We start from the raw sequence: 54,071 nt of genomic DNA on the forward strand, positions 1-54,071 counted from the left end.
CGTCGACGCCACACGCCTCCACGAGATCCCGGCCGCCCTGGACTTCGCCGAGGCCGTCGCCATGATCGGCACGGGCCGTACGGCCATGGGCATCCTCCAGTTCGCCGGCCTCGGCCCCGGCTCCGTGGCCGTGGTCCCGGCCGCCGCGGGCGGCATCGGCACGCTGCTGGTGCAGTACGCCAAGAACGCCGGCGCCACGGTCGTGGGGCTGGCCGGCGGCCCGGAGAAGACCGCCCGCGTCGCGGCGAACGGCGCCGACCTCGCCGTCGACTACACCGACCCCGGGTGGCCCGCGAGGGTCCGCGCCCACCTGGGCGGCCGTACGGCGACCGTCGTCTTCGACGGCGTGGGCGGGGACGCCGCCCGGGAGGCCGTCGCGCTGCTCGGACCCGGCGGCCGGCACCTGGTCTTCGGCTGGTCGGGCAGGGGGCTGCGCGACGGGGCGCCGTACCTCGTCGAGGGCGTGTCGGAGCAGGTGCTCGGTCCGGTGATGCTGGAGAGGGCCGGCGGCCCCGACCCCGTCCGCACCCTCGAACTGCGCGCCCTCGCCGAGGCCGCCGAGGGGCGCCTCACCCCCGCCGTGCACCGCTTCCCTCTCGCCGGGGCCGCCGCCGCGCACCGCGCGCTGGAGACCAGGGGGACGACCGGCAAGGTGGTCCTGGAGCCATGAGGACGAGGGGCCCACGGACGCCCCGAACAGGATGCGATACCTCCCGATTCGTGGTCTTCTGGCCAGATGAGTGTCACCCGGACAGGTGAGGGAGTCGCCTCCGCGGACGCCGACCCCCGCCGCTGGTGGGGGCTGGTGGTGATCGCCCTGGCGCAGTTGATGGTCGTCCTCGACGCGACCATCGTGAACATCGCGCTGCCCTCCGCGCAGCGCGATCTCGGCATGTCCGACGCCAACCGGCAATGGGTGATCACCGCCTACACCCTCGCCTTCGGCGGCCTGCTCCTGCTCGGCGGCCGGATCGCCGACCGCGTCGGCCGCAAACGCACCTTCGTCATCGGGCTGATCGGCTTCGCCGTCGCCTCGGCGCTCGGCGGCGCCGCCACCGTGCCCGCGATGCTGTTCGGCGCCCGCGCCCTCCAGGGCGCCTTCGCCGCCGTCCTCGCGCCCTCCGCGCTGTCCCTGCTGACCACCACGTTCACCGACCCGGCGGAGCGCGGGAAGGCCTTCGGGATCTACGGCGCGCTGGCCGGCAGCGGCGCCGCCGTCGGCTTCATCGTCGGCGGCGTGCTCACCGAGTACCTGAACTGGCGCTGGTGCCTGTACGTCAACGTCCCCATCGCGGTCATCGCCGTGGCCGGCGCCCTGCTCCTGCTGCACGACCGGCCCGGCCACACCCAGGTCCGCCTCGACGTGCCCGGCGTGATCCTCGGCTGCGGCGGCCTGGTCGCCCTCGTCTACGGTTTCAGCGAGGCCCAGCCCCGCGGCTGGAGCGACCCGTTCGTGCTGTCGCTGCTCGGCGCGTCCGTGCTGCTGCTGGTGGCCTTCGTGGCCTGGCAGACCCGGGCGCCGGTCCCCCTGCTGCCGCTGCACATCATCCGTGACCGCAACCGCGCCGGCTGCTTCCTGACGATGATGCTGGCCGTCATCGGCATGTTCGGCCTGTTCCTGTTCATGACCTACTACCTCCAGGTCATCCTCGACTACTCGCCCGTGCAGACCGGCCTGGCGTTCCTGCCCCTGACCGCCGCGATCATCATCGGCTCGACCCAGATCTCCGCCCGGCTGCTGCGACGCGTGGGCCCCCGGATGCTGATGGTCCCGGGCATGGTCCTCGCCTCCGGCGGCATGGTGATCCTCACCCAGATGACCGTGGACTCCCGGTACGCCACCGAGATCCTGCCCGCCCTGATCCTGATGGGCCTCGGCATGGGCCTGACGTTCATGCCGGTCTTCTCCACCGCCACCGCCGGTGTCGCCCCGCAGGACTCCGGCGTGACCTCCGCGACGGTCAACACCTCGCAGCAGGTGGGCGGTTCGATCGGCACGGCGCTGCTCAACACCGTCGCCACCAGCACCAGCGCCTCCTGGATCACCAGCCATCTGACCGACCCGTCCCGGCGGGGGGAGATCATCAAGGAGGGCATCGTCCACGGCTACACGGTCGCCATCTGGCTGGCCGCCGGCATCATGCTGCTGGCGGGCCTGATCGCGGGCCTGATGGTGACGGCCAAGGCCCCGAAACACGGCACCCCGGCCGACCGGCCGGTGCCGGAACCGGTGGGCTGAGGGGACGGGGCCCGCCCTGCGCAGGGCCCCGCCGACACGTCGTACCGCGCTCCTGCGCACCCTGTGAGCCGCCGCCCGCCCAGCGGACGCACGAAGGCCCCGCCGTCCACAGGACGACGGGGCCTTCACCCGTACTCCGAGCCCCCTGTCGGATTCGAACCGACGACCTTCGCTTTACAAGAGCGGCGCTCTGACCAGCTGAGCTAAGGAGGCGTCACGCGCCGGCGCGCGCGGAGGCTCCACTGTACACAGAGCCGGTGAACGATGCGGTGCCCCATTCCCGGCGAAGTTCACAGGCCCGAAGCTACTGACAGATCAGGTGGAGGAGAGGTAGCGTCCTGACCCGGTTCACCCAGGTGGACTACACCACAACCACCTTCCTACAACGGATCGTCCGGCACGTTCCTGCCGGTAGAAGGGGGCCCATACATCATGGCCACAGTCCAGTTCGACAAGGCGACCCGCATTTACCCGGGTTCCGACAAGCCCGCCGTCGACGGTCTCGACATCGACATCGCGGACGGCGAGTTCCTCGTCCTGGTCGGCCCGTCCGGCTGCGGCAAGTCCACCTCGCTGCGCATGCTCGCGGGGCTCGAGGACGTCAACGGCGGCGCCATCCGCATCGGTGACCGCGACGTCACGCACCTGCCGCCCAAGGACCGGGACATCGCCATGGTGTTCCAGAACTACGCGCTCTACCCGCACATGACGGTCGCCGACAACATGGGCTTCGCGCTCAAGATCGCCGGCGTCAACAAGGCGGAGATCCGGCAGAAGGTCGAGGAGGCCGCGAAGATCCTCGACCTCACCGAGTACCTGGACCGCAAGCCGAAGGCGCTCTCCGGCGGTCAGCGCCAGCGTGTCGCCATGGGCCGCGCAATCGTGCGCGAGCCGCAGGTGTTCCTCATGGACGAGCCGCTGTCCAACCTGGACGCCAAGCTCCGCGTCTCCACCCGCACCCAGATCGCCTCGCTGCAGCGCCGCCTCGGCATCACCACCGTGTACGTCACCCACGACCAGGTCGAGGCCATGACGATGGGCGACCGGGTGGCCGTGCTGAAGGACGGCCTGCTCCAGCAGGTCGACTCCCCGCGGAACATGTACGACAAGCCCGCGAACCTCTTCGTCGCCGGCTTCATCGGCTCCCCCGCCATGAACCTGGTCGAGGTCCCGATCACCGACGGCGGCGTGAAGTTCGGCAACAGCGTCGTCCCGGTCGGCCGGGACGCCCTGGCGGCCGCCGCCGACAAGGGCGACCGCACGGTCACCGTCGGCGTCCGCCCCGAGCACTTCGACGTGGTCGAGCTGAACGGCGGCGTCTCCGCGTCCCTGTCCAAGGACTCCGCCGACGCCCCGGCCGGCCTCGCGGTCTCGGTCAACGTCGTCGAGGAGACCGGCGCCGACGGCTACATCTACGGCACGGTCGAGGTCGGCGGCGAGACGAAGGACCTCGTGGTCCGCGTCAGCAGCCGCGCGGTGCCGGAGAAGGGCGCGACCGTGCACGTCGTGCCGCGCCCGGGCGAGATCCACGTCTTCTCGTCCTCCTCCGGTGAGCGTCTCTCCGACTGAGCGCCCCCACCGAGCACCACGCTGCCGGGTGAATTTCACCCGGTCGGCACGAAGAGCCCCGCGGCCTGCTGCGGGGCTCTTCCCGTTGTCGACAAATACCCCGGCACAACGGACGTTTCGATCCGCGTGCGTCAACCCGTTACCCATTTTTCGGCCGCTCCCCATCCCCCGAACCGGTGACTAAATGTCGCCAAATCATTACCGGGCGCTACCCTCACTCGCGTGAAGCACTCCGTGAAGCACTCCGCCACCCAGCAGACGCGACGCGGCCGGGGCCCCGCCCGCCGGATCGGCCGCTCCCTCGCCCTCGTCCTGCCCGTCGTCCTGGTGCTCTCCGGGACCCTCGCCGTCACCCGGGTCAACTGGTCGGGGGACCCCTCGGGCTCCGTGCTCGCCGCGTCGGAGGCCACCTCCGCCAAGGCGTCCTCGCCCGCCGCCGCCCGCGCCGCGCACGAGGTGCTGCGCGACCGGCTGCTGACCGAACTCCAGGAGGAGGACCCGGGCGTCGCCCTCACCCACCTCCAGCAAGCCGTCGACGACCGCCCGTCGCTGGCGAAGCACTGCGCGTCCATCGCCCGCGCCCTCGGCCGCGCCGCGGTCAAGGTGTACGGCCCGACGCGCGCCCAGTCGTACGCGCGCCCCGTCTGCGACACCGCCTTCGCCTCGGGCGTGCTCGCCGGACACCGCTGAGCACCCCCACGGGGCCGGCGGAACGCCACGTACAGTTCGGGGCATGACCGATCCGAACGCCGCGTCCCGCCGCCCCGTTCAAGCCGTCGTCCTGGCCGGCGGGCAGGGTTCCCGTCTGCGCCCCTACACCGACGACCGGCCCAAGCCGATGGTGGAGATCCCGGGCACCGGAACCCCGATCATCGGCCACCAGCTCGCCTGGCTCGCCGAGGAGGGCGTGACCGACGTGGTGGTCTCCTGCGGCCACCTCGCCGAGGTGCTGCAGAAGTGGCTCGAGAACGCCGATCTGCCGCTGTCCGTCACGACCGTGGTGGAGACCGAGCCCCTCGGCCGCGGCGGCGGCCTCAAGTACGCCGCCGCGCATCTGCCGCACCCCGACCGGCCCTGGTACGCCACGAACGGCGACATCTGGACCCGTTTCTCGCTGCGCGACATGGCGGACTTCCACGCCGAGCGGGACGCCGTCGCGACCCTCGCCCTGGCCCGTCCCCGGCTGCCCTGGGGCGCCGTGCAGACGGACGGCTTCGGGCACATCACGGACTTCATCGAGGCGCCCCCGTCCACCTTCGAGATCAACGCGGGTGTCTACGTCTTCTCCCCCGCCTTCGCCGCGATGCTCCCGGAGCGCGGTGACCACGAGCGGACGACGTTCCCCCGGCTGGCCCGTGAGCGCCTGCTGGCCGGCTTCCCGATCCCGCAGGGCTCCTACTGGCGGGCGATCGACACCGCGAAGGACCTGACCGAGGCCGCCCGCGAACTGACCGCCCTGAGGAACCGCTAGCCGCGTCCACCGGCCCGGCGAAGCCGGCGCCCGGGGAACCCCGGACACGAACGACGGGTCCCGCACGACTTCCGTGCGGGACCCGTCGTCGTACGCACCGGGGGCCGGTGCCGTCCGGGGTGCCTAGCCCAGCAGGCCGCCCACCAGACGGCTGCCCGGCTGCCCCGTGGAGGAGGAGCCGCCGTCGCTCTCGGCGCTTCCCGTGCCGCCGGTGGCACCGCCGTCGACGTCCCCGGTGGTGGAGCCGCCGGAGGTCGGCCCGGCCGTGGTGCTCGGCGCCTCACCGGCCGGCGAGGTCCGCTGCGGCGGGGCCTGCCCCGAGGTGCCCTGCGTCTCGCTGGGCGTACCGCCCGGCGTCGAGTCGCTGTCGCGGGTCGCGCCCGCCGTGGCCCCGCCGTCCTCGGACGGGGTGGCCCCACCGGAGGTGGCGCCCTGCGCGGGTGCCGAGGAGGAGGCGTCCGGCGTCCGCTCCTCACTCTCGCCAGGCTCCTGGGGAAGCGGGGAGCCGGGCAGCACGTTGCGCGGGGCCTCGCCGGGCCCGGGGACGACCACGCGGTCGGCGTCCCGCACGGCGCCGCCGAGGAGGGAGCCGACGAGGAGGGTGACGCCGGTGACGAGGAAGGTGACGAGGGCTCCCCTGCGCAGCACGTGGCGGCGCAGGTCCCAGATGTCGGCGCGGGGGCCGAGGCGGCGCCAGGCACCGGCGGCGAGGCGGCCGTCGACGGAGTAGACGGGTGCCCCGGCGATGATGAGCGGCGACCAGGCGGCGAGGTAGATGATGTCGGGCGCCTCGTAGACGGGGACACTCTTCCAGCTCACGGTGACCAGGAGCGCGGCGGACAGGATCGCGCCGACGACGGCGGCGACGCGCTGCCAGCAGCCCAGGACGGTCAGGACGCCCACCAGGACCTGGAGGAAGGCGATGACCAGTCCGGAACCGACGGGGTGGGAGAGGGCGAACTGGCGCAGCGGCTCGGCGACGTCCCAGGGGTGCAGGGAGTTGAGCCACTTGACCATGGAACCGCGTTCGCCGCCGTCGAAGTAGACGGGGTCGCAGAGCTTGCCCATGCCAGCGTAGACGGAGATGAACCCGAGGAAGACGCGCAGGGGCAGCAGCACGACGCCGAGGTTCATGCGGCGGCCGGGGAAGTAGGCGTGCCGTACGGGGTCGTCGGCGTGGCGCCGGCCGCGCGGCTCCCGGTCCGTGCCGTCGTCGTCCGGGTCGGTGCCGTACGGGCCCAAGTCCTCGTCGGCGTAGGCCGGTTCGTCGTAGGCGCTGCCGCCGCCGCGCATGGCGGGCAGCAGCCGCGTGCCCTGCGGGACGGGGCCGCGCTGGGCGCCGACGAGGGGCGTCTCCAGGGTCTCGGTGGCGGGGCCCTCGTCGTAGTCGTACAGGCCGTGGCGACCCGGTCCGTCCGCGCCGACGCGGGGGATGACCTGGGTGGCGCCCGCGTCGGGGGCCGGTTCCTCGACATGACGGCCGGCTCCGGCACGTACCGCCTGGAGCAGCCGGTGGGCGCCGGTGTCGTCCGGGGCGGACCGGCCGCTCCAGACGACGGGGCGGCGCCGGGCGGGCCTGGGGACCGCGACCGCGGTGCCGGCGGCGGGCATACGGGCGGTGTCCTGGGTGGCGCTCAAGTGCCGCGCGATCCGCGGGGACCGGGTCCGCCGCGCGGAGGCACCGAGCTGCACGCGGAAGCTCGCGTGGTTGACGATGACCTGGGCCGGATCGCTCGGAACCTTCACCATGCTCAGCGCGGGAGCGTCGTCGTATCCCGACGAACGGTCCCCCGTGGGTGTGCGGGGTGTTCTGGTGTCCACGCTCATCTAACCGAGTGACGTGTCGTTAGGACACTGCCTTGACCCGGCGGATCTGTCCGGACCGCGTCAAGCGGGCGCGGACCGCCCGGAACACCCCGTGCGGGGGACCGCGCCGAACGCGCGTCCCCCCGCTCGACTCCGCACGCTCAGGCGCGCCGGCGCGCCGCCTCGTACAGCACGATGCCCGCCGCCACACCGGCGTTGAGGGACTCGGCGCCGCCGGGCATCGGGATCCGCACCCGGAAGTCGCAGGTCTCGCCGACCAGCCGCGACAGTCCCTTGCCCTCGCTGCCGACCACGACGACCACGGGACCGTCCAGGGCCTCCAGTTCGCCCAGTTCGACCTCGCCGTCGGCGGCGAGGCCCACGACGACCAGCCCGGCCTTCTGGTACGACTCCAGCGCCCGCGTGAGGTTGGTGGCGCGGGCCACCGGCGTACGGGCGGCCGTGCCGGCCGAGGTCTTCCAGGCACCGGCCGTCATCCCGGCCGCGCGCCGCTCGGGCACGACGACGCCGTGGCCGCCGAACGCGGAGACGGAGCGGACGACGGCGCCGAGGTTGCGCGGGTCGGTCACGCCGTCGAGGGCGACGATCAGCGGGTCCGCGCCCTCGTCGTGGGCGGCGGCGACCAGGTCCTCGGGGTGCGCGTACTCGTACGGCGGGACCTGCAGGACCAGGCCCTGGTGGTTGAGCCCGTTGGTCATCCGGTCCAGCTCCGGGCGCGGCGCCTCCATGAGGTTGATGCCGCCGCGCTCGGCCGCGAGCTGGAGCGCCTCGCGCACCCGCTCGTCGTTGTCGATGAACTGCTGGACGTAGAGCGTCGAGGCGGGCACGCCCTCGCGCAGCGCCTCGTAGACGGGGTTGCGTCCGACGACGAGTTCGGACGCCGAGCGGCCGCCCCCGCGCCGCTGCTGCGGGCGTCCGGTGGCGCGGCGCGCCTTCGCCTGGGCGGCGCGCTGCTTGGCGTGCCCCTTACGCATCTCGGCGGGAGGCGTCGGCCCCTTGCCTTCCAGGCCCCGGCGCCGCTTGCCGCCGCTGCCGACCTGCGCGCCCTTCTTGCCGGACATGCGGCGGTTGTTCGCGGCCATGAGTTACCTGTCTCCGCTCTGTTTCTGCTTCACGTGTTGCGCTTGCGTCCTATGCAGTGTGCCGCCCGGGAGGCCGGGCGGCACACTTGATCTTCCGTGTCCGGAGGGGCTCAGCGGGAGCCGAGGCTCCAGCGCGGTCCCTGCGGGCTGTCCTCGATGACGAGTCCGGACTCCTTGAGCCGGTCGCGGATGGCGTCCGCGGTGGACCAGTCCTTGCGCGCCCGGGCGGCCTCGCGCTGGTCGAGGACGAGGCGTACGAGGCTGTCGACGGCATCGTGCAGGTCCTCGCCCTTCTCGCTCTCGCCGGCCCAGTGCGGTGCCTGCGGGTCGAGGCCGAGCACGCCGAGCATCGCGCGGACCTCGGCGAGGCGGGCGACCGCGGCCTCCTTGTCGTCGGCGGCCAGCGCGCTGTTGCCCTGCCGGACGGTGGTGTGCACGACGGCGAGCGCCTGGGGGACGCCCAGGTCGTCGTCCATCGCCTCGGCGAAGGCGGGCGGCACCTCGCCGGCGGGCTCGACGGCCCCGCCGGCCAGCTCGGTGACGCGCTGCACGAAGCCCTCGATCCGCGCGAACGCCGACTCGGCCTCGCGCAGGGACTCCTCGCTGTACTCGATGGTGGAGCGGTAGTGCGGGGTGCCCAGGTAGTACCGCAGCACGACCGGGCGCCACTGCTTGACCATCTCGCTCACGAGCACGCTGTTGCCGAGCGACTTGGACATCTTCTCGCCGCTCATGGTGACCCAGGCGTTGTGCACCCAGTACCGGGCGAAGGCGTCGCCGAAGCCGCGGGCCTGGGCGATCTCGTTCTCGTGGTGCGGGAAGATCAGGTCGATCCCGCCCCCGTGGACGTCGAACTCCTCGCCCAGGTACTTGTGCGCCATGGCGGAGCACTCCAGGTGCCAGCCGGGCCGGCCGCGTCCCCACGGCGTCTCCCAGCTCGGCTCCCCGGGCTTGGCCGCCTTCCACATGGCGAAGTCCCGCGGGTCCCGCTTGCCGGTCTCGCCCTCGCCCTCGGGCTGGCGCAGGTCGTCCAGGTCCTGGTTGGACAGGGACAGGTACCCGGGCAGGGACCGTACGTCGAAGTAGACGTTGCCCTCGGCCTCGTAGGCGTGCCCGCGCTCGATGAGGCCGCGCATCATCTCGACCATCTCGGTGACGTGGCCGGTGGCGCGCGGTTCGTAGGTGGGCGGCAGGCAGCCGAGGGCGTCGTAGGCGTCGTTGAACGCCCGCTCGTTCTCGTACCCGATGGACCACCAGGGGCGGTTCTGCTCGGCCGCCTTCTTGATGATCTTGTCGTCGATGTCGGTGACGTTACGGATGAACGTGACGTCGTAGCCGCGGTACGCGAACCAGCGGCGCATGATGTCGAAGTTCAGCCCCGACCGGATGTGGCCGATGTGCGGTGCGGCCTGCACGGTGGCGCCACACAGGTAGATCGAGACACACCCGGGCGTGAGGGGGGCGAAGTCACGGATCTGCCGGGCGCTGGTGTCGTACAGCCGAATAGTCACGCCTCCAGGGTAGTGGGCCCCGACCAGTGCCGGGGGACGCCGCCCGCGGTCGTCACCGGACCGAGCCCTGCGCGAGGAGGAGCCCGCGGCGGGGTGCGGGGCGGAGCCCCGCGCGTCCCGGACACGCCCGGCGCCCGGCGCCGGTACCCGGCACGGGCACCGGCGCCTTCGCCGGAGGCGGTTTCACGCCGCGCGGACCACCAGTGCCGTGGCGACCGCCATCAGCCCCTCGCCCCGCCCCGGGAACCCCAGCCCGTCCGTGGTGGCGCCCGACACCGACACCGGCGCCCCCACTGCCTCGGACAGCACCTTCTGCGCCTCGTCCCGCCGCTTGCCGATCTTCGGCCGCGGCCCCACCACCTGCACCGCGACGTTCCCGATCCGGAACCCCGCCTCCCGCACGATCCGCGCCGCCTCCGTCAGCAGCGTCACCCCGGACGCCCCGGACCACTCCGGCCGTCCGGTGCCGAAGTGCTGCCCCAGGTCGCCGAGCCCCGCCGCGGAGAACAGCGCGTTGCAGGCCGCGTGCGCGACGACGTCCGCGTCGGAGTGACCGGCGAGACCGGCGCCCTCGCCCTCCCACTTCAGACCCGCGCACCACAACTCGCGCCCGTCCTCGAAGGCGTGGATGTCGGTACCGATCCCGACCTGGGGCAGCACGACGAGCCCCTGCGTCTCAGAACCCATCGTTGAGCCTCCTGCGCGCCAGTACGGCCTCCGCGAGCACGAGGTCGAGCGGCCGCGTCACCTTGAACGCCTCCTCGTGCCCCGGCACCACCACCACCGTCAGCCCGAGCTGTTCGACCATGCTCGCGTCGTCGGTGACGTCGCCGTCGACCGTCTCGTGGGCCCGCACCAGCGTGGCCCGGTCGAAGCCCTGCGGCGTCTGCACCGCGCGCAGCAGCGCCCGCCGCGGCGTCGCCACCACGGGCTCCGGCTCGCCCGCGACGGCGGCGGGCTCGACCTGCTTGACGGTGTCGGCCAGCGGCAGCGCCGGCACGACCGCCGGCTCACCGCCGCGCACGGTCTCGATCACGGCGTCCACCGTGTCGACCGGCACCAGCGGCCGCGCCGCGTCGTGCACGAGGACGATGTCGTACTCGGGCGGCAGCGCGGCCAGCCCCAGCCGTACGGACTCCTGCCGCGACTCGCCGCCCGGCACGACCAGGAAGTCGGTCCGCTCCGGAAGGGCGTGCGCGTCGAGGAGGCTCTTGACCTCGGCGGCGCCGTCGGGCGGGGCCACGACGACGACGAGGGAGACGGCGCGGGAGGCGGCCATGGCCCGGACCGCGTGGATGAGCATGGGCGTGCCGCCCAGCGCCCGCAGGGCCTTCGGGGCACCCGGGCCGAGGCGTACGCCGCGGCCGGCGGCCGGGATCACGGCCGCGGTCCGGGCGTTCGTCCGGGCCCCGGCGGGCGGCTCGGCGGGCGAGGGGCGCGATTCGTCAGACATCGGTTCCTGTCAGGTTTGTGTGCTCGACCTAGTTGGGTATGGCCTCACCGTGCCGGGCGCGACGTCTGGACCGGACCCTTCCGTGACCCTGGTCGAGCCTGCGGCCCGGGCCCGGCACGCCAGGACCGGGGAAGCCTCCGGGGATGAGCGTACGAAGACGCAGGGCGTCGGGGTACGAATATGCCGCAGCGCCCGGCGACAGGTGGATGTCATCGGGCACCGCGGCATTTCCGTGCGCTGAACCGAGTGGTGGGCCTGAGCCGAGTGGGCACCGGGCCGTGCCTCGCGTCAGAACCCGCGAGGATCTCGCCTCAGGAGGCGAGCACCTCGTCGAGCAGGGCCTCCGCCTTGTCCTCGTTGGTGTTCTCCGCGAGGGCCAGCTCGCTCACCAGGATCTGGCGGGCCTTGGCGAGCATGCGCTTCTCACCTGCGGAGAGTCCGCGCTCGCGCTCGCGGCGCCACAGGTCGCGCACGACTTCCGCGACCTTGATGACGTCGCCGGAGGCGAGCTTCTCCAGGTTTGCCTTGTAACGACGCGACCAGTTCGTGGGCTCCTCGGCGTACGGCGCGCGCAGCACCTCGAAGACCCGGTCCAGCCCGTCCTGACCGACCACATCACGCACGCCGACGAACTCCGCATTGTCCGCTGGCACACGTACCGTCAGGTCACCCTGGGCGACCTTCAGCACCAAGTAGGTCTTGTCCACGCCTTTGATCTGGCGAGTTTCGATAGCCTCGATCAGCGCGGCCCCGTGATGGGGATAGACCACGGTGTCGCCAACCTTGAACGTCATGTGACAGGTACCCCTTCCGTGGCTATCCAGGGTAACACGGATACAGCGTCTTCTGAATGGCGTTTTCGCAGGTCAGGGCATATCTCGGGGCTTGACAACAGCAACAGGAACGTGCTGCGGCCGGTGAGCGGAAGAAAGTATTCGCAGGTCGGAGCAGCTCTTCAGGCTGGGCGAAACACGCCCGTCAGGCACGTCCGGAGCCCCGCCAAGACGTCCGAACATCCCCAAATGTCCGGTTCCACTCGTGCGAGTTCCGCTCCTCCGTTCGACCCGTGGTGCGGGGTTCCGGACGATTCCGGAATTGATCACGGGTGCCGCCGGCCGGCGCGCCGCGTGATCAATTCTCGGACACTCCATGTATTCCTTCACGCCACATTTCACGCGCCGAGGCACACCCGTAAGAGGGGGCTTCTTATCCGAATGACCGACCTGCGCGTATGCCAATGTGACACGTGATGCGGGTGGGGCGGACGCCCTCCGGATGCCCCCGTGCAGCTCCGGGGCTACCGCCTGCCGGGCGAAGCCGGAACCCGTCCGGGGAGGGTCGGGTGCGGCGGCCCGGGAACGGCTCGGTAACCTAAGGCCGCTGACAGACACTTAGGGCGGCTTTATTCCGTGGGCCGCCGCCTCGCTCGAGTCAAGGAGTTGCCGCCGCCGTGAGCAGCAGCCTTCGACGCGGCGCCCTCGCCGCCGCCGCCATCGCGTTCTCGATCGCCTCGCTCGCCGCGTGCGGTGCCGGTCACAACGCCCAGACGCTGGACATCAAGCCGGACAACGCGGCCACCTCCATCGGTGACATCAAGATCCAGAACGCGCTGGTCATCACCCAGCCCGACCTGGAGTCGACCGGCCCGGCCGTCGTCGCCGCCACCCTCTTCAACAGCGGCTCGTCCGACCAGACGCTGGACTCCATCACCGTGGCCGGCAAGGCCGCCGAGCTGAAGCCCGCCAAGGGCGCCAAGGGCAAGAGCCTGACCATCCCGGCCGGGGGCTCCCTGATCATCGGCGGCAAGGACAACGCCTCCGCGGTCCTGCCCCGCAGCCGCGAGGCCATCCAGGACGGCAACGCCCAGAAGGTCACCTTCGCGCTCAGCGAGACCGGCGACGTGAACCTGCGCGCCTTCGTCGTCCCGGCCGAGAGCTACTTCTCCGAGTGGGGCCCGGGCGACATCCCGTCGGCGCCCGCCGCGTCGTCGACGCCGTCCGGGGAGCCGGGCGCCGGCCAGACCTCGGGCGCCCCGTCCGACGGCTCCTCGGCCGCCCCCGGCGACGAGGGCCAGGCCGACGCCACGGGCACGGCGACCGACGCCGCCACGCAGGGCGAGACGGCCGGCCACTGATCCCCGTACCCCCCGGCACACCGCGCGAAGGGCGGGACCTCCGAGGAGGTCCCGCCCTTCGTCGTACACGGGGGCGCCGAGGCCGGTCCGGCTACGGCTCGAACTTGTAGCCGAGCCCCCGCACCGTCACCAGGTAGCGCGGCGCGCCCGGGTCGGGCTCGATCTTGGCGCGCAGCCGCTTGACGTGGACGTCGAGGGTCTTGGTGTCACCGACGTAGTCGGCGCCCCACACCCGGTCGATGAGCTGCATGCGGGTCAGCACCCGTCCGGCGTTGCGCAGCAGCATCTCCAGCAGGTCGAACTCCTTCAGCGGCAGGTCGACCTTGGTGCCGCCGACGGTCACCACGTGCCGGTCGACGTCCATGCGTACGGGCCCGGCCTCCAGCGCGGCCGGGGTCACCTCCTCCGGCTCGCCGCGCCGGCGCAGCACGGCACGGATGCGGGCGACCAGCTCGCGGGAGGAGAAGGGCTTGGTGACGTAGTCGTCGGCCCCTATCTCCAGTCCCACGACCTTGTCGATCTCGCTGTCCTTGGCGGTCACCATGATCACGGGAACGTTCGAGCGGCCGCGGAGCTGCCGGCACACCTCGGTGCCCGGCAGCCCGGGCAGCATCAGGTCGAGCAGGACGAGGTCGGCGCCGTTGCGCTCGAACTCGTCGAGTCCGTCGGGGCCGGTGGTCGCCACGGCGACCTCGAAGCCCTCCTTGCGGAGCATGTACGACAGTGCGTCGGAGAAGGACTCCTCGTCCTCGACGACGAGCACACGGGTCACGGAAGGACCTCCGGAGCGGGAAGCGTTTCGTAGGGATCTGTACGTGCGGAATCTGTACGGGAGGAAGCGGGGCCCGACCGTGTGTCGCCGGCGATCTCACCGTGCTCCACGTGTCCCAGGTCGAGCTGTTCCGCCTGGTCCGCGCGGCCGGCGTCCGCGGTCCGGCGCGACGCGCGGTCGCGGGCGGTACCCGACTCCGGCAGTCGCAGGGTGAACGTGGAGCCCTGGCCTTCGGCACTCCACACCGTGACCTCCCCGCCGTGCGAGGCGACCACGTGCTTGACGATCGCGAGACCCAGACCGGTGCCTCCGGTGGCCCGGGAACGGGCCGGGTCGACGCGGTAGAAGCGCTCGAAGACGCGCTCCTTGTCCTTCTCGGAGATGCCGATGCCCTGGTCGGTCACCGCGATCTCGATCAGATCGCCGCCGGGGGCGCCGACGCGCCGGGCCGCGATGCCGACGCGGGTGCGTGCGGGTGAGTAGTTGACGGCGTTCTCGACGAGGTTGCCGAGCGCCGCGGCGAGCTGGCCGCGGTTGCCGCGGACGTACAGGTCGGCGGTGCCGCCCGCGGCCATCGTGATCTGCTTCGTGCCGGCCGCGTGCCGGCAGCGGTCGACGGCCTCGGCGACGAGTTCGTCCACCGCGACGGGCTCGGCGTCGTCGAGGGGGTCGTCGTTCTGCACCCGGGACAGGTCGATGAGCTCCTGCACCAGGTTGGTCAGCCGGGTCGCCTCGATCTGCATGCGCCCGGCGAACCGCTCCACGGCCTCCGGGTCGTCCGAGGCGTCCATCACGGCCTCGGACAGCAGGGAGAGCGCGCCGACCGGCGTCTTCAGCTCGTGGCTCACGTTGGCGACGAAGTCGCGCCGCACCGCCTCGATGCGGCGGGCCTCGGTGAGGTCCTCGACCAGCAGGAGCACCAGCCGCGACCCGAGGGGCGCGACACGCGCGGACACGGCGAGGGCCTCGCCGCGGCCGTTGCCCCGCCTCGGCAGGTCCAGTTCGACCTGCCGTATCTCCCCGTCGCGCCGTGTGTCCCGGGCCATCTGGAGCATCGGCTCGACGGCGAGCTTGCCGCCGCGCACCAGACCGAGGGCGTACGCCGCCGAGCTGGCCTTGACGACACCGTCGGCCTCGTCGAGGACGACGGCGGAGGAGCGCAGCACCGACAGGACGGTGTCCACGCCGGGCGGCAGCACCGGGTCGGTGTGCAGGGAGGTGCGGGTGGGGCGCTTCTGGTCGCGTTCGCTCCAGCGGAACGCCAGCATGGCGATGACGCCGGTGAGTACTCCGGCGATCGCTGCCGCTGCGGCGACCGCCGCGTTCACGTCCATGCGTCCAGGTTAGGCACGGTGCACGGCCCCGCCCCAGCCGTCGGGGTGCGACCTCGAACACTCGTCGCCCAGAGTTCACCTTGGAGCCAGGACCGGTTCACTCGAGGTGCCGGAAACGGACGCGTACGGGCCGGAACGTGTAAGCGTGGGGGTGCGGCGAGGGGTTCGAGCGCCCCTCCTAGGACGTACGAGAGGGAACCTGATGCGGGACGCGTACCACGAGGAACTGGACTCGATCGGCGACGGTCTGGTGGAGATGGCCCGGCTGGTCGGGTCGGCGATCGGACGCGCCACCACCGCCATCCTCGACTCCGACCTCAAGCTGGCCGAGCACGTGATCGAGGGCGACCAGAAGGTCGACGAGCTCCAGCACGAGCTGGAGGCGAAGGCGATAGCCCTGCTGGCCCGGCAGCAGCCGGTGGCGACGGACCTGCGCATCGTCGTCACCTCGCTGCGGATGTCGGCCGACCTGGAGCGCTCGGGCGACCTGGCCCAGCACGTGGCCAAGCTGGCCCGGCTGCGCTACCCGGCGCGTGCCGTCCCGCACGATCTGCACGCCACGATCCTGGAGATGGGCCAGCTCGCGCAGCGCCTGATGGCTAAGGCGGCGGAGGTGATCATCACCAAGGACGTCGACCTGGCGCTCCAGCTCGAGCAGGACGACGACGCGATGGACCTGCTGCACCGCACGCTCTTCCAGCACCTGATGGACGACCGCTGGAAGCACGGCATCGAGACGGCCGTCGACGTGACCCTGCTCGGCCGCTACTACGAGCGCTACGCGGACCACGCCGTCGCGGTCGCCAAGCGGGTGGTCTACCTGGTCACGGGCGAACACGCGGACGAGCTCCAGGCGGACATCCAGCCGGTGCGGGGGGACGGGGCCTGAGGGTCGGCGGGGGCGGAGCGGCCGGGTTTCGCCGGTGGGCCCCGGCGTTCCCGGCATCCGTCGCCGGGAATGCCGGGGCGAGCCGGGAAGGCCGGGGCGGCGCCGGGGGCGCGCGGGGGAACATCAGTGCGCCGTTGATGCGACCAGGGTCCCGGGCGTCCAATGGCCTCAGGCACCAGCCTCGAGGAGGGACCCATGGCCGAATCCCCCGGCACGACACCCGATCCCGCGCAGGAGCGCCAGACCGAACAGCCCGCCGACCTCCGCAGCCTGCCCCTGATCGCCGCCTGCGGCTGCGGCTCGGGCTGCGGCTGCGGCTGCCAGTCGGGCAACCCCTGCCAGTGCGGCTGAGGGCGCGGGTGACGCGCTGACGCGGCAGGTGCGGCGGCCGGGCTCGACCCGGCCGCCGCACGGGCGCACCCTGGAGGGGAGACCCGGAAGGGGGTGCGAGGCCATGGCTCACTTCATGGACGTGCACCGCGGGATGCACGGAATCACGGCGGACCAGCTCCACCAGGCGCACCAGGCGGACCTGGAGCTTGAGAAGGACGAGGACGTCCACTTCGAGCACGCCTGGGCGGATCCGGAGTCCGGCACGGTCTACTGCCTGTCGGAGGCCCCGTCGGCCGAAGCGGTCCAGCGCATCCACGAACGCGCGGGGCACAAGGCGGACGAGGTCCACGAGGTTCCGCTGTCGGTATAGGCGCTCAGTAGGCACTCCCCGCCCTGCGCAGGCCGTCGCCATCGCCCTGAGTACGGGTACTCAGGACGCGGACGCCGCTCCGTCCGACCCTGGAGACAGGACGACGACCCACGGGGAGACACCGCATGAACGCCCGCACGCACACCGGCCCGATCCGCACCCTGGCGCGCCTGGCCGTCGCCAACCGCGCCTCGGCGGTGTACCTGACCCTGGTGGGCGGCGCCGTCGTCGTCGCCGCGGCGCAACCGCTGTTCGCCCCCGACGCGGACGCGTCGTTCATCTGGGTCTGGCCGGCGCTGTTCACCTTCCCCGCCTTCGGCTTCGTGGCCTGGCTCGGCGAGGCGGCCTGGGGCGGGGACGCGCCGACGTGGCTCTTCCCCGCCGGTATCGCGCTCTCGGCCCTGCTCCAGTCCCTGGCCCTGGGAGCGACCCTGCGCGCCCTGCGCGGCCGCCGAGGCCGGCAGGTGCCGTCGGCGGGCTGAGGGCAGGGCCGGACCGAGCGCGGGCAGGGCCGGACCGAGCCCATACATCACGAAGGTGTATGTACTACGCTAGGTACATGCCCATGAAGCGGACCAACGTCTACGCGGACCCCGAGGACCTGGCGATCATCAAGGCCGCCGCCGAGCGCCGGGGCATCAGCGAGGCCGAGATCATCCGCCAGGGGATCCACCTCGCGGCCATGGCCAACCGCGTCTGGGACGAGCCATTGTTCTCACGGACCTTCGAGGGACCGGGACGGACACCGTCCAAGGCCGAGGTCCGCGGCACGGTCGCCGACGCCGTGCACCGCGAGACGGACACCGGAAGCGCCGCGTGATCATCGTCGTCGCCGACACCTCCGGCCTCCTGGCCGCCCTCGACTCCACGCACCCCGAGCACGAAGGGGCGAACGAGGCGATCCTGGCCGCGGGGCTCCTGGTCATGTCCCCGCTGCTCCTGGCCGAACTGGACCACGTCGCCACGCGTGAACTCGGCCGGGAGGCCGCCGTCAGCGCGGTCGACGACATCCGGCGCTGGATGCGCCGGGGCCGCGTCGTCGTACCGGAGATCACCGAGGACCACCTGGGCGCCGCCCAGTCCGTCCGCGCCCGCTACACCGGGCTGGACCTCGACCTGGCCGACGCGGTGAACGTGGCCCTCGCCTCCGACTACGACACCGACGCGATCCTCACGCTGGACCGACGCGACTTCCGCGCCGTACGCCCCCTCGGCCGCCACAAGGCGTTCCGCGTCCTGCCCGACGACCTGCCCCTGTGACCGCCTGCCGCTGACGACCGCTCAGCGGCAGCCCCGTGACAGTGCCCGTCGCTACGGTCCGAACGCGAGGTCGGCTTCCGGGGGTTCCAGCTCGGAGGGAATGGTTGGTCCCCGGTCTGTCCGGGGGCGGCCCGGACGTGCGGTCCGGGAGCCGACCGACGGCCGGGCTCCGTCGATGGCCGGGAGGAGGACCTGCCGGCGCCGACCGCGCACCGGATCCTTCCCCCCGAGTGCCGCTCAGGCTTGCCCGAAGATCGCTAACTTGACCGCATGGCAAGTCAGATCATCACCCTGGTCGGCGTCCTCCTGGGCGCGGTCACCTCGTTCTTCGCCGCGACTCTGGCCGAACGGGCCAAATTCCGCCAGGCGTTGGCCACCAGGTGGGACGAGCGCAAGCTGGACGCCTACGTCGAGTACGTCTCCTGCGTCAAACAAGCCTCTCGGGCCGCCAAGTTGGCCCTCGAAGCCCGTGAGCGGGGTGAGGACCCGTCCGAGGCACTGGCGGAGATGGAGGCGGCGGAGGACCGGCGCTCCGTCCTGTTCGAAGGACTCGTCCTGCTGGCGGAGGACGCGGCCTCGCGGGCGGCGGCCACGGCCAACGAACGTCTCTGGGACCTCCTGAGGTGCGCCCGCGAACCCGCCGGCGTGTCCGCGGCCCGCCGCGAGGAACTGGGCTCCGCGCTGGTCACCGCGTTGAACACCCTGCACAAGGCGGCACGGGCGGACCTGGCGATAGGCCGGTCCTTGACGGGCGGCCGCTGAGAGCCGGGCGCCGGGGGCGGGACTCGCTGCCGTCGGCATACCGAGGAGAACCCATGACACTGCCCCGCAAGGGCGCCCGGCGCATCGTCGTCGGCGGCACCGCCTACCGCTGGCGTCTGCGGCGGAGACCGACGTACTCGCAGGGCCTTGCCTGGTCACCCTGCACGTTCGCGGTCGAGCACGCGGACACCCCGGGGACAACGCTCGTGGTCACCACGGCCCAGCCGCATCCGAGCAACTGGATCGGGCGGGAGGCCGGGCCCGTCCTGCCGTCCGACGTGGCTCGGGCCATCGAACTCGCCCTTCGTGCGGGGTGGTCGTCGGCATCTCCGGGCCGCCGTACCACCTCGACCGTTCCGTCGGCTTCACCCCTTCCTTCTCGTCCTGAAGGTGCCGCGCGCCCCGGGATCCCGGGGCAGGAACGTGACAGCTCCGGCGCCGCCGTACTGACAGGGAACCCGCCGCCCTCTAACGTCCGACTGTCATGCCCACGACACATACGAGGGAGGCGGCAATGTGTGAGTCCTGCGCGTCAGTGGCCGCGGCCGGGGAAGAACGTCGGCGCACCGGTCCGTCCCGCCGAGGTCTGCTGGCCGGCGCGGGCTTGGGGCTCGGCGTGTCGATGGGGTTCGTACCGGGGCTGACGGCGACCGCCGCGGCGGCCTCGTTGAAGAACGGCCGCTGGTGCAACCCCGCCCTGGGCCACTTCCCGCAGGGCGGTCACTACGGAGCGCCGCGGAGCGGGGGCCCGCACGCCGGTCAGGACATCACCAACTCCACCGGCACCGCCGTCTACGCGGCGGCGGCCGGGACGGTGATCCGGAAGGGCTGGGGCGGAGGCCTCCCCGGCCGGTCCGGCAACGGCATCGTCATCTCGCACGGCGGCGGTCAGTACACGTACTACGGCCACCTCAGCGCGCACAGGATCGGCCTCAACGCCAAGGTCTCCGCCGGTCAGCGCATCGGCGACATGGGAGCGACCGGCAACGTCACCGGGCCCCACCTGCACTTCGAGGTCCACTCCGGCGGGCTCGGCGCCCTCACCAACCCGGTCTCGTTCATGGCCGGCCGCGGCGTCGACCTCGGCGGCGGCTGGTCCAGGATCGACCCGGGCGCGCGGGGCAAGAGGGTCACCGCGATCCAACACCTGATGACACGGCGGGGATACGACCTGGCCGCCGACGGCTCCTACGGGTCCGTGTCCGTCGGCGCGGTGAAGCGGTTCCAGGCGTCCCGGGGGCTGGTCGCCGACGGCCAGGTCGGTCCCGCGACCTGGCCGCACCTCGTGTACACCCTCAAGCAGGGCCACAGCGGGAGCCACGTCCGCGCCCTGCAGACGGTCCTGAACAAGCACGGAGCGGGACTCGCGGTCGACGGCGGCTTCGGCACCGTGACCGCCTCCGCCGTCCGCTCCTACCAGAGCGTCAACCGTCTGGTCGTCGACGGCGTGGCCGGCGCGGTGACCTGGCGCGCGCTGGTCGGCTGACCCGCCCCGACCCGTGCGGGCCGCACCCCCGGCCCGCACGGGCGCCCAGCGCTTTCGCGCCCTGGAGCGCTTCATCAACGCGGTGATCCGTGCCGGGACGGCCTGCCCGTCGAGCTCGGCCAGGAGGTCGTCGGCTCGCCGGAGGGCACCGTTCGCCTCCCGCGCCGCACTATCGTGCCGCCGTGACGAGTCCGGCGGATCGCCCCTTCCTCTTCCTCGACGTCGACGGTCCCCTCATCCCGTTCGGATCGCCGTCCGGCCACCCGCAGTCCGCCGCCGATCAGGGAAACCCCCTGCTCGAACGGCTCGACCCCGCGCTCGGCCCGCGTCTCCTGGCCCTCAACTGCCGTCTCGTGTGGGCGACGACCTGGGGCGAGCAGGCGAACGAGGCCGTCTCTCCACGCCTCGGACTGCCGAGGCTGCCCGTGGTGGAGTGGCCGGCCTCCTCTCCCGGGGAAGGCCCGCACGGGCTGCACTGGAAGACACCCCGCCTCGTGGAGTGGGCCGCCGGCCGGCCGTTCATCTGGATCGACGACGAGATCGGTGCCATGGACCGCCTGTGGGTCGAGGGCAGCCACCCCGGACCGTCACTGCTCCACCGCGTCGACCCGGCCAGGGGCCTCGTGGACGCCGACTTCTCCGTGCTCGCCGACTGGCTGCGCTCCGTCGTACCGGGGTACGGGTCGTGAAGAATGTTGTGACCCGGCCCCTGGACGGGCTGTCCGGGGTCAGGCGTCGAAGTCGTACTCCAGGATGTACGAAGCGGCGTCCAGCGTCATCTCGTTGAGTTCGACAGGGCGGCCCTCGTCCGTGAACGCGGTGCGGCAGACGAGGATGACCGGGGTGCCCGCGGACATGCTCAGACGGTGTGCCTCGTCCTTCGACGGCATACGGGAGCGGATCTCCTCACGGAAGTGCACCGGCTTGTGGCCGAGTTCGGCGAGCCTGGCGTACGTCCCACCCTCCCCCGTGTCCTCCTGGGTGATCGCGGATCCCGCGACCAGGGAAGTGGGCAGATAGCTCGTCCCCAGCAGGACGGGCTTGCCGTCCAGGACGAAGCGCCGGCGCCTCACGCACACCGTGTCGTCGTCGGCCAGGTCCAGGACCGTACTGACGCGGTCGGGCGCCACCTCCTCGGACACGGTGACCTGGTCCACATCGAGCCTGCGGTTCTCGATGTCCGCCGACCAGATGGAACGGCCGTTCCCCCATTGCTGCTGGGCCAGTCGCTGGATGCCGCGGCGCCGGAGCGGGCGGAACGCCCGGACGAATACACCGGCACCTTTACGGGCTTCGGCGACGCCTTCGTCCCGGAGGACACCCAGTGCCTGGCGAGCCGTCATGCGGGCCACGCCGTAGGTGGCCATCAGGTCGTTCTCTCCCGGAAGCCGATCACCAGGACCGTACTCGCCCGATTCGATCGCCGCTCGCAGGGTGTCCGCGATCCGCTGGTACTTGGGCCGACGGTCGTCATCGGTGCTGGCCATCCTGTTGACCTCCTCCCTCTCCTCTCTAGACACCTTAGGCCACAGGTCGCGCATTCGCTCGCTGGGTGTAGCCGTGACGCCCAGTCAGCAGTGAGGCCGGGCAGGCGACTTGACCTCTCTAGAGATGTAGTCCAACCTCATGTCTAGAGAGGTTGCGGTGGCGGCCTCCACGGTGAAGGTGAGGGGTGCTGTATGGCGACGTCCAGAGTCGGTCCTTCGACTGCCGGGGTGTCCGCGGTGATCATGTACAGGCCGAGGTTCGTCAGTCCTGACAGGAGCGCGTTCGCCGGTCGGCCGCGGCTCTGCCGCCACAGTGACGGCATCGGCGGGGAGTGAGCGCGGGTGGCCTACACGATCGACCGTCATCCCTGCGAGGGCTCACCGCGCCTCGGAGCGATGACCTTGCGCCCCGTCCCGGAGTCCGTGCCTCGGGCCCGACGCTGGTTCCGGAAGTTCATCACCCCGTACAACCCGGCCTGCTCGGTCGACGACTGCGTCCTGTTGATCTCGGAACTGGTGACCAACGCCATCGTCCACGGCGAGTCTGACGAACCCTGGGTCGTCCACCTGGAGTGGTTCCGCGAAGGAACCTCCCTCCGGGTCGAGGTTCACAATGCCGGGCTGCCGGCGAACGTTCGCCTGAGACACCCCGACCCCGACGACGTGCACGGGCGCGGGCTGCCCCTGGTCGACTCCGTCGCCGACTCCTGGCACTCCGGTCCCAGCCGCTTCGGCGGCACGATGGTCTCCTTCGAGATGGCCGACGCCTGGCCGCCCTGAGCACGGCTCGTTCACGGGGCCGACGGCCCGAGCACACCAATAAGCCCCGCCCTACGAGGAAACCGCAGGGCGGGGCTTGATCAGTACCGCTTACTTCTTCTTGCCCTGGTTCTTCACGGCCTCGATCGCCGCCGCGGCCGCCTCCGGGTCGAGGTAGGTGCCGCCCGGGTTGAGGGGCTTGAAGTCGGCGTCCAGTTCGTAGGTGAGCGGGATGCCCGTCGGGATGTTCAGGCCCGCGATGTCGGCGTCGGAGATGCCGTCGAGGTGCTTGACCAGGGCGCGCAGGCTGTTGCCGTGGGCGGCGACGAGGACCGTGCGGCCGGTCAGGAGGTCGGGGACGATGCTGTCGAACCAGTACGGCAGCATGCGTACGACGACGTCCTTGAGGCACTCCGTCTGCGGGCGCAGCTCCGGCGGGAGCACGGCGTAGCGCGGGTCGGAGAACTGGGAGTACTCGGCGTCGCGGGCCAGCGCCGGCGGCGGGGTGTCGTAGGAGCGGCGCCACAGCATGAACTGCTCCTCGCCGAACTCCGCGAGGGTCTGGGCCTTGTCCTTGCCCTGGAGGGCGCCGTAGTGGCGCTCGTTCAGGCGCCAGTGGCGGTGGACGGGGATCCAGTGGCGGTCGGCGGCCTCCAGCGCGAGCTGGGCCGTGCGGATCGCGCGCTTCTGGACGGACGTGTGGACCACGTCGGGCAGCAGGCCGGCGTCCTTGAGCAGCTCGCCGCCGCGCGTCGCCTCCTTCTCGCCCTTCGGGGTGAGGTTGACGTCCACCCAGCCGGTGAACAGGTTCTTCTCGTTCCACTCGCTCTCGCCGTGGCGGAGGAGGATCAGCTTGTACGGTGCGTCGGCCATGGTCCCGAGCGTAATCGACGGCGGGGATCGCCCGTGCGTGGTGCCCGCCCGGCGGACGGTTGACGGGAAATGTTAATTGAGTGGCTCCCGGCGATCCCCCGCTCGTAAGGTCTGCTCACCAGTCGAGCCGCTTACATGTCATTACGGGGGTCCCATGTCAGTCGCCGGACTGAGACGTGCCGCACGCGAGTCCGTCGCCGGGCTCCCACGCGAGTTCTGGTGGCTGTGGACCAGCACCCTGGTCAACCGGCTCGGCGCCTTCGTCGCCACCTTCATGGCGCTGTACCTGACCCTCGACCGCGGCTACTCCGCCTCGTACGCCGGTCTGGTCGCCGCCCTGCACGGGCTCGGCGGCGTCGTGTCCTCGCTGGGCGCCGGGGTGATGACCGACCGGCTCGGACGGCGGCCCACGCTGCTGGTCGCGCAGACCTCCACCGCCCTGTCCGTCGCCCTGCTCGGCTTCATGCGGGACCCGCTCGCCATCGCCGCCGTCGCCTTCCTGGTCGGCATGGCGAGCAACGCCTCGCGGCCCGCCGTGCAGGCGATGATGGCGGACATCGTGCGGCCCGAGGACCGCATCCGGGCCTTCTCGCTCAACTACTGGGCCATCAACCTCGGGTTCGCGATCTCGTCCATGGGGGCGGGGTTCATCGCCGAGGTCAGCTACCTCGCCGGGTTCCTGATCGAGGCCGCCATGACCCTGGTCTGCGCGGTCCTGATCTTCGTGAAGCTGCCCGAGTCGCGGCCGGACAAGGGCGGTAGCCGGGACGCGTCCGCGACGGACGAGCCGCACGTCTCCTTGTGGACCGTCCTGCGCGACGGGCGCTACATGGCCGTCGTCGGCCTGTCCTTCCTGGTCGCCCTGATCTTCCAGCAGGGTTACCTGGCGCTGCCGGTGGCCATGGGCGAGGCCGGGTTCACGCCCGCGGACTACGGCGCGGCCATCGCCGTCAACGGTGTCCTGATCGTCGTCCTGCAGATCCCGGTCACCCGGTTCATCGAGCACCGGGACGCCCGCCGGCTGCTCGTCGTCTCGTCGCTGCTGGCCGGGTACGGGTTCGGGCTCACCGCCTTCGCCGGGTCGGTCGGCGTCTTCGCCCTCACCGTGTGCGTGTGGACGCTGGCCGAGATCGTCAACGCGCCGACCCAGACCGGGCTGGTCGTCCGCCTCTCCCCCGTGCACGGCCGCGGGCGCTACCAGGGCATGTACACCATGTCCTGGTCCGTCGCCGCGCTCGTCGCCCCGCTGATGTCGGGCTTCGTCATCGACTCCTGGGGCGCCGAGTGGCTGTGGGGCATGTGCGCGGTCGTCGGCACGGTGGCCGCCGTCGGGTACGGCGCGCTGATGCGGCGCCTGCCGGAGGAGGAGCCCACGGCCCCGGAGCCCGCGTCGCCGGAGCCCACGGCCCCGGAGCCCGGCTCCCCCGAGCCGGCCTCCCCCGCGAAGCCCGAGGTCAGCGCGGCCTGACGGCGGTCCCACGGCGCGTCCACCCACGCACGGGCGCGCCGCAGGGGCAGCCGCCCGCCCGGCCGCGGGCGCCCTCACGGATGCATCCGCACCCCCTTCACCGCCTTGTCCACCGCGTTCCGCGGCCCGTACACCGCGAGTCCGACCAGGTCGAGGTCGGCCGTCGGCACCGCGCGGACCGCCGCACGGTTGTCGCGGTCGTTGCCGGTGCCGAAGAGGTCGGAGGTGAACAGGGCCCTGGGCAGGGCGCGGGAGACCGCGCGGCCGTGGGCCCTGGTCAGCTCCTCCTTCGTGGCCTCGAAGACCAGCACCGGCTGGCGGAACATCGGCAGGTAACCGACCGCGTCCGCGTCCTCGTACGGCTCCCCGATCACCTCGGGGACCTGGGTGCCCAGGCCGCTGACCAGGAAGGCGGTGACGTTGAGGCGCTGCCAGGTCTCCAGGTCCTCGCGCAGCAGGACGGCGATCTTGGTGTCGAAGCGGACGGGACTCTCGGTGTCGTGCGTGCTCATGCCGTGAGACTGCCGGTCGGCGCACGGCGCGGTCTTGTACGTTCTTTGCATGGCCGACCAGCGGAACGTCTCCGCCTGGCGTCCCCGCGTACCGGGCGTCGTCGAGGTCCTCCACGCCCACTTCACCGGGTACAGCTACCCGATGCACGTCCACGACGCCTGGACGCTGCTGATCGTGGACGACGGCGCCGTGCGCTACGACCTGGACCGGCACGAGCACGGCACCCCGCACGACACGGTCACTCTCCTGCCGCCGCACGTGCCGCACAACGGTTCCCCCGTCACCGCGGACGGCTTCCGCAAGCGCGTGCTGTACCTGGACGCCTCCCGGCTCGGCGAGGAGCTGATCGGGCGCGCGGTCGACGCCCCCGACCTGCGGGACCCGGTGCTGCGACGGCGCGTCGGACAGGTGCACGCCGCGCTGGCCCGGCCCGGCGACGAGCTGGAGGCGGAGAGCAGGCTGACGCTGATCGGGGAGCGGCTGCGCGACCACCTGCGGCGGCGGGGCGAGCCCCGGCCCGCGCGCCCCGGTCCCGTACTGGCCCGGCGGCTGCGTGAGCTGCTGGACGAGAGGGCCGTCGAGGGGGTCGGCCTGGAGGAGGCCGGTGCGCTCGTGTCGGCCCATCCGGCGCACCTGGTGCGGGCGTTCGGCGCGGCCTACGGCATCGCCCCGCACCAGTACCTGATGTCCCGCCGCGTCGAGCTGGCCCGGCGGCTGCTGCTCGCGGGGCGCGCCCCGGCGGAGGTGGCGGGGGAGGCCGGGTTCTACGACCAGGCCCATCTGACCCGGCACTTCAGGAGGCTGGTGGGCGTGCCGCCGGGGCGCTACCGCACCGGGGCGCGGGGGCGCTGACGGGGCGTCAGTCCTCGGAGCGCTCGATCAGGTGCCGGAACGCCTCCAGGTTGCGGGTCGACTCCCCGCGCGAGGTCCGCCACGCGTACTCCTTGCGGATGGCGGACGCGAAGCCCATTTCCAGCAGGGTGTTGAAGGCGCCGTCGGCGGCCTCCAGCACCTGTCCGAGGAGGCGGTCGACGTCGTCGGCGGTGACGGCGGCGAGCGGCAGCCTGGCGGTGACGTAGATGTCGCCGAGGCGGTCGACGGCGTAACCGACGCCGTACAGCTTGAGGTTGCGTTCCAGCAGCCAGCGGTGGACGGCCGGTTCGTTCTCGTCGGGGTGGCGGATGACGAAGGCGTTGAGGGAGAGGGAGTGCCGGCCGAGGAGGAGGGAGACCGTGGTCGACAGTTTGCGGGTGCCGGGGAGTTTCACGACGTAGGCGCCGGGCTCGGGGCTCTCCCACTCCAGCCCCGCCTCCCCGAGGGCGCCCTCGACGACCTGTGCTGCCTTCTGTGCTGCCTCAGCCATGGTGGGAGCGTACGCGACGGCGGTGCGACTGGGCCGCCGCCGTGTAGACGTCGGCCGTCGCGGCGGCGGCGGCGTCCCAGCCGAAGGACTGGGCATGCCGGGCGGCGGCGGCGCCCATCCGGTCCGTGAGCCCGGGGTCGTCCGCGAAGTCGCGCAGCACGCGCGCGTAGGCGGCGGGGTCGTGGCCCTGGACCAGGCGCCCGGTGCGGCCGTCGCGCACGGCGACCGGCAGGCCGCCGACCGCCGCGGCCAGTACGGGAGTACCGGCGGCCTGGGCCTCTATGGCGACCAGGCCGAAGGACTCGCTGTAGGACGGCATGACCAGCACGGACGCGGCCCGGAACCAGTCGGCGAGCTGCTCCTGCCCGACCGGCGGGCGGAAGCGGACCACGTCGGCGATGCCGAGCCGCGCGGCGAGCTTCTGCAGACCCTCCGGCTTGGCGAGGCCGCTGCCGCTGGGGCCGCCGACGACGGGGACGACGATGCGGGAGCGCAGCTCGGGACGCTCGTCGAGCAGGACGGCGACCGCGCGCAGCAGGACGTCGGGGGCCTTCAGGGGCTGTATGCGCCCGGCGAAGAGCGGGATCAGCGCGTCCTGCGGCAGGCCGAGGCGGGCACGGGCGGCGGCGCGGCCGTCGGCGGGGCGGAACCGTTGGAGGTTGACGCCCGGGTGGACGACGGCGACCTTGCCGGGGTCGGCGGAGTAGTGCCGGACGAGTTCGCCGGCCTCCTCGGCCGTGTTGGCGATCAGACGGTCGGAGGCGGCGACGATCTGGGTCTCGCCGATGACGCGGGCGGCCGGTTCGGGGGTGTCGCCGTCGGCCAGGTTGGCGTTCTTGACCTTGGCCATGGTGTGCATGGCGTGCACCAGGGGGGCGCCCCAGCGCTGGGCGGCGAGCCAGCCGACGTGGCCGGAGAGCCAGTAGTGGGAGTGCACGAGGTCGTAGTGGCCGGGGCGGTGTCCGGCCCAGGCCTGCATCACGCCGTGCGTGAAGGCGCAGAGCTGGGCGGGCAGCTCCTCCTTGGCGAGGCCCTCGTAGGGACCGGCGTCGACGTGCCGGACGAGGACGCCGGGGGCCAGCTCGACGGCGGGCGGGAGGGCGGCGGTCGTCGCGCGCGTGAAGATCTCGACCTCGATGTTGATCGCGGCCAGGCGCTGGGCGAGCTCCACGATGTAGACGTTCATGCCGCCGGCGTCGCCGGTGCCGGGCTGGTGGAGCGGGGAGGTGTGCACGGAGAGCATGGCGACGCGGCGGGGCCTGCGGTGCAGCCGCAGCCGCGGAGGGGCCGCCGGGGAGCGGCGCCCGAGCCTGCTGACGTACTGGCTCACGAGCCGTTCCTCCTCGCTGCGGGCGTGCCTCGGGAGGACACGCGCCGCCCTCCAAGGGGAGGGAACGCCGGGCCGGGGTGCTCCATTTCCGGATTCCCGACCTTTACCGAATCATTACCGACACTCGCTCAACCGTTCGAGGCCCGGGGGCGCGCCAGCGCCTCCACGCCCTTTCTCCACGCCTGGGCCAGGTCGGCCCCCTCGGGAAACCTGCCGTGGATCTCCAGGACGACCATCCCGTGCGCGAACGCCCAGACCGAGCGGGCCAGGTCCCCGTCCCCGCCGCAGGCCCGCAGCAGTGGCGCGGCGGCCCGGTCCTCCAGGCCCGCCGGGAGCAGGGCGCGGGGCAGGGGGCGCTCGTTCGCCAGGCAGTACAGGTGGGGGTGGGCGAGCGCGTAGGTCCGGTACGCCCGTGCCAGCGCCGCCGGGGAGGCCGGTTCGTCCGCCTCGGCGGTCTCAAGGGCCTCGGCGGTCTCCGTCAGGAACTGGGCGACCAGTTCGGCCTCGACGGCGTTCTTGTCCGGGAAGTGCTTGTAGAGGGAGGGGGCCTTGATGCCGAGGCGGTCGGCGAGCGCCCGCAGGGTGAGCGCGGCGGGCCCGGACTCCTCCAGCAGGGCCCGTGCCGTCGCGGCGATCTCGCGGGCCCGGGGGGACAGGCGGTCAGCCACGCTGGAAGCCCTCCTTCGTACGCAGTCCGTAACCGAAGGCGCGATCGTACGAGATGTGCGCGAGCCACCCCGACAGGGCCGCGAACGCCGGCGCCCAGGTCACCGGCGCCACTGCCGCGAGCGCGAGGAGCACGAGCGGGACGAGGGCGCGGTGGGCGGCGTTGTAGTACGGCACCGCGCGCGGCGGAAGCTGCCCCTTCGCCATGCGGCGGGCGTCGGACAGGCCCACGAAGAACGTGAGGTCGGGCGCCACGAAGAAGGCGAACGCCAGGAGCCCGGCGAGCCACCCGTGGCGCACCGCCTCCAGCACGGCGAACGCGGACCAGGACAGCGCGCCCAGCAGCCAGGCGGCGCGGCGGACGCCGGCGAGCGCGGTGAGGGGACGGGGGGCCGGAGCGGTGACCGTGCTCATGAGGGGCCTTTCTGCCGGGTCGGACGACGGACGGTGCAGGTGGCTAATGTCGTTAGCCACCGTCGCTCCGGACCGTACAGCTAACACCGTTAGCCGTCAAGGTCCGCCACGCGCGCCCGGCTCGGTACGGGCGCACAGCGGCGCGCCGCATACCCTCGTAGGCATGCCAGCCCGCGCCGTCGCCCTCCCCCGCCCCCGGCTTCGTCCGGGCGGCGGCACCCCCGTCGTGGGGACGGTCACGCGCGGGACGACGAATCCGAACCGCCTGCGCCGCATGGACCGCTGGATCGCGGCCACCCACGGGGCCGAACTGCGCCGCGCCGCCGACCCCGTAGCCGTGGACCTCGGCTACGGCGCGGCCCCCTGGACCGCGGTCGAGCTGCTGCACCGGCTGCGCACGGTCGCGCCGCACGCGCGCGTGGTGGGCGTCGAGATCGACCCGGCGCGGGTGGCGGCGGCCGAGCCGTACACGCGCGAGGGGCTCGCCTTCCGGCACGGCGGCTTCGAGGTCCCGGTCCCGCGGCCCCCGCTGCTGATCCGGGCGGCCAACGTGCTGCGCCAGTACGACGAGGGCGAGGTCGCCGCCGTCTGGCAGCGGCTGTGCGCGCGGCTCGCGCCGGCGACGGAGCACTCCCGCGGCGGGCTCCTGGTCGAGGGGACCTGCGACGAGATCGGACGGCGCCACGTCTGGGTCGCCCTCGGGCCGCAGGGTCCGCGCACGGTCACCCTGGCGACCCGCCTCGGCTCCCTCGACCGCCCCTCAGACCTGGCCGAACGGCTGCCCAAGGCGCTCATCCACCGCAACGTCCCCGGCGAGCCGGTGCACGCCTTCCTGCGCGACTTCGACCGCGCCTGGGCCGCCGCCGCGCCCTACGCCTCCTACGGTGCCCGCCAGCGGTGGATACGGGCGGTGCGGGACCTGAGCGCCGACTGGCCGGTGACGGACGGTCCGGCGCGCTGGCGCCAGGGCGAAGTGACGGTGCGCTGGGAGGCTCTGGCGCCGCGCGCCTGAGAGACGGCCGGCCCGGCGACCCCGCGGGAACGATCTCCGCGCGGCGTACGTCACACAGCGGGATCACCGCACCGCGGACGCCGGAGCCGGCCGGAGGGGAGGACACCACTCCCTCTGTCGCTTTGCGCGCCGGCATGGCACGATCCCACGAGCGAGCGATGTTACTGACGGTAAATCAGTTGTGGGGGCGAGGTATGCGTACGGGGAAGCGTGGCTTGACGACCGCCGCCGTGACCGTGGTCTGCGCGGTCACCGTGCTGGCAGCGCCGGGCACGGCGTTCGCGGCGCCGGACCCGACCCCGGCCCCCTCGTCGACGGCACCGCCCGCGCCGGCCCCCGGCAAGGACCTGGAGGCCGTGCGCAAGAAGCTCGACGAGCTCTACCGCGCGGCGGCCTCGGCCACCGACGAGTACAACGCCGCCGAGGAGGCGGCGCAGAGGCAGTCCGCCGAACTCGTGGCACTGGCGAAGAAGATCGTCGCGGGACAGGAGAGGCTCGACGGGCTCAAGGAGCGCGCGGGTGCCGCAGCCCGCGCCCAGTACCGCACCGGCGGGCTGTCCGACGAGGCCAAGCTGATGCTGAGCGAGGACCCCGAGGCGTTCCTCGACGGCACCGACCGGATACTCCAGGGCCAGCGCGCCACCAAGGGGCTGCTCGGCGAGCTGACCCGCGCCCAGGAGGACCTGGAGGCCTACCAGGCGGACGCCTCCGCCCAGTGGAAGAAGCTGGAGACCAACCGCAAGACCAGGGCCGCCGCCCAGAAGAAGATCGAGAAGCAGATCGCGGCGGCCGAGAAGCTCGAGTCCGAGCTGGAGGAGGAGGAGAAGGAACGCCTCGCCCGGCTGGAACGCCTGGCCCAGGAGAAGGCCCAGACCGCCTGGCTCGGCTCCGGCGTCCTCAAGGACCTCGACGCCCACTCGACCGAGCGGGGCAGGAAGGCCGTGGAGTACGCCACCGCCCAGGTCGGCAAGCCGTACCGGTGGGGCGCCGAGGGCCCCGACTCCTACGACTGCTCCGGCCTGACCTCCCAGGCGTGGATCGCCGCCGGGCAGGGCGTACCGCGCACCTCGCAGCAGCAGTGGAAGCAGCTCGAGCGCGTCGACATCAAGGACATGCGCCCCGGCGACCTGATCATCTACTTCGACGACGCCAGCCACGTCGGCATGTACATCGGCGGTGGCAAGATCGTCCACGCCCCGCGCCCCGGCCGCACGGTGACGATCGCGGGGGCCGGGACCATGCCGATCCTCGGGGTCGTCCGGCCGGACACGGCGGACGCGCCGGGTCCGTGACCCGGACCACGCGCACGGCACCCGGCGCGTGACGCCGCCCACGTGACGGACTCCACGCCGGGCCCCCGGAACCGCGTGACGTTCGTCATTCCCGCACCCCGGTCGAGGTGTCCAACTGCGGTACACAACGCGGCATATGACACCGGCCGACGGCCGTCCGACGTGTCACGGACCATTCCGCCGCGACGCCGACACCCGCTATGGTCCCCGTCGGTGGGTCGAGGTCCCTCGCCCCGCCGTGCCCTCGGGGGGAGGGAAGGAACCCAAGACGATGCCCGTACCCGTACCACGGCAGAGGGCGATCCCGGCCGTGGAGTGTGGTCAGGCGCCCGCCGCGTCCCCGGACAGCGGCCGTTCCCCGGAACAGGCCCCGATCGGGACGAACCCGGCCGAGAACCCCACCAGTCCGCGAGAGAACCCCACGGAGAAGCGCGAGAAGCCCACGGAGAACCGAGAGAGCACCACTCCCACGAACCTGACGCTGCTGCTGATCGAGGACGACCCGGGCGGCTCACCGATCGTGCCCGACCTGCTCGACCAGGCCGGCAAGCCGATCCGCGTGCGCACGGCCCGCAACCTCACCGAGGCCGAGCGACTGCTGACCGACGACGTCCACTGCATCCTGCTGGACCTCGCCCTGCCGTCCCCGGCGCGGGCGGGCGACGGCGAGGCGGACGACGAGCTGGCGGTCCTCAAGCACGTGCTGGAACTCGCGCCCCGGCACGCCGTGCTCGCGCTCACCTCGTCCAGCGACGCCGAGCGCGGCGCGGAGGCGGTCGCGGTGGGCGCCCAGGACTACCTGTTCCGCGACGAGCTGGACAGCCGGCTGCTGAGCCGCGCCATCCGCTACGCCGTCGAGCGCAAGCGGTCCGACTCGGCGGAGCGGCGGCTGGCCGAGGGCCGGCTGCGGGCCCAGGAGAACGCGCGTCTGGAGCGCGGCCTGCTGCCGACCCCGCTGCTGGACGGTTCCCCGCTGCGGTTCGCCGCGCGCTACCGGCCGGGCCGCTCGCGCGCCCTGCTCGGCGGCGACTTCTACGACGTGGTCCGCACCCCGGACGGCACCGTGCACGCCATGATCGGCGACGTCTGCGGGCACGGCCCGGACGAGGCGGCGCTCGGCGTGGAGCTGCGGATCGCCTGGCGCGCGCTGACCCTCGCGGGGCTGTGCGGCGACCAGCTCCTCGGCACGCTCCAGGAGGTGCTGGAGCACGAGCGCTCGGACGACGAGATCTTCGCGACGCTGTGCACCGTGGACATCGCCCCGGACGGCCGCCGCGCCGGCCTGTGCCTCGCCGGCCACCCCTCGCCCCTGGTCGCGGGACCCGGCCGGCCCGCACGGCTGCTGCCGTACGACAACAACGGCCCGGCGCTCGGGCTGCTGCCGGGTGCCCGCTGGCCCCGCATGCAGGTGGAGCTGGGCGCGGAGTGGAGCCTGATGCTCTACACCGACGGCCTGATCGAGGGCCACGTCGGCGAGGGCCGCGAACGGCTCGGCCAGGACGGCATGGTGGAGATGGTCCGCCGCCGCTTCGCCGACGGCCTGCGCGGCGAGGAGCTGCTGGAGACGGCGGTGAACGAGGTCCGCGACCTCAACGGCGGCGAGCTGACGGACGACGTTGCGGTGCTGCTGCTGGACCGGATGCCCTGACCGGCGAAGACGGCGGAGCCGCGGTCAGCGCCCGCCGTTCCAGGGGCCGTAGGGGCCGTCGCTGCTGGAGCCGCGGCGGGTGCTGCGGCCGCCGCCCGGCAGGGCGCGCAGCGCGGGCCGTACGTCGACCATGTAGACGATCGTGGCGATGAGGCCGATGACCGGCAGGAACGCCAGGATCGGGAAGATCAGGTCCACCACGAACGCGAGCCCGAGGATGATCAACCAGAAGGGCTTGGTCTTCTTGTCGGCCGCGCGGTAGGCGTCCTCCCTGCGCGTGGCGGCGTCGAGCAACGCGAAGCCGCTGAAAACGATCAGGGCCGTGCTCAGCAGCCACATGAACCCCGCGAAGCCCTGCATCAGCACAACGTCCACCACCAGACTCGGTCGTCCCTACGCGGTCACCGTACCCGCACAACGGGCCGGACACCCCAAGGGTGCCCGGCCCGCGTGTGGTTCCGCTCTCGTCACTCGGCGGACGGCGTCGTCTTCTTCGCGGGGGTGCTCTTCCTAGCCGGGGCCTTGCGGGCGGCCGGGGCCTTCTTCGCGGTCGGCTTGTCCTCGGTGACGGTGACGGGCTCGCGCTTGGGCTCGACGGCCACGGCCAGCTCCTCCACCTCCTCGGCGATGTCCTCGATGCCGTCGGCGGCCTGGCCGCGCCAGGTGCGCACGGCCTGCTCGCCGCGCTCGGCGACCTTCTCGTAGGTCTCCCGCGCCTTGACGGCGTACTCGGCGGCGACGCCGACGCCCCGCAGCGCGAGGTCCTGGGCGGTCTCGCCGAGCTTCTTGAAGTCGGCGTCGAGGGAGCCGAGGAGCTCGCCGGCCTTGGCCTGGAGGGTTCCCTGGGTCTCCTTGACGCGGGCCGTCGCCTTCTCCTGGACGGCCTTCGGGTCGGTGTTGCGGACGGCCTCGATCCGCGCCGGGGCCTCGGCCCGGAGCTGCTCCACCAGAACGGGCACCTTCTTCGCCTGCTGGAAGGCCAGGTCGGCGGTGCCGGCGGCGAAGTAGAGGGGGGTGGGGTCGCTGAGGGTCTTGCGCAGGTCGTCGGTGATGGCCATGGTGCTGGTCCTCCCGGAATGCGTTCGGCTGAGGGTGTGGTGGTCTGCCCGCGTCCGGCCGGCCGGTCGTCGGCTCCCGGTCATCAGGCCGGCTGTCGCGGGCCGGCGTCGTCGCCGCTCGTACGGGGGCGGCGGCCGGATATGGATTCGCCGGCGCCGGCGTCCTCGCCGGGGGTGCTCGCGGGGGCGCCGTCGCCCCCGAACCCGTTCTCCTTGCGGAACGACTCGTAGATCTGGAGCAGTACCTGCTTCTGCCGCTCGGTCAGCGTCGGGTCGGCGAGGACGACCGCACGCGTCTCCACGTCCTCCCGGTCACGTTCCGCGTCCAGGATCCCGGCGCGCACGTACAGCGTCTCGGCGGAGATGCGCAGCGCCTTGGCGACCTGCTGGAGCACCTCGGCGCTCGGCTTGCGCAGCCCGCGCTCGATCTGGCTCAGGTACGGGTTGGACACCCCGGCGGCATCGGCGAGCTGCCGCAGCGAGAGCTGCGCGTTGCGCCGCTGCTCGCGCAGGTACTCACCGAGATTGCCGACGTTGAGCGAAGCCATGTCTCCACCATGCCCCACCCTGCTAACTATTGCAAGCACCCGCTTGCAAAAGTGCGCCGCCGAGGGCGCGGGTTAATGCCTGGCCGACCGGGGCCGGCGCCTCGTAGGGTGCCCGCCATGGCATGCCGAATCTCCGAACTGATCATCAACTCCCAGGATCCGCAGCGACTGGCGGCGTTCTGGTGCGAGGTGCTGGACTTCCACGTGCTCGACACCGACGACGGCGCCGTGGAGATCGGACCCACGGAAGGGTTCGGCGGCCTCCAGCCGACTCTGGTCTTCGTCCCCTCCAGCGAGCCCAAGACGGCCCCGCTGCGGCTGCACTTCGACGTCAACGCCACCGACCGCGACCAGGACGCCGAACTCGAACGCCTCCTGAAGCTCGGGGCGCGCCCTGCCGACGTCGGCCAGAGCGGCGAGGCGTCCTGGCACGTCCTGACCGACCCCGAGGGCAACGAGTTCTGCCTGCTGCGGTCCCGCCTGAGCTGACCACCTGCCGGCCCGCCCCGCCCTCCGGCGGGCCGGCCGGCGACGTCACGCCGGTTCGGGCTGCGGCTGCTGCCGGGGCGCCGGGGCCGGAAGGGGCTCGGGGTTCCACCGGCTCACGGTGCGGTGGTAGCCGTAGATCACGGAGGCCATCAGCAGCAGGAGGAGCGGTCCGGCCAGCCACGGGTAACGGGCCATCTCCACGGGCAGGAAGCGGTACGCGGTCAGCAGCACCGCGAAGACCGCCACGCCGAGGGCGACCAGGCGGAGCCCCGCGGGGTCCCAGCCCCGGTCGAACGTGCGCAGCGCCGCCTCGACCGTGTACGCGAACACCACGCCGGCCACGAGGTCCACGCCGTAGTGGTAGCCGAAGCCGAGGGTCGCGCTGAGCGTGGCGACCAGCCAGAACGTGGCCGCGTACCGCAGGAGCCTCGGGCCCGTGCGGGAGTGCAGGAAGATCACGACCGACCACGCGGTGTGCAGGCTGGGCATGCAGTTGCGCGGGGTGAACTCGTCGTAGAGCAGGTGCTCCGGGGCGCCCGCCGGGGGCAGCGTGTGCGGCCACAGGTCGGCCACGGCCCACGGGGCGCCGCCGGTGCCCCAGGCGCCGTCGCCGTAGGCGAAGACCGGTCCGACCACCGGGAAGATCATGTAGACGGCCGGTCCGAGGAGCCCGACGACCAGGAAGGTGCGGACCAGGTGGTGGCGCGGGAAGCGCCGCTCGACCGCCACCTTGCGCAACTGCCAGACGGCGATGACGACGGCGGCCACCGCGAGCTTGACGTAGACGAAGTCGAGGACGTGGTGACCGACCGGGCCGGTGGCCTCGACGATCCGGCCGACCAGCCACGCCGGATCGCCCAGCGCGTGGTCCGCGGTCGCCAGGTACTCGTCGAGCACCGTCGGGCGGGTCTTCGAGGTGATGAGCAGCCAGGTGTCGCCGGTCTTGCGGCCGGCCACCAGCAGCAGGCCCAGCCCGACGCCCTTCAGCAGCAGGGCCCGTTCCCGCCCCGTGCGGCGGGTGAGGGCGACGACCGCGCAGCCCAGGATCACCCACAGCGCGCCGTTGCCGAAGTTCATCTCGGCGCCGACCGCCCACCGCACCAGCGCGAAGACGACGTCGACGCCGACGGCGAAGCAGGCCGCCACGAGGCGCTGCCGCCAGGTGAGCACCACCATCGTCAGTGCCATGCTCGCGTACAGCAACGGCCCCGAGTCCGGGGCGAGAACGACCTCGCGCGCCTGGGTCGTGATCGGCCCCGGCAGGCCGTAGTGGCGCGCGGCGACCTCCAGCGCGACGAGGAAGCCGAGGACCGCCACACCCGCCATGGTCCACAGCACCGCCCGTGGCCGACGCCACGCGGCGAACGCTCTTCTGACGCTTATTCGCGAAAACAGGCGCGATGCTGCAGTTATCAATTTCCGGCCGATTTGTGAGGAATAGTCGATTACGGAGCACTCGAACGAGCGATGGGCGATCACCGCAAGTTCGGACATGCTAGCGAATCGGGTACGCGCTTTCCCCCGTGATCCCGGAGCCCGCCGATCAGAACGGCAGGGGCCGTGCGTGCACCACGTCCAGCCGGGACACCGCCCGGGTCAGCACGACGTACAGCCGGTGCGGTCCCCGCTCCTCCGCCTCCGCGATCGCCGCCGGCTCGACGGCGACGACATGGTCGTACTCCAGCCCCTTCACGAGGCTCGCCGGCACCACGGACACCCGGGCACCCGGCTCCCCCGGCCCCGCCGCCGCGATCCCGGCCGCGTCGAGGGCCTCCCGCACCCGGGGCACGTCCGCGTCGGCGGCGATCACGCCGATGGAGCCCTCCCGTTCCAGCGCGTCGCGCACGGCGTCCGCGACCGCGTCCCCCACGCCGCCGGGGTCGACCGGGCGCATCGTCAACTCGCCGTCCCCGCGCGGCGAACGGGTCGGCGGCACGTCCACGTCCAGCCGGGCCAGCAGCCGGTTGGCGAGGCCGACGACGGCCCTCGGCACCCGGAAGCCGGTGGTCAGCGGCACCACGTCGGCACCCGGCCGGCCCAGGTGGGCCAACAGCTCCGGCCACGACCGCGCCGCCCACGGGGTGGTCCCCTGGGCCAGGTCGCCGAGGACGGTGAGCGAACCGAAGACCGCGCGCCGGGCGATGGCCCGGCACTCCATCGGGGAGAGGTCCTGGGCCTCGTCGACGACGATGTGGCCGTAGCCCTCGGGGTGTTCGAGCAGCCCGGCGACCTCGTCGAGGAGGACCAGGTCGGCCGCCGACCAGCGCGCCGACCGCCACGACCGCGGCGCCCCGGACGGCCACAGCAGCGCCTTCTGCTCACCGGCGTCCAGCACCCCGTCGGCGGCGGCCGCCAGTTCGCCGGGGTCACCGAGCAGACCGGCCACGACCTCCTCCGGCCGCACCCGGGGCCAGGCGGCGTCGAGGAACGCTGCGACCGGCCGGGACCGCTCGATCCGGCGCGCCCAGGCGGCGGTGCGCGGCCCGCTCCGCCGCTCGGCCTGTTCCTGGACGTACCGCACGACCCGGGACCGCACCCGCTCCCGCCCGACGGCGTACGCCGGGCGCTCCCCGGTCACGTCCGCCACGATCCGGCCGAGCACCTCGCCCGGCACGCGCCATCGGTACGAACCGTCCGGCACGGCGAGGGAGTCGGCGGCGCCGGGGGTCACGCGCGCGTACAGGGCGCGGCGCAGCACCTCGGCCATGCGGGCGTCGTGTTTGAGCGCGGCGGCGCGCTCGTCGTCGGCGCCGGTGACCGGGTGCCGGGCGATCTCCCGGGCGAGCGTGCACTGCCGTACACCGCTCTCGCCGAGGGCGGGCAGCACCTCGGCGATGTAGGCGAGGAAGGTGGGGTTGGGGCCGAGGATCAGCAGGCCGCCGCGGCGCATGCGGTCGGGGTGGGTGTAGAGCAGGTAGGCGGCACGGTGCAGTCCGACGGCGGTCTTGCCGGTGCCGGGGGCGCCCTGCACGCAGACCGAGGCGGTGAGGCCGGCGCGGACGAGGTCGTCCTGCTCGGGCTGGATGGTGGCGGCGATGTCCCGCATGGGCCCGACGCGGGGCCGCTCGATCTCGCGGGCCACGATGTCGCTGGGGCCGCACTCGCCGCGTCCGAGGTGCTCGTCCTCCAGTCCGGTGAGGTCGGCCGGGTCCCCGGCACTTCCGGGCGCCCAGCCGAAGCGGCGGCGGACGGCGACGCCCCGCGGGTCCCGGGCGGTGGCCTGGTAGAAGGCGCGGGCGACGGGGGCGCGCCAGTCGACGACGAGGGGCGGGGCGACGGGGTCCTCACTGATCCGCACCCGGCCGATGTGCAGCGGGTGTTCGGGCAGCTCGGACCGTGCGCGCCGCGGGGCCCCCTCCCGGCCCGCCCCGTCCGTGTCCGTCGCGGCGAAGTCCAGCCGCCCGAAGAACAGCGGCCCTTCGGGCAGTTCACCCAGTTCCTTGGCGCGACTGCGCAGCCGGTACCCGAGGACTTCGGCGTCGGCCCCGGAGGCGGAGACGTCCTCGCCGGTGACGACGTGGTCCCGGGCGCCGTCGACCATGGCGGCCAGGGCGGTCCGGCAGTGTTCGTGGTGGGCGCGCTCGCGGTCGAGGGCGCGCTGAAGGTCGGGGTCGGGTGACGTCATTCCGGTGAGCGTACCCGAAGAACGTTACCGCGTTACATTTTTTACTGAGTAACGCACCGCCCGGCGTCCGCTCAGACCAGGTGCGGCAGCCCCTCCGCCAGCGCGGCGAACGCCCTCTCCGCCGCCGCCACGGCGTCCTCCCGCACGTCCGCCACCCGCTCCCCGGCCGCGATCCGACGCCAGTTCTCCTGCGCGAGCACCCGCTGCACGGCGATGATCTGGGCGGCGGCCAGCCGGGCGTCCAGGTCGCCGCCGAGCGCGTCGGCGAGCGCGGACTCCGACCGTTCGAGGTGGGCGTGCGCACGGGCCACGAGGGCGGGCGTGCCGTACAGGAGCCGGTGGAAGGCGAGCACGTCGGGATGATCGTTGAGGCCGGTCACCGGGTCCGACCGCTCCAGCCCCGCCAGGAAGTGCCGGCGCAGCGCGGCGAGCGGTGCCGGGCCCTCCCCCGCCACCCGCGCCGCCTCGCCCTCGTGATCGGCGATCCGGTGCAGGACGAGGTCCTCCTTCGCCGGGAAGTACCGGAAGAGCGTCGGCTTGGACACCTCGGCCGCGGCCGCCACCTCCGCGACGGACACCGCGTCGAACCCCTTCTCCAGGAAGAGCCCGACGGCGACGTCCGACAGCCGCTGGACCATCTGCCGCCTCTTGCGCTCCCGCAGGCCGATCTCGCTCATGCCGGTGAGCCTACGCACCGGAGCGGGCGGCCTCGGCGGATCCCTAGTGCCCCGCGTGCCCAAAGCGGCGGGGCCGGGCGCCGGGACGGTCTCGGTGCCACCGGACGAGGGCGGCCGTGATCTGCGTGCGGCTCGGCACGCTCGCCAGACCGAGCGGCGCGGCCGCGGCGACGAGGACACGCTCCAGCTTTCCGGCCGCCCTCGGCAGCGCGGACCAGCGGAAACCCGACTCGTCCCGCAGCGACAGCCCGAGCCGGACCGCGTCGGTGAACAGGGACTGGGCCCGCTTGAAGTCCGTGATCAGCGGCAGGTCGCGTTCCCAGCCGCGGGAGCTGCCGGGCCGGACCGACTCGACGACCTCGCGCCACTCGCGCACCATGCGCGCCTCCTGGTCGGCCGGCAGCCGCATGAGATAGAGGTGCGTCGCCAGGTCGTAGAGCGGATCGCCGACCATCGCCAGCTCCCAGTCGATGGTCCACAGCCGCCCTCGCGGGTCGACGACGAAGTTCTCCCGGTGCAGATCGGCGTGGAGGAGGCAGAACGGCCGCTCGGAAAGACGGCCCACATGCTCCTTCAGGCGGGCGAACGATTCCTCACCGACGCCCAGCGCGCGGAAGAGACCGCCGAACTCGGCCCGGTTGGCCGCGTACACCTGCTCCTCGGCGAAGACGACGAGGCGTCCGAGGAACCCGGCGCTGTCGCCGTCCTCGGGGGCGTCCCGCGGGGAGCAGCGGCGTGCGACGTGCAGGGTGTCGGCGGTGATCGGCACCATCTGCCGGAACAGACGGACGATCTGCTCGAACAACGGGTCCGGCACGCGCCGGCCCCACCGGTACGCCCCGAGGGTGCGGCCCTCGATGAAGGTCTGGAGGTCCATCCCCCCGATGTCGACGACGCCGGGCACCTGGTCGACGCGGCCCTCGAGCCCGCGCAGCAGTTCCTCCTCCGACTGGAAGCACCGGCGGTCGAACCACAGGCCGGCGGAACGGGGTTCGCGGAACTTCACGGGGCCGCCGCCCCCCGGCGGCCAGATGACGTACGTCTCGTGGTGATAGCCCCTGAGCGGGCCCTTCACCAGGCCCGGTGCGCCGCTCATCGCTTCGGCTCGCTGCCTGACGGGCGAGGCCGTTCGGGGTGCCATTCTGTGCCTTCAGCCCATTCCGGTGGCGCCGATGGGGTAAGAGGGCAGCACGTTACTCCACCGGACCCTCGGGCGGTGCGGAACACGGCCCGGGACGCACCGCGTCACCCCGCGTTCCGGTGCCGCTGGGGAGCCCTCGGGCCGTCGTACGCGCGGCCGTTCGCGGCGCGCCCGGTGGCCGGCCCGCTCCGCAGCAGCCCCAGCAGCGGTTCGAACGACCCCACCACCGTGTCGGCGCCCGCGTCGCGCAGGGACTTCTCCCCCCGCTCGTCGCGGGCGTAGCCGAGGAAGGGGACGCGGGCCCGGCGGGCGGCCTCGCAGTCGGAGGGGGAGTCGCCGATGAAGAGGGAGGCGGTGGGGGCGGCGCCCAGGGCGCCGAGGGCGCGGACGAGGCTGTGCGGGTCGGGTTTGAGGAGCCTCAGTTCCTGGGTGCGGCCGTATATGTGCGGACTGAAGCACGGCAGCAGTCCGCGGCCGGTCAGATAGGCGCGCACCACGCGCGGCGAGTTGTTGGTGGCGACGGCCAGCCGGACGCCGACGGCCGTCCAGGTCCGTATCAGGGGGTCGGCGTACGCGGTCGGCATCGCCGAGGCGGTGGCGCGCAGCTCCTCCTGGGTGAGGCGTTCCTCCAGTTCCGCCACCAGGTCGCTGTCGGGGTGCCGGCGGTCGACGGCGCGCAGGACCGCGTGCGGGTCCGGCGACTCCCGTTCCGTCCGGGTCAGCAGCCCGCTCAGCCCGCGCCGCTCGAGCCAGCCGACGAGGTCGGCCGCCACCCGCTCCGCCGCGTGCCCGGCGAAGAGCCGGCAGACGGGCCCGTCGAAGTCCCAGAGCACGAAACGGGCGTGGCGCACCAGTCGTCCGAGGTTCTCCGCGTCCGCCGCGGGCGGCTCGGTCCGCGTATCAGAGGTCACTAGGAGAGTGTCATGTCCGTGGTGATGGTTTCCCAGAGGGCGTCGAACCACTTCTGTGATTCCTTCACAAACACCTCGTCCCGGTGGCCCGCGCGTTTGAGGAAGGAGAACAGCAGCGACTGGGAGCCGAGGGCGTCGTACATCTCCAGGGTCCGGCTCTCGTACTCCTCCTCACGCCTGGTCAGCATGTAGTACCCGAGCAGGGCCTCCTCGCCGTTGAGCAGGTAGAGCTTCATCGGCGGGGTGAAGGGCAGGGCGCGGAAGGCGATGCGGACGTCGACGCGGTGGGTGGAGCGCACGGCGTGCAGGTTGTGCTGGAGGACGCGGGCCTGGGCGTTGCGCATCTGGAGCCAGCGCTGGTGAAGCACGTCGCCGTCCTCGTCCTCGACCAGGACGGGGAAGGCCAGCTCGATGTGGCGCGACGGCATCAGGACGCGGAAGTCGATCGACTCCGGGCGGATCCGGCCCTCGTGGATCAGCCGCAGCGGCTCGCTGAGCGCCAGCATCAGGGTCTCCGACGTGTGGCAGACGACGTCCACCTTCACGTGCGGCACCGAGAACGCGTCCGCCAGGCGGGGCCCGAGCGCCACCATCGTCGGCTGGGGCTCGCCCCGCGCGGGGGCCGGCTCGGCGATGCGCGGCGGGCTGCCCTTGCTGACGTTGGTGAGCAGGCCGTCCTCCTGGAGGGCCCGCAGTGCCTGGCGGACGGTGCCGCGCTCCACCTTGAACTCGTCGGCCAGTTCGGCCTGGGTGGGCAGGCGGTCGCCCGCCTTGAGCTGCCCCCCGCGGATCCGTTCCCGCAGGATGTCGGCGATCTCCTGGGACGAGAGCCTTCTGCTGCCGTTCACGGACACGTTCTCCTGGGTCACGACCAAACGCTACAACTCCGACCTACCTTAAGGGAGTTGTTTGAAACTTGTTTATACCTAGTAGCCAAGTGGGGACAACATAGGCAGAGTTGGTTGCCAACTTCCCGGAGTTGGCGGAAGTTCTCCTTCCTCGCAACTCCAGACCACTTCCCGAAGCCTCCGAAGCTCCCGAAGGAGGAAAGACCATGCCTGTCCTCGCCCTCGTCTCCGCGGTCTTCGTCGTCGCCTTCGAGCAGTTCGTCCAGTGGAAGTACGGCGCCACCGGCATCGTCGGCCTGCTCCTGCTCACCATCGGCATCAAGGCCAAGAGCCCGTCCGTCAGCTCCGCCGGCGCGGTGGTGCTGGCGCTGCTGGTCGCCGGGCCCGCCCTGTGAGGGGCCGGCCACCGGCCCCACGCGGCCGGCCCGGGGCGCGGGGAGCGGTCAGCCGGTGAGCACCAGCTCCGAGCTGATCGTCTCCCACAGCGCGTCGAACCACCGCTGCGACTGCTCCACGAACGCCGTTCCACGCGGGCCGGCCCCCCGCTGGAAGGCGAACAGCGTCGAGCGGATGCCGTCCGCGTCGTACATCTCCACCTGTTCGGGGCCGATCTCCTGTTCGCGCCGGGTGAGCGTGTAGTAGGCGAAGAGCGCCTCCGTGCCGTTGAGCACGTACAGCTTCACCGGCGGGGTGAAGGGCAGTGCGCGGAAGGAGATGGTCACGTCCACCCCGTGCGTGGCCCGCAGCCCCAGCAGGCTGTGCCGCAGCACCTGGCCCTGGGCGTTGCGCATGGCCAGCCACCGCTCGTGCACCGCGTCGTCGCCGCGGTCCGCCACCGGCACCGGGAAGGCGAGGGGGATGTCCCTGCCGGGCAGCAGCACGCGGACGTCGACCTTGGCCGGTTTCCTTCGCCCGGCGTGGATCTGGCGCAGCGGTTCGCCGATGGCGAGCGTGAGGGAGACCGAGGTCAGGCACAGCGCGTCGATCCTGACGTGCGGCGCGGCGAAGGCCTCCGCGATCCGGGGACTGAGGGCCGCCGTGGTCGGCAGCGGCAGCGCGTCCGGCCCGGTCAGCGCCCTGTCGAGGTCGGGCGTGACGGTCGCCGGGCTCCCCTTGGACACATTGGTGAGCAGGTGCTCCGACTGGAGGATGCGCAGGGCCTGGCGGACGGTGCCGCGCTCCACGCCGAACTCCTCGGCCAACTGGGCCTGCGTGGGCATGCGCCGGCCCGACTGCAGCACCCCGGACCTGATCCGCGCCCGCAGTTCGTCCGCCACCTCGCGATGGGTTCTCGGAGGCTCCTGCGGCTTCTTCCGCCCGTTGACGGAGGCATGTTCCCGCTCCACGACCAAACCCTACAACTTCCCGCCATCTTTGGGCAGTTCAGCGAAAGGTGGTTATGAGCCGCTTCCAAGCGGAGATAAGTACAGGGAAGTTGGCTGCCAACTTGGGCAACGTGGTCGGACCTTCGAAGGGTTGGCCACCACGGTCACGGCAGAGGGGACACGTCCCACCCGGGGGCGGCCCGAAGGGAGGACCACCATGCCGCTCATCGCCATCGTCGTCGCCGCTCTGGCCATCGGGTTCGAGCAGTTGGTGCAGTGGAGGTACGGACCGATGGGAATCATCGCGTTCGTCGCCCTGTCCATCGGCATCAAGGCGAAGAACACCGCGATCGGCGGTGCGGGCGCCGTGCTCCTCGTGATGCTGCTGGCCCAGTCCGGCTGAGCCGACGCACTGCCGGCCGGGCTCCTCTCCGGAGGGGAGCCGGGAGCCCGCCCGCCAGTCGGTACCACCGCACGACAACCACAACCGAACAGCACCAGCTACGGATGCACGCACACCCGCCGCCGGCAGAAGGGAGCTGCCTCAGAACATGTCCGGGCACCAAGGACGCCTGGACGTACGCAGCAGGGCGTCGGCCGACCGGGCGGCGCCCGCTCGCTCTTCCCGGACCTGCCCGAGCGCCGTCAGCCGCACGGCCGACTCGTCACCCAGCCACAGCCTCGCCAGCCCGGCCGCGTCGAGGACCAGTCCCGGGCTCTCGGTGGTCGGCGTGCACGACGCCCCCGACGGCGAGGCCTCCAGCCGCCAGCGCCCGGCGGCCGGGCCCTTGCCGCCGCCCGTGCCGGTGAGGTCCCATCCGTCCGCGACCTCCAGCACCAGCGTCCCCTCGGCGCCGTACGTCCGCGCCTCGAGCGCCTTCACGACGTCCAGGATCCGCACCCACAGCCAGTCCGCCTGCGTGGTGATGCGCGCCGCCCGGGGGTCCGGCAGGACGTGCGGGAGCAGGTCGTCGGGGGAGCGCCAGCCGCTCCTGACGGCGGTGATCCAGTCGATCGAGCACAGATACCGCCACAGGGCGCGCTCGGCGGCCGGGGTCACGCCGATCAGCCAGTCGACGGTCGCCGTGTTCAACGGCTGCTTGGCGTCGCCCCAGCGGTCGTCGGCGCGGTAGGAGCAGATGCCCTCGACCTCGCCGTCCGCCGAGCGGTACACGGCGTAGAAGGGCTCGGTCCAGGGGGTGCCGTTGACGTCCAGGACGCCGGTGCGGCTCAGCCACCACAGCTCGGCCCGGCTGACCGCGCCCGGCTGCGTCCGGCGCAGCCGCTCGTGCAGCCCGGGGCCCAGCTTGCGGACCTCCTCGCCGTCCACGAGGTCGATGCGGCCGCCGTCCTCCGGGGCCGCCCAGCGCGGGTCGAGACCGGCCCGGGGCACGTCCACGGTCCACTCGGTCATGGTGGTGGCGGGACCGAAGCCGTAGCGGCCGTAGATCCGGTACTCCGCGGCGATCAGGGTGGCGACGACGTCCCCGCGCTCCCTCGCCCCGGCCAGGTCGCGCGCCATCATGCGGGTCAGCAGACCGCGGCGGCGGTGGGTCGGGGTGACGGTGACGTTGGAGACGGCGTCCGCCCGGACCGGCGCCCCGCCGACGGCGGTGACCTCCTGGTCGAAGGACCGGTACGTCGCCACGCAGCGGTCGCCGTCGAAGGCGCCGAACAGCCGCCCCGGGACGAACTGGTGGCGGCGGGCCTCCAGTTGATCGGCGGGGACGGCGGGCGGACGCAGGAACCCGGTGTTCAGGGCCCGGTTCCACTCGGGGAACTCGGCCTCCGTGATGGGGCGTACGTCGATGTCGGTGCGGCGGGTCATGCGCTCACGGTAGGTCGCGGGGCGCGCCGGCGTCGCGGGATTTCCCCGTCCGCCGCCGCGGGCGCCCCGCGCCTCAGAACGCCGCGCGGATCTCCCCCACCGCGTGGCCGCCGCCCAGCAGCGGCGCGCTGCCGATGCGCCGGACCACCGGCGCGTCCACGCCCAGCAGGGTCAGCGCGCGGGCCAGGACCGGGCCGAGGGCGCGGGAGGCGCCGTCCTCCACCTTGAAGGCCAGGGCGCGGCCGTCGGGCAGGGCCACCGCCTGGACGGCCTCCGCGCCCATCTTGGAGAGCGTGCCCGGCACGTCGCGCATCAGCCAGGTGTCGGCGCGGCGGGTGCCGGCGACGTACTCGGGGTGGGCGCGCATCGCGTCGGCGACCCGGCGCTCCGGCGTACCGGGCGCGGCGCCGACGAAGGCGCGGAAGGCGCGGGCCAGCCCGACCAGGCTGATCGCCATGAGCGGCGCCCCGCACCCGTCCGTGCCGACGGCGGCGACCGGCTCGCCCGCCGCGTCCTCCACCACCTTGTGGATGAGCCGCTGGAGCGGGTGGTCCGCGTCGAGGTAGGTCTCCAGCGGCCAGCCCCGCCGGGCGCAGACGGCCAGCATCGCGGTGTGCTTGCCGGAGCAGTTCATGGTGACCGGGTCGGGCACCTGGCCCGACGCCAGGTACGTGTCCCGCTCCTCGGGGTCGAGGGGCAGGTCGGCGGGGCACTGGAGCAGGGCCGGGTCGAGGCCGTACTCGTCGAGCATCTTGCGGACCAGGTCCCGGTGGAAGGGCTCCCCCGAGTGGCTCGCGGCGGCCAGCGCCAGCCGCTCCCCCTCGAGGTCGAGGCCGGCCCGCAGCACGCCCGCGGCCTGCATCGGCTTGTTGGAGGAGCGCGGGAAGACCGGTGCCGTCACCTCGCCGAGCGCCAGCTCCACGGCCCCGTCGGCGCCCAGGACGACCAGGCTGCCCCGGTGCCGCCCCTCGACGAAGCCGGACCGGACGACCTCGGCGAGGACGGGCGGGACGACGGGCGAGAGCGCGGACGTGGACGGGGACGCGGGCATCGGCGGTGGCCTTCCGAACGGACGACCCGCCACCGTGACGGCCCGGGGTCTCCGGGTCCCGCGGGGCGGCGTCCAAGGGCCGCTCCGCGCGTCACACGAGCAGGTCGTCGACTTGTGCTTCCCCCTCACGGTACCGGCGTGCGATTTCCGCGCTGCAGTCGTCGGCGGTGCGCTGGAGCCGCTGCCGCCGCCGGGAGACCTGCTGCTCGTAGCGGACCAGGCGGCACATCGCGGCGTTCAGCTCGGGATCGGTGCGTGCCGTCAGGTCGGACAGCTCCACCTCGCCCAGCATCTCCGCGGCCAGCCTGCGCCCCTCCTCGCTGCGCGGTGTGCCGAGTGTCACGTGGCGGGCGGAGGACCGGTGCCGGGCCGGGCCGTCGGTCAGGATCTCCGACAGCCGCTCCACGACCGACGCCACGGACCGGGCCGGCGCCGCTCCCCGGTCCGCCCGGTCCGCGCCGGACGCCGGGCCGCGCCGGGCCAGCTCGGCCCGCAGGATGTCGATCCGCCCCTGGAGCAGCCGCCGCACATAGCTGAGGTCGGCCTCCTCGCGCTGGGCGTCCCGGCGCAGGGTGCGCAGCGCGGGCAGGCTCAGCACGGGCAGGTCGTGCTCCGCGGGCCCGGGAGGCAGCTCGGGGCTGTCCGTGCGCTGCACGGGCGCCCGGGGCGGCTCCAGGCCCTGCGGACAGGTCCACGCGACAGTCCCAGGAGGCTGCCCCGTACTCGGTGTGCTCATATCCCTCAACCGTCCCCTCGACCGGCGTCTGGGGAGCATCGTGCCACCCCAAGTGGCCGCTATGTGACCGAGTGCCCCCGATCGGCCCCAGATGGGGGGTTACGGAGCGAAAAGAAGGCCCCGTACGGCCCGCCCTCGGGGCTGTCGGAGCGGCACGGCATCATGGCGGCATGCGTGCGGTGGTGCAGAGGGTGGACGGCGCGAGCGTCGTCGTGGACGGCGAGACGGTCGGGGCGATCGAGGGCGAGGGCCTGTGCGTCCTGGTCGGCGTGACCCACGAGGACACCAAGGAGAAGGCGGCGCAGCTCGCCCGCAAGCTCTGGTCGCTGCGGGTGCTGCACGACGAGAGGTCGTGCAGCGACATCGACGCCCCGCTGCTGGTGATCAGCCAGTTCACGCTGTACGGCGACGCCCGCAAGGGCCGCCGTCCCACCTGGAACGCCGCCGCGCCCGGCGATGTCGCCGAGCCGCTGGTCGACGAGGTCGTGGCCCGGCTCCGCTCGCTCGGCGCGACGGTGGCGACGGGCCGCTTCGGCGCGCAGATGCGGGTGTCGCTGACGAACGACGGCCCGTTCACGGTGCTGGTCGAGGTCTAGGGCCCGTCCGGCGGGCCCCGGGCCCCCTACGGCTCGACGACCGTCTCCTGGGCCGCGGCCGTGTTCTCGGCCAGCAGCCGGGCGTCCACCGGCACGTTGCGCTTGACCAGGGCGAGGGCGACCGGGCCCAGCTCGTGGTGGCGTACGGACGTGGTAACGAAACCGATCTTCCGGCCGTCGGGACCGTCGTCCGCGAGGCGGATCTCGGCGCCGGGGCCGGGCAGGTGGACCTCGCTGCCGTCGAGGTGCAGGAAGACCAGCCGGCGCGGCGGCTTGCCGAGGTTCTGCACGCGGGCGACCGTCTCCTGCCCGCGGTAGCAGCCCTTCTGGAGATGGACGGCGGTGCCGATCCAGCCCAGCTCGTGCGGGATGGTCCGGTGGTCGGTCTCGAAGCCGAGGCGGGGCCGGTGCTGCTCGACGCGCAGCGCCTCGTGGGCGAGGATCCCGGCCGGCGGACCGGCCTCGGCGGCGAACGCCTCCAACTCCCCGCGCGGCAGGAACAGATCACGGCCGTACGGCGTCTCGCGCACCACGGCGCCCTCGGGGGCCGCGGTGATGGAACCGGCCGGCAGGTGCACGACCGCGATGTCGGGGGTGCGGTCGGCGACCTCGACCCGGTAGAAGAACTTCATCGACTCCAGGTAGGCGATCAGCGCCTCCTGGCTGCCGGGCTCCACGTGGGCCCAGACGGTCTCACCGTCGTCCACAAGGTACAGGGCGTGCTCGATGTGGCCGTTGGCGGAGAGGATCAGGGCCTCCGTCGCCCGGCCGGCCGGCAGGTCGCTGACGTGCTGGGTGAGCAGCAGGTGCAGCCAGCTCAGCCGGTCCTCCCCGGTGACGGTGACGACACCGCGGTGGGAGAGGTCGACGAATCCGGTGCCGTCGGCGAGGGCGCGCTGCTCGCGGAACAGGTCGCCGTAGTGGGCGGCGACGCCTTCGTCCACGCCCTCGGCGGGGACGGCTCCGGGCAGGGCCAGCAGGGGGCTCTTCATATGCCTAGCCTACGACTCGGCGGACGGGCCCTTCCGGGCGCAGTCCCGGCACCGGCCGAAGATCGCGAAGTGCTTCATGTCCGTGTCGAAGCCGAACTGTTCGCGCAGCTTGGCGGTGAACTCGGCGGCCACCGACAGGTCGGCCTCGATCACGCTGGTGCAGTCCCGGCAGACCAGGTGGATGTGGTGGTGCCGGTCGGCCAGGTGGTAGGTGGGCGCCCCGTGCCCCAGATGGGCGTGCGAGACGAGCCCCAGCTCCTCCAGCAGCTCCAGCGTCCGGTAGACGGTGGAAATGTTGACCCCCGACGCCGTCTTCCTCACTTCGCCGAGGATGTCGTCGGGGGTCGCGTGTTCCAGGGTGTCGACGGCTTCGAGCACGAGCTGCCGCTGCGGGGTCAGCCGGTAGCCGCGCTGCCTGAGGTCGCTCTTCCAGTCGGTGCTCACCACACCACGAGTCTAGGACTACTTGAAGAAAGCGATCCCGTCGTCGGGCATGTCGTCGGGCAGGGCCTTGGCCCAGCGCTCGACCTCCTCCGGCGTGACGACCTTCTTCAGGTGCGCCGACATGTAGGGGCGCAGCTCGACCTCGGGGGTCTGCTTCTCGCCGACCCACATCAGGTCGCTCTTCACGTAGCCGTACAGCCGCTTGCCGCCGGTGTAGGGCTGCGAGGCGGCGGTGCGGGCCACGGCGTCGGTCACCAGGTCGATCTGCGGCTTCTGGTCCGCCAATTCGCCGTACCAGATCTCGATGACGCCGTCGTCGCGGGTCATCGTGACCTCGACCTTGCGCCGCCCGTCGATGCGCCAGAAGCCGTGCTCGGACTCCAGGGGACGGACCTTGTTGCCGTCCTGGTCCAGGACCCAGGTGTGGGACTGGTACTCGAGGAAGTCACGGCCGTCGTGGGAGAAGGAGACCTCCTGGCCGAAGTTGCACTTCTCGGCGCCGGGGAAGTCGTGCACGCCCGCGCCGGCCCAGTTGCCGAGCAGGAAGGCGAGCGGGACGAGGTCCTTGTGGAGGTCGGACGGGATCTCGATCATGAGCAGAACTTCCTGGCGTGGGGGGTCAGCGCTGGCCCTGGTACAGCTTCTTCACGGTCAGTCCGGCGAAGGCGAGGACGCCGACGCAGACCAGGACCAGCAGGGTTTCGAAGAAGATCTCCACGGGTGCTCCTCGATTGAGCGGGGTGCGGTGCGTGCGCTGTGTGCACAGGGGCCGGAGCCCAGCTTACGCGGCCGGGCTCCGGGGGCGCCTGTGAGGTACGCCGGGCGGTCAGAGGAGCAGTCGGGTCTGCAGGGCCACCGTCTGCCGGAAGGGCACCTCCCGGGCTCCGCCCTCGCGGCTCTGCAGCACCACCGCCAGGACGTCACCGGCGCCGAGGTACGCCTCACGGACCTGTTCACCGCCGTAGGGCTCGGGTTCGGTGTAGACGGAGGACAGCACGTCCTCGGACAGCACCGCCTCCGGGAAGTCCTCGTCGGGCTCGACCTCTTCCGTACCGCGCACGGCGTAGGCCGGCTCGTCGTACGGCGCCACCCGCATGGTGAGCAGGTTGTCCACGACGGCCGCCGTGCCGAACCTGAGCAGGTAGATCCGCGTGTGCGTCCCGTCGGAGGTGGTCCAGCCGCGGGCGGCGATGTGGCGCAGCCCCGCGTCGACGAGCGTCTGCCGCAGCTCGTCGCGTGCGTACTCGTCCCCGTATTCCGCGAGGAACGTGTCCGTCGGCAGCCAGCCGTCCTTGCCGCGCAGCGCCCGGTCCGCCGTCGCCCCCTCGGGCGCCGGCAGGAGCAGAGCCCGGAGATCGGCGTAGTGGGCGCCTGCCCTGTTGGACTCGGCCAGCGGTCCCGGACTGCCGGACGGCAGTGGCGCCGCGGTGAGCGGCGGGTACTCCCAGCGCCCGTCCGACGCGGTCGCCAGTCCGGGCACGTCCGTCCGCTCCATCCGGGTGATGCCGTACGCCGTCGCCGACCCGACCGCCGCGAAGACGGCGACGGCCGCGGTCCAGCGGAGCACGGCGCGCAGGGCCCGGCGGTCCTTGCCCGCCGGAGCCGACGACGCGTCGGGAGGCGGGACGCCGGGCAGGGGCGGCAGGGCGGGTGGGGCCATCTGCTCGGTCACACGGACTCCCCGGGTTCGACGATGCGGTCGAGCTGGTCCTTCAGCAGAGCGGCGACGCCCTCGGAGTCGAACGGCTGCAGCCCCTCGGCCGTGGCGGCGATCGCGATGTCCCCCAGGTGGGCGGAGCAGTACATCGAGTCGAGGTCGTCGTCGGAGCGGAGGGGCAGGTGGAAGCATGCGGCGTTCTCGTGGCCCTCGATCTCCGGGCCGTCGCGGACGTCGTCCGAGGCGTCCAGGAACGCCTTCCGGCGCTCCGCCGAGGCGCGGGCGGTCGCCTGGTCCTCCATGCGCACCAGTACGAGGGTCAGGGTGGCCACGCCCGCCACGCGATCGGCGTGTTCCCCGCCCGTGAAGGCGTAGCTGTGCATCGCCATCTCCTTGACGGGCCTGCGGTCGATCTCCTTCTCCAGTCGCTTGCGCTGCGTTCGGGGGAGTCCGGCCAGCGACTCCTTGAGCAGGGCGGTCGTCCGACCGCCGCTCAGCGTGACGTCCGAACCGAACTCCCCGAGGTCGGGGCCGCGCGACCAGTTGTCGGGGCGGTAGGGCACGAGGGTCCGGGCCAGCCCGGTCGGCTCGGCCGTCGCCGGGTGGTCCGCCGCGGGTGCGGGGCGGGCCCAGGAGGGGGCACCCGGGTCCCGGTCGGCGGCCGCGACGGCTGCGACGGTGTACCCGACGGCCCCGACGACGGCGGCGCTCAGCAGCAGGGCACCCGTGACGGCAGCGACCCGGCGGCGGCTCCTCCGTCCGGGCGCAGGAGGCTTCGTGACGTTCTCGTCCGCGAGGTCGGAAGAAGCGGTGTCCGGGGCGGAGGAGGCCGTGGGCATGGCGTCGTCCTGGTTCTCGTTCACAGCCGCTCCAACTGCCGCTCGGCCAGGTCCATGATCACCTCTTTGTCGATCCGCCTGGTTCCGCTCACCCCGATCTCCATGGCGATGTCGCCGCGCCGGGCGTACGCCTCGGCCGTGTAGAGGGCCACGGAGCCACGACGGTCGAGGGGCCGGCTGTGGACGAACACCCGGCCGCTCCCGGTGCCGGGGATCTCCCAGTCCTCGGCGCCTTCGTCCCGCACCGAAAGCTGGCTGCCCTCGTAGGCCCCGGCAGCGCCGAGGACCTCTTCCTGCCGGTACTGGACCAGCCGGATCTCCACGGAGTACCCGCCGGCGGCCTCCCAGCCGGTGATGGCGGCCCGGCGGAACTCCCTGCGGAGCAGATGCTCGAACACCCCCCGTGGGTCCGTGTACAGCGAGGTGTAGACAGAGAGGTCCATCCAGCCGTCGGAGCCCTCCAGCCAGTCGGCCTTCTCGGCCCCGCGCGGCTTCTTCAGCAGCAGGTCCCGCAGGTCGCCCTCGGTACGCACCCGGCGGTCCTCGGCGGCCGTGAGCGGCTTCGGCGGGTCGTCCTCACCGCGTACGAGCTCGGCCTGCGACAACGGCGGCAGCTTCGTCGGCTCCCTGCCCGCCTGCACGAGGAATCCGGCGCACGCGCCGGCGATCAGGCCCAGGGCCGCGGCGGCGGCGACGAGCGGGACGGTACGGCCGCGTCGCCGGGGCGCCGCCCCGGACGGGCCCGCTTCCCCCGGCGGCGCGGGTTCGTCCCGTACCGCGGGTTCGTCCGCCGCCGTGGGCTCCTGCGGCCGCTCCCGGTCCTCCACCGGCGTGGGCTCCTCCGGCGGACCCTGGTGCTCCGTCGGCACGGGCTCGGACGGCACGAGCTCGGGCGGCGGCGTGCGGTCCTCCATCGGTGTCGGCGCGGCGGCTGCCGCGAGTCTTTCCGGCTCCACTTCCAAGACGTCCCCCCACAGAACGCGAACGCGCGCATTCCGTATGCGCGCGATCAAGAGACCTACGGGCGGGGCCCGGGGTTGCGGCGGGGTTGATTACGATTCCGACATGGCGAAGAAGCTCGTGATCAAGGTGACGGCGGGGGCCGATGCGCCCGAGCGGTGTTCTCAGGCGTTCACGGTCGCGGCGGTGGCCGTGGCCAGCGGGGTCGACGTGTCGCTGTGGCTGACCGGCGAGTCCGCCTGGTTCGCCCTGCCGGGCCGCGCCGCCGAGTTCGAGCTGCCGCACGCCGCCCCGCTGCCGGACCTGCTCGACGCGATCCTCGCGGGCGGCAGGCTGACCCTGTGCACCCAGTGCGCGGCCCGCCGCGACATCACCGAGAAGGACGTCATCGAGGGCGTGCGGATCGCGGGCGCGCAGGTCTTCGTGCAGGAGTCCCTCGCGGACGACACGCAGGCGCTCGTGTACTGAGCCGGGGCGGATTCAGCGACCCCGGCGCTTGCCGTCCAGTTCGTCCCACCACTCGTCGGACTTGGCGTCGCCCGAGGGATCGTCCCACCAGCGGTCGTCGGGACCGCGGCGGTTGGCGACCATCGCGGCCAGCGGTGGGATGACCATGGCCACCACGCACATGCCCACGGCCGCCGGGACCGACCAGAGGCGGACGACTCCCCAGGCCAGGACGAACAGCGCGATGCAGATGCCCATCATCACGAAGTAGACGCGCCGCCTCCGTGCGTACATACGTCCAGGGTAGGTCCGGGCACACCGAAGGGGCCGCACCCCAGGCGTCCAACCCGGTGGGTGCGGCCCCTCGGCCGTCGTGTGCCGCGCCCGCCGTCAGACGGCGATCGCGACCTCCGCCAGCCCGCCCTGCTGGGCGACGACCGTGCGGTCGGCGGTGCCGCCGGGGACGAGCGCGCGCACGGTCCAGGTGCCCTCGGCCGCGTAGAAGCGGAACTGGCCCGTCGCGGAGGTCGGGACCTCCGCCGTGAACTCGCCGGTGGAGTCCAGCAGACGGACGTAGCCCGT

At 72.7% G+C, this 54,071-nt stretch carries 62 protein-coding genes, 1 tRNA gene and 1 pseudogene (2 of these 64 cut by a window edge); 27 read left to right on the forward strand and 37 right to left on the reverse strand.

Annotated elements, in window-relative coordinates:
• On the forward strand, positions 1-670 hold the 3' portion of the coding sequence (locus ACH499_RS19185) for a zinc-binding dehydrogenase (RefSeq protein WP_399017084.1). Its footprint begins 311 nt before the window's first position; 670 of the gene's 981 nt are visible here — the last part of the coding sequence; its start codon lies beyond the left edge, outside the window; its stop codon occupies positions 668-670.
• A gap of 66 nt (positions 671-736) precedes the next feature.
• Positions 737-2,239, forward strand: coding sequence for an MFS transporter (locus ACH499_RS19190; protein WP_356204437.1), 1,503 nt, complete (start codon positions 737-739; stop codon positions 2,237-2,239).
• Between the two features lie 139 nt (positions 2,240-2,378).
• Here ACH499_RS19190 and ACH499_RS19195 read toward each other — a convergent pair.
• Positions 2,379-2,452 (reverse strand) — tRNA-Thr (locus tag ACH499_RS19195).
• A 219-nt stretch (positions 2,453-2,671) separates the two neighbouring features.
• On the opposite strand from ACH499_RS19195, the gene msiK reads away from it, so the two are divergent.
• The 3 genes from msiK to ACH499_RS19210 all read left to right on the forward strand — a co-directional run bounded on the left by msiK (position 2,672) and on the right by ACH499_RS19210 (position 5,279).
• Positions 2,672-3,808 carry a diacetylchitobiose ABC transporter ATP-binding protein MsiK gene (gene msiK / locus ACH499_RS19200; protein WP_356204435.1) on the forward strand — a complete coding sequence of 379 codons (1,137 nt, stop codon included), beginning with the start codon at positions 2,672-2,674 and terminating at the stop codon, positions 3,806-3,808.
• A 234-nt stretch (positions 3,809-4,042) separates the two neighbouring features.
• Positions 4,043-4,498 (forward strand): hypothetical protein, encoded by a 456-nt coding sequence (locus ACH499_RS19205; RefSeq protein WP_356204522.1) that lies wholly within the window; start codon positions 4,043-4,045, stop codon positions 4,496-4,498.
• Positions 4,499-4,541: 43 nt separating this feature from the next.
• On the forward strand, positions 4,542-5,279 hold the full coding sequence (locus ACH499_RS19210) for a nucleotidyltransferase family protein (protein WP_356204434.1): 738 nt from the start codon (positions 4,542-4,544) through the stop codon (positions 5,277-5,279).
• Positions 5,280-5,402: 123 nt separating this feature from the next.
• On the opposite strand, the gene ACH499_RS19215 is transcribed toward ACH499_RS19210, so the two are convergent.
• The 6 genes from ACH499_RS19215 to ACH499_RS19240 form a co-directional block, all read right to left on the reverse strand.
• A complete protein-coding gene (locus ACH499_RS19215) occupies positions 5,403-7,106 on the reverse strand; it encodes a DoxX family membrane protein (protein ID WP_356204432.1) in 1,704 nt (567 codons plus the stop codon).
• A 140-nt stretch (positions 7,107-7,246) separates the two neighbouring features.
• A complete protein-coding gene (gene rlmB / locus ACH499_RS19220) occupies positions 7,247-8,188 on the reverse strand; it encodes a 23S rRNA (guanosine(2251)-2'-O)-methyltransferase RlmB (protein WP_356204431.1) in 942 nt (313 codons plus the stop codon).
• A 110-nt stretch (positions 8,189-8,298) separates the two neighbouring features.
• Positions 8,299-9,699, reverse strand: a complete 1,401-nt coding sequence (gene cysS, locus ACH499_RS19225) for a cysteine--tRNA ligase (protein ID WP_356204429.1) — start codon at positions 9,697-9,699, stop codon at positions 8,299-8,301.
• Between the two features lie 183 nt (positions 9,700-9,882).
• On the reverse strand, positions 9,883-10,386 hold the full coding sequence (gene ispF / locus ACH499_RS19230) for a 2-C-methyl-D-erythritol 2,4-cyclodiphosphate synthase (RefSeq protein WP_356204428.1): 504 nt from the start codon (positions 10,384-10,386) through the stop codon (positions 9,883-9,885).
• The gene (ispD, locus tag ACH499_RS19235) at positions 10,376-11,152 is read right to left on the reverse strand and encodes a 2-C-methyl-D-erythritol 4-phosphate cytidylyltransferase (protein ID WP_356204427.1); all 777 of its coding nucleotides are present in this window, start codon (positions 11,150-11,152) and stop codon (positions 10,376-10,378) included. The genes ispF and ispD overlap by 11 nt, the downstream gene beginning before the upstream one ends.
• 311 nt (positions 11,153-11,463) lie before the next feature.
• A complete protein-coding gene (locus tag ACH499_RS19240; RefSeq protein WP_003953493.1) occupies positions 11,464-11,946 on the reverse strand; it encodes a CarD family transcriptional regulator in 483 nt (160 codons plus the stop codon).
• A gap of 656 nt (positions 11,947-12,602) precedes the next feature.
• Here ACH499_RS19240 and ACH499_RS19245 point away from each other — a divergent pair.
• Entirely contained in the window at positions 12,603-13,286 is a 684-nt protein-coding gene (locus ACH499_RS19245; RefSeq protein WP_399017088.1) for a DUF461 domain-containing protein, read from the forward strand.
• Between the two features lie 91 nt (positions 13,287-13,377).
• Here the strand turns inward: ACH499_RS19245 and ACH499_RS19250 are convergent, their stop codons facing one another.
• Positions 13,378-14,058: a response regulator transcription factor gene (locus tag ACH499_RS19250; protein ID WP_004929857.1), complete on the reverse strand. Its 681-nt coding sequence runs from the start codon at positions 14,056-14,058 to the stop codon at positions 13,378-13,380.
• On the reverse strand, positions 14,055-15,392 hold the full coding sequence (locus tag ACH499_RS19255) for an ATP-binding protein (RefSeq protein WP_356204424.1): 1,338 nt from the start codon (positions 15,390-15,392) through the stop codon (positions 14,055-14,057). Before ACH499_RS19255 ends, ACH499_RS19250 begins: the two co-directional genes overlap by 4 nt.
• 202 nt (positions 15,393-15,594) lie before the next feature.
• Between ACH499_RS19255 and phoU the strand changes: the two genes are divergently transcribed.
• The 10 genes and pseudogenes from phoU (at position 15,595) to ACH499_RS19305 (ending at position 21,181) form a co-directional block, all read left to right on the forward strand.
• Entirely contained in the window at positions 15,595-16,281 is a 687-nt protein-coding gene (phoU, locus tag ACH499_RS19260; protein ID WP_356204423.1) for a phosphate signaling complex protein PhoU, read from the forward strand.
• Positions 16,282-16,476: 195 nt separating this feature from the next.
• Entirely contained in the window at positions 16,477-16,632 is a 156-nt protein-coding gene (locus tag ACH499_RS19265; RefSeq protein WP_356204421.1) for a hypothetical protein, read from the forward strand.
• Between the two features lie 103 nt (positions 16,633-16,735).
• Entirely contained in the window at positions 16,736-16,984 is a 249-nt protein-coding gene (locus ACH499_RS19270; protein WP_356204419.1) for an SCO4226 family nickel-binding protein, read from the forward strand.
• A 125-nt stretch (positions 16,985-17,109) separates the two neighbouring features.
• Entirely contained in the window at positions 17,110-17,466 is a 357-nt protein-coding gene (locus ACH499_RS19275; RefSeq protein WP_399017092.1) for an SCO4225 family membrane protein, read from the forward strand.
• Between the two features lie 77 nt (positions 17,467-17,543).
• Positions 17,544-17,804: a CopG family transcriptional regulator gene (locus ACH499_RS19280; RefSeq protein ID WP_356204416.1), complete on the forward strand. Its 261-nt coding sequence runs from the start codon at positions 17,544-17,546 to the stop codon at positions 17,802-17,804.
• Positions 17,801-18,244: a PIN domain-containing protein gene (locus ACH499_RS19285; RefSeq protein WP_356204413.1), complete on the forward strand. Its 444-nt coding sequence runs from the start codon at positions 17,801-17,803 to the stop codon at positions 18,242-18,244. The genes ACH499_RS19280 and ACH499_RS19285 overlap by 4 nt, the downstream gene beginning before the upstream one ends.
• Before the next feature lie 270 nt (positions 18,245-18,514).
• The gene (locus ACH499_RS19290; protein ID WP_399017095.1) at positions 18,515-19,006 is read left to right on the forward strand and encodes a hypothetical protein; all 492 of its coding nucleotides are present in this window, start codon (positions 18,515-18,517) and stop codon (positions 19,004-19,006) included.
• A gap of 53 nt (positions 19,007-19,059) precedes the next feature.
• Positions 19,060-19,394, forward strand: a pseudogene (locus ACH499_RS19295) (hypothetical protein).
• 126 nt (positions 19,395-19,520) lie between these two features.
• Positions 19,521-20,492 (forward strand): peptidoglycan-binding protein, encoded by a 972-nt coding sequence (locus ACH499_RS19300; protein ID WP_399017097.1) that lies wholly within the window; start codon positions 19,521-19,523, stop codon positions 20,490-20,492.
• Positions 20,493-20,674: 182 nt separating this feature from the next.
• The gene (locus ACH499_RS19305) at positions 20,675-21,181 is read left to right on the forward strand and encodes an HAD domain-containing protein (RefSeq protein WP_399017098.1); all 507 of its coding nucleotides are present in this window, start codon (positions 20,675-20,677) and stop codon (positions 21,179-21,181) included.
• A gap of 39 nt (positions 21,182-21,220) precedes the next feature.
• Here ACH499_RS19305 and ACH499_RS19310 read toward each other — a convergent pair whose 3' ends face one another.
• A complete protein-coding gene (locus tag ACH499_RS19310; protein ID WP_399017100.1) occupies positions 21,221-21,979 on the reverse strand; it encodes a GntR family transcriptional regulator in 759 nt (252 codons plus the stop codon).
• Between the two features lie 342 nt (positions 21,980-22,321).
• On the opposite strand from ACH499_RS19310, the gene ACH499_RS19315 reads away from it, so the two are divergent.
• Positions 22,322-22,759 (forward strand): ATP-binding protein, encoded by a 438-nt coding sequence (locus ACH499_RS19315; RefSeq protein ID WP_356204405.1) that lies wholly within the window; start codon positions 22,322-22,324, stop codon positions 22,757-22,759.
• Positions 22,760-22,849: 90 nt separating this feature from the next.
• On the opposite strand, the gene ACH499_RS19320 is transcribed toward ACH499_RS19315, so the two are convergent.
• Positions 22,850-23,611, reverse strand: a complete 762-nt coding sequence (locus ACH499_RS19320) for a phosphoglyceromutase (RefSeq protein ID WP_356204392.1) — start codon at positions 23,609-23,611, stop codon at positions 22,850-22,852.
• 154 nt (positions 23,612-23,765) lie between these two features.
• Between ACH499_RS19320 and ACH499_RS19325 the strand changes: the two genes are divergently transcribed.
• The gene (locus ACH499_RS19325) at positions 23,766-25,079 is read left to right on the forward strand and encodes an MDR family MFS transporter (RefSeq protein WP_399017103.1); all 1,314 of its coding nucleotides are present in this window, start codon (positions 23,766-23,768) and stop codon (positions 25,077-25,079) included.
• 74 nt (positions 25,080-25,153) lie between these two features.
• Here the strand turns inward: ACH499_RS19325 and ACH499_RS19330 are convergent, their stop codons facing one another.
• Entirely contained in the window at positions 25,154-25,591 is a 438-nt protein-coding gene (locus tag ACH499_RS19330; RefSeq protein WP_399017105.1) for a DUF2000 family protein, read from the reverse strand.
• 49 nt (positions 25,592-25,640) lie between these two features.
• Here ACH499_RS19330 and ACH499_RS19335 point away from each other — a divergent pair, with 49 nt between their 5' ends.
• Complete coding sequence (locus tag ACH499_RS19335; RefSeq protein WP_399017107.1) at positions 25,641-26,444, forward strand: AraC family transcriptional regulator; 804 nt, start codon at positions 25,641-25,643, stop codon at positions 26,442-26,444.
• Between the two features lie 7 nt (positions 26,445-26,451).
• On the opposite strand, the gene ACH499_RS19340 is transcribed toward ACH499_RS19335, so the two are convergent.
• The 4 genes from ACH499_RS19340 to ACH499_RS19355 form a co-directional block, all read right to left on the reverse strand.
• A complete protein-coding gene (locus ACH499_RS19340; protein WP_399017109.1) occupies positions 26,452-26,955 on the reverse strand; it encodes a YbjN domain-containing protein in 504 nt (167 codons plus the stop codon).
• A complete protein-coding gene (gene mshA, locus ACH499_RS19345; RefSeq protein WP_356204382.1) occupies positions 26,948-28,285 on the reverse strand; it encodes a D-inositol-3-phosphate glycosyltransferase in 1,338 nt (445 codons plus the stop codon). Before mshA ends, ACH499_RS19340 begins: the two co-directional genes overlap by 8 nt.
• A gap of 128 nt (positions 28,286-28,413) precedes the next feature.
• On the reverse strand, positions 28,414-28,953 hold the full coding sequence (locus tag ACH499_RS19350; RefSeq protein ID WP_399017111.1) for a TetR/AcrR family transcriptional regulator: 540 nt from the start codon (positions 28,951-28,953) through the stop codon (positions 28,414-28,416).
• Complete coding sequence (locus tag ACH499_RS19355) at positions 28,946-29,365, reverse strand: DUF4260 family protein (protein ID WP_399017113.1); 420 nt, start codon at positions 29,363-29,365, stop codon at positions 28,946-28,948. Before ACH499_RS19355 ends, ACH499_RS19350 begins: the two co-directional genes overlap by 8 nt.
• Before the next feature lie 226 nt (positions 29,366-29,591).
• Here ACH499_RS19355 and ACH499_RS19360 point away from each other — a divergent pair, with 226 nt between their 5' ends.
• From ACH499_RS19360 to ACH499_RS19370, 3 genes are all read left to right on the forward strand, one after another.
• The gene (locus ACH499_RS19360) at positions 29,592-30,377 is read left to right on the forward strand and encodes a class I SAM-dependent methyltransferase (RefSeq protein WP_356204520.1); all 786 of its coding nucleotides are present in this window, start codon (positions 29,592-29,594) and stop codon (positions 30,375-30,377) included.
• Between the two features lie 194 nt (positions 30,378-30,571).
• On the forward strand, positions 30,572-31,669 hold the full coding sequence (locus ACH499_RS19365; RefSeq protein ID WP_356204377.1) for an NlpC/P60 family protein: 1,098 nt from the start codon (positions 30,572-30,574) through the stop codon (positions 31,667-31,669).
• A gap of 271 nt (positions 31,670-31,940) precedes the next feature.
• Entirely contained in the window at positions 31,941-33,317 is a 1,377-nt protein-coding gene (locus ACH499_RS19370; RefSeq protein WP_356204374.1) for a fused response regulator/phosphatase, read from the forward strand.
• A gap of 24 nt (positions 33,318-33,341) precedes the next feature.
• Here ACH499_RS19370 and ACH499_RS19375 read toward each other — a convergent pair whose 3' ends face one another.
• From ACH499_RS19375 to ACH499_RS19385, 3 genes are all read right to left on the reverse strand, one after another.
• Positions 33,342-33,677, reverse strand: coding sequence for a DUF2516 family protein (locus ACH499_RS19375; RefSeq protein ID WP_356204518.1), 336 nt, complete (start codon positions 33,675-33,677; stop codon positions 33,342-33,344).
• Between the two features lie 107 nt (positions 33,678-33,784).
• Positions 33,785-34,375: a hypothetical protein gene (locus tag ACH499_RS19380; protein WP_399017115.1), complete on the reverse strand. Its 591-nt coding sequence runs from the start codon at positions 34,373-34,375 to the stop codon at positions 33,785-33,787.
• Between the two features lie 83 nt (positions 34,376-34,458).
• Entirely contained in the window at positions 34,459-34,923 is a 465-nt protein-coding gene (locus ACH499_RS19385; protein WP_356204371.1) for a helix-turn-helix transcriptional regulator, read from the reverse strand.
• Between the two features lie 117 nt (positions 34,924-35,040).
• Between ACH499_RS19385 and ACH499_RS19390 the strand changes: the two genes are divergently transcribed.
• Positions 35,041-35,412 (forward strand): VOC family protein, encoded by a 372-nt coding sequence (locus tag ACH499_RS19390; protein WP_392837237.1) that lies wholly within the window; start codon positions 35,041-35,043, stop codon positions 35,410-35,412.
• 45 nt (positions 35,413-35,457) lie between these two features.
• Here ACH499_RS19390 and ACH499_RS19395 read toward each other — a convergent pair whose 3' ends face one another.
• The 6 genes from ACH499_RS19395 to ACH499_RS19420 form a co-directional block, all read right to left on the reverse strand.
• Complete coding sequence (locus ACH499_RS19395) at positions 35,458-36,738, reverse strand: phosphatase PAP2 family protein (RefSeq protein WP_399017118.1); 1,281 nt, start codon at positions 36,736-36,738, stop codon at positions 35,458-35,460.
• A gap of 217 nt (positions 36,739-36,955) precedes the next feature.
• A complete protein-coding gene (locus ACH499_RS19400; protein ID WP_399017120.1) occupies positions 36,956-39,037 on the reverse strand; it encodes a HelD family protein in 2,082 nt (693 codons plus the stop codon).
• Between the two features lie 71 nt (positions 39,038-39,108).
• Positions 39,109-39,714 carry a TetR/AcrR family transcriptional regulator gene (locus ACH499_RS19405; protein WP_399017122.1) on the reverse strand — a complete coding sequence of 202 codons (606 nt, stop codon included), beginning with the start codon at positions 39,712-39,714 and terminating at the stop codon, positions 39,109-39,111.
• 43 nt (positions 39,715-39,757) lie between these two features.
• Positions 39,758-40,810, reverse strand: coding sequence for a phosphotransferase (locus ACH499_RS19410; protein WP_399017124.1), 1,053 nt, complete (start codon positions 40,808-40,810; stop codon positions 39,758-39,760).
• Positions 40,811-40,959: 149 nt separating this feature from the next.
• The gene (locus tag ACH499_RS19415; protein WP_399017126.1) at positions 40,960-41,766 is read right to left on the reverse strand and encodes an HAD family hydrolase; all 807 of its coding nucleotides are present in this window, start codon (positions 41,764-41,766) and stop codon (positions 40,960-40,962) included.
• Positions 41,766-42,641 carry a winged helix-turn-helix domain-containing protein gene (locus ACH499_RS19420; protein ID WP_365596596.1) on the reverse strand — a complete coding sequence of 292 codons (876 nt, stop codon included), beginning with the start codon at positions 42,639-42,641 and terminating at the stop codon, positions 41,766-41,768. The genes ACH499_RS19415 and ACH499_RS19420 overlap by 1 nt, the downstream gene beginning before the upstream one ends.
• A 179-nt stretch (positions 42,642-42,820) precedes the next feature.
• Between ACH499_RS19420 and ACH499_RS19425 the strand changes: the two genes are divergently transcribed.
• Positions 42,821-43,009, forward strand: coding sequence for a hypothetical protein (locus ACH499_RS19425; RefSeq protein WP_356204364.1), 189 nt, complete (start codon positions 42,821-42,823; stop codon positions 43,007-43,009).
• A gap of 48 nt (positions 43,010-43,057) precedes the next feature.
• On the opposite strand, the gene ACH499_RS19430 is transcribed toward ACH499_RS19425, so the two are convergent.
• Positions 43,058-43,966: a GntR family transcriptional regulator gene (locus ACH499_RS19430; RefSeq protein ID WP_365596594.1), complete on the reverse strand. Its 909-nt coding sequence runs from the start codon at positions 43,964-43,966 to the stop codon at positions 43,058-43,060.
• A 190-nt stretch (positions 43,967-44,156) separates the two neighbouring features.
• Here ACH499_RS19430 and ACH499_RS19435 point away from each other — a divergent pair, with 190 nt between their 5' ends.
• Positions 44,157-44,342, forward strand: a complete 186-nt coding sequence (locus ACH499_RS19435; RefSeq protein WP_365596591.1) for a hypothetical protein — start codon at positions 44,157-44,159, stop codon at positions 44,340-44,342.
• Between the two features lie 141 nt (positions 44,343-44,483).
• On the opposite strand, the gene ACH499_RS19440 is transcribed toward ACH499_RS19435, so the two are convergent.
• The 3 genes from ACH499_RS19440 to ACH499_RS19450 form a co-directional block, all read right to left on the reverse strand.
• Complete coding sequence (locus tag ACH499_RS19440; RefSeq protein WP_399017130.1) at positions 44,484-45,767, reverse strand: GNAT family N-acetyltransferase; 1,284 nt, start codon at positions 45,765-45,767, stop codon at positions 44,484-44,486.
• A gap of 73 nt (positions 45,768-45,840) precedes the next feature.
• Entirely contained in the window at positions 45,841-46,818 is a 978-nt protein-coding gene (locus tag ACH499_RS19445; protein ID WP_399017132.1) for an asparaginase, read from the reverse strand.
• A 91-nt stretch (positions 46,819-46,909) separates the two neighbouring features.
• On the reverse strand, positions 46,910-47,554 hold the full coding sequence (locus ACH499_RS19450) for an aerial mycelium formation protein (RefSeq protein ID WP_399017134.1): 645 nt from the start codon (positions 47,552-47,554) through the stop codon (positions 46,910-46,912).
• Between the two features lie 170 nt (positions 47,555-47,724).
• Here ACH499_RS19450 and dtd point away from each other — a divergent pair, with 170 nt between their 5' ends.
• Positions 47,725-48,150, forward strand: coding sequence for a D-aminoacyl-tRNA deacylase (gene dtd, locus ACH499_RS19455; protein WP_365596581.1), 426 nt, complete (start codon positions 47,725-47,727; stop codon positions 48,148-48,150).
• Positions 48,151-48,176: 26 nt separating this feature from the next.
• On the opposite strand, the gene ACH499_RS19460 is transcribed toward dtd, so the two are convergent.
• The 6 genes from ACH499_RS19460 to ACH499_RS19485 form a co-directional block, all read right to left on the reverse strand.
• Positions 48,177-49,142, reverse strand: coding sequence for a folate-binding protein (locus ACH499_RS19460; protein WP_356204355.1), 966 nt, complete (start codon positions 49,140-49,142; stop codon positions 48,177-48,179).
• Positions 49,143-49,151: 9 nt separating this feature from the next.
• Positions 49,152-49,589 carry a transcriptional repressor gene (locus tag ACH499_RS19465; RefSeq protein WP_356204354.1) on the reverse strand — a complete coding sequence of 146 codons (438 nt, stop codon included), beginning with the start codon at positions 49,587-49,589 and terminating at the stop codon, positions 49,152-49,154.
• Between the two features lie 15 nt (positions 49,590-49,604).
• Positions 49,605-50,180, reverse strand: coding sequence for an FABP family protein (locus ACH499_RS19470; protein ID WP_399017137.1), 576 nt, complete (start codon positions 50,178-50,180; stop codon positions 49,605-49,607).
• Between the two features lie 232 nt (positions 50,181-50,412).
• Positions 50,413-51,246 (reverse strand): hypothetical protein, encoded by an 834-nt coding sequence (locus ACH499_RS19475; RefSeq protein ID WP_399017202.1) that lies wholly within the window; start codon positions 51,244-51,246, stop codon positions 50,413-50,415.
• A gap of 8 nt (positions 51,247-51,254) precedes the next feature.
• The gene (locus ACH499_RS19480) at positions 51,255-52,106 is read right to left on the reverse strand and encodes a hypothetical protein (protein ID WP_399017139.1); all 852 of its coding nucleotides are present in this window, start codon (positions 52,104-52,106) and stop codon (positions 51,255-51,257) included.
• Positions 52,103-52,996: a hypothetical protein gene (locus ACH499_RS19485; protein WP_399017141.1), complete on the reverse strand. Its 894-nt coding sequence runs from the start codon at positions 52,994-52,996 to the stop codon at positions 52,103-52,105. Before ACH499_RS19485 ends, ACH499_RS19480 begins: the two co-directional genes overlap by 4 nt.
• A 151-nt stretch (positions 52,997-53,147) precedes the next feature.
• Between ACH499_RS19485 and ACH499_RS19490 the strand changes: the two genes are divergently transcribed.
• The gene (locus tag ACH499_RS19490; protein ID WP_356204345.1) at positions 53,148-53,510 is read left to right on the forward strand and encodes a DsrE family protein; all 363 of its coding nucleotides are present in this window, start codon (positions 53,148-53,150) and stop codon (positions 53,508-53,510) included.
• 12 nt (positions 53,511-53,522) lie between these two features.
• Here the strand turns inward: ACH499_RS19490 and ACH499_RS19495 are convergent, their stop codons facing one another.
• A complete protein-coding gene (locus ACH499_RS19495; protein ID WP_356204343.1) occupies positions 53,523-53,783 on the reverse strand; it encodes a DUF3099 domain-containing protein in 261 nt (86 codons plus the stop codon).
• A gap of 96 nt (positions 53,784-53,879) precedes the next feature.
• Positions 53,880-54,071, reverse strand: partial view of a DUF1416 domain-containing protein gene (locus ACH499_RS19500; protein ID WP_004986406.1) — the 3' portion only. 96 nt of this gene lie beyond the right edge of the window; the window shows 192 of its 288 coding nt (coding positions 97-288); its start codon lies off the right edge, out of view; the stop codon is at positions 53,880-53,882.

The organism is Streptomyces sp. NPDC018947, assembly GCF_044390505.1.
Lineage (GTDB): Bacteria > Actinomycetota > Actinomycetes > Streptomycetales > Streptomycetaceae > Streptomyces.

Coding starts and splice junctions, on each gene's coding strand:
- ACH499_RS19190 (WP_356204437.1), top strand. CDS start 737: ATGAGTGTCACCCGGACAGGTGAGGGAGTCGCCTCCGCGGACGCCGAC.
- msiK (WP_356204435.1), top strand. CDS start 2,672: ATGGCCACAGTCCAGTTCGACAAGGCGACCCGCATTTACCCGGGTTCC.
- ACH499_RS19210 (WP_356204434.1), top strand. CDS start 4,542: ATGACCGATCCGAACGCCGCGTCCCGCCGCCCCGTTCAAGCCGTCGTC.
- ACH499_RS19215 (WP_356204432.1), bottom strand. CDS start 7,106: ATGAGCGTGGACACCAGAACACCCCGCACACCCACGGGGGACCGTTCG.
- rlmB (WP_356204431.1), bottom strand. CDS start 8,188: ATGGCCGCGAACAACCGCCGCATGTCCGGCAAGAAGGGCGCGCAGGTC.
- ispF (WP_356204428.1), bottom strand. CDS start 10,386: ATGGGTTCTGAGACGCAGGGGCTCGTCGTGCTGCCCCAGGTCGGGATC.
- ispD (WP_356204427.1), bottom strand. CDS start 11,152: ATGTCTGACGAATCGCGCCCCTCGCCCGCCGAGCCGCCCGCCGGGGCC.
- ACH499_RS19240 (WP_003953493.1), bottom strand. CDS start 11,946: ATGACGTTCAAGGTTGGCGACACCGTGGTCTATCCCCATCACGGGGCC.
- ACH499_RS19255 (WP_356204424.1), bottom strand. CDS start 15,392: ATGGACGTGAACGCGGCGGTCGCCGCAGCGGCAGCGATCGCCGGAGTA.
- phoU (WP_356204423.1), top strand. CDS start 15,595: ATGCGGGACGCGTACCACGAGGAACTGGACTCGATCGGCGACGGTCTG.
- ACH499_RS19265 (WP_356204421.1), top strand. CDS start 16,477: ATGGCCGAATCCCCCGGCACGACACCCGATCCCGCGCAGGAGCGCCAG.
- ACH499_RS19270 (WP_356204419.1), top strand. CDS start 16,736: ATGGCTCACTTCATGGACGTGCACCGCGGGATGCACGGAATCACGGCG.
- ACH499_RS19275 (WP_399017092.1), top strand. CDS start 17,110: ATGAACGCCCGCACGCACACCGGCCCGATCCGCACCCTGGCGCGCCTG.
- ACH499_RS19280 (WP_356204416.1), top strand. CDS start 17,544: ATGCCCATGAAGCGGACCAACGTCTACGCGGACCCCGAGGACCTGGCG.
- ACH499_RS19290 (WP_399017095.1), top strand. CDS start 18,515: ATGGCAAGTCAGATCATCACCCTGGTCGGCGTCCTCCTGGGCGCGGTC.
- ACH499_RS19300 (WP_399017097.1), top strand. CDS start 19,521: ATGTGTGAGTCCTGCGCGTCAGTGGCCGCGGCCGGGGAAGAACGTCGG.
- ACH499_RS19310 (WP_399017100.1), bottom strand. CDS start 21,979: ATGGCCAGCACCGATGACGACCGTCGGCCCAAGTACCAGCGGATCGCG.
- ACH499_RS19320 (WP_356204392.1), bottom strand. CDS start 23,611: ATGGCCGACGCACCGTACAAGCTGATCCTCCTCCGCCACGGCGAGAGC.
- ACH499_RS19325 (WP_399017103.1), top strand. CDS start 23,766: ATGTCAGTCGCCGGACTGAGACGTGCCGCACGCGAGTCCGTCGCCGGG.
- ACH499_RS19330 (WP_399017105.1), bottom strand. CDS start 25,591: ATGAGCACGCACGACACCGAGAGTCCCGTCCGCTTCGACACCAAGATC.
- ACH499_RS19335 (WP_399017107.1), top strand. CDS start 25,641: ATGGCCGACCAGCGGAACGTCTCCGCCTGGCGTCCCCGCGTACCGGGC.
- ACH499_RS19340 (WP_399017109.1), bottom strand. CDS start 26,955: ATGGCTGAGGCAGCACAGAAGGCAGCACAGGTCGTCGAGGGCGCCCTC.
- ACH499_RS19355 (WP_399017113.1), bottom strand. CDS start 29,365: ATGAGCACGGTCACCGCTCCGGCCCCCCGTCCCCTCACCGCGCTCGCC.
- ACH499_RS19365 (WP_356204377.1), top strand. CDS start 30,572: ATGCGTACGGGGAAGCGTGGCTTGACGACCGCCGCCGTGACCGTGGTC.
- ACH499_RS19370 (WP_356204374.1), top strand. CDS start 31,941: ATGCCCGTACCCGTACCACGGCAGAGGGCGATCCCGGCCGTGGAGTGT.
- ACH499_RS19375 (WP_356204518.1), bottom strand. CDS start 33,677: ATGCAGGGCTTCGCGGGGTTCATGTGGCTGCTGAGCACGGCCCTGATC.
- ACH499_RS19380 (WP_399017115.1), bottom strand. CDS start 34,375: ATGGCCATCACCGACGACCTGCGCAAGACCCTCAGCGACCCCACCCCC.
- ACH499_RS19385 (WP_356204371.1), bottom strand. CDS start 34,923: ATGGCTTCGCTCAACGTCGGCAATCTCGGTGAGTACCTGCGCGAGCAG.
- ACH499_RS19390 (WP_392837237.1), top strand. CDS start 35,041: ATGGCATGCCGAATCTCCGAACTGATCATCAACTCCCAGGATCCGCAG.
- ACH499_RS19395 (WP_399017118.1), bottom strand. CDS start 36,738: ATGGCGGGTGTGGCGGTCCTCGGCTTCCTCGTCGCGCTGGAGGTCGCC.
- ACH499_RS19400 (WP_399017120.1), bottom strand. CDS start 39,037: ATGACGTCACCCGACCCCGACCTTCAGCGCGCCCTCGACCGCGAGCGC.
- ACH499_RS19405 (WP_399017122.1), bottom strand. CDS start 39,714: ATGAGCGAGATCGGCCTGCGGGAGCGCAAGAGGCGGCAGATGGTCCAG.
- ACH499_RS19410 (WP_399017124.1), bottom strand. CDS start 40,810: ATGAGCGGCGCACCGGGCCTGGTGAAGGGCCCGCTCAGGGGCTATCAC.
- ACH499_RS19425 (WP_356204364.1), top strand. CDS start 42,821: ATGCCTGTCCTCGCCCTCGTCTCCGCGGTCTTCGTCGTCGCCTTCGAG.
- ACH499_RS19435 (WP_365596591.1), top strand. CDS start 44,157: ATGCCGCTCATCGCCATCGTCGTCGCCGCTCTGGCCATCGGGTTCGAG.
- ACH499_RS19440 (WP_399017130.1), bottom strand. CDS start 45,767: ATGACCCGCCGCACCGACATCGACGTACGCCCCATCACGGAGGCCGAG.
- ACH499_RS19445 (WP_399017132.1), bottom strand. CDS start 46,818: ATGCCCGCGTCCCCGTCCACGTCCGCGCTCTCGCCCGTCGTCCCGCCC.
- ACH499_RS19450 (WP_399017134.1), bottom strand. CDS start 47,554: ATGAGCACACCGAGTACGGGGCAGCCTCCTGGGACTGTCGCGTGGACC.
- dtd (WP_365596581.1), top strand. CDS start 47,725: ATGCGTGCGGTGGTGCAGAGGGTGGACGGCGCGAGCGTCGTCGTGGAC.
- ACH499_RS19460 (WP_356204355.1), bottom strand. CDS start 49,142: ATGAAGAGCCCCCTGCTGGCCCTGCCCGGAGCCGTCCCCGCCGAGGGC.
- ACH499_RS19470 (WP_399017137.1), bottom strand. CDS start 50,180: ATGATCGAGATCCCGTCCGACCTCCACAAGGACCTCGTCCCGCTCGCC.
- ACH499_RS19475 (WP_399017202.1), bottom strand. CDS start 51,246: ATGGCCCCACCCGCCCTGCCGCCCCTGCCCGGCGTCCCGCCTCCCGAC.
- ACH499_RS19485 (WP_399017141.1), bottom strand. CDS start 52,996: ATGGAGGACCGCACGCCGCCGCCCGAGCTCGTGCCGTCCGAGCCCGTG.
- ACH499_RS19490 (WP_356204345.1), top strand. CDS start 53,148: ATGGCGAAGAAGCTCGTGATCAAGGTGACGGCGGGGGCCGATGCGCCC.
- ACH499_RS19495 (WP_356204343.1), bottom strand. CDS start 53,783: ATGTACGCACGGAGGCGGCGCGTCTACTTCGTGATGATGGGCATCTGC.